Genomic DNA, 55,894 nt, shown 5'->3' on the forward strand with positions numbered 1-55,894 from the left:
TGATCTGAACGTGTCGGTGCGGCTCTCGCCTTTGAAGAGGTCAACGGTGACGCGTTCGAGTTCAATGCCCATGATCTTCGCAGCCGCATTCACGCGACGCAAGCTGCCCGAGCCGGCATCACCATAGATCTTGATTGTCATGACTATTCCTTTCGCTTCCAGGCCGCGGATCGGCGGCTGGGCGTCAATTCTCATATTCTCGCTGCGAATTGCAGACCGGCTTGACGAATGGCATCTATTCTCTATTGGAATTCATGCTCGTGGCGACGACGCGATGGGAGGGATCGATGGATAAGCTGGGTGCCATGCGGATGTTCGTGCGGGTCGTCGAAAGCGGAAGCTTTTCGCAGGCAGCGCGAGACCTGAACGTCAGCCAACCGACGGTCAGCAAACAGATCGCTGCGCTTGAAGCGCGGCTCGGGACGCAACTCCTCGCGAGAAGTTCGCGTGCCCTTGCCGCAACACCCGCAGGACAGGACTATTACGAGGCCGCCGTCCGTATCCTTCAGGATCTCGATTTCATCGAAGAGAGAGTTCTTGTAGGGCAGTCGGCCCCCTCAGGGCTCGTCCGCGTGACTCTCCCGCCAGCATTCGGGAGGATGTTCGTCATCCCGCGGCTAGCGGATTTCAGGAAGCGTTTCCCTGACGTCGCGATCGAGATGGAAGTCTCCGGGCGGCACGTTGGCCTCATCGAGGAAGGAATAGACGTGGCGATCCGGATCGGTCGGCTTTCGGATTCGGCACTCGTCGCCCGCCATATCGGCGACATGCGGATGATAACCCTGGCCTCCGCCGGCTATCTTGCCCAATACGGCACACCGCAAACATTGGACGAACTGCGCACCCACGAGCGTATCGGCTATGTCCATCAGGGAGATATCATCGGGTGGGATTTCCAGGTAGACGGCCGGCAGGTCACGATCGACGGTGGCGGAGCCTTCCGCACGAACGATGCCGAGCATGTCCGCGGGGCAGTCCTCGCAGGTCTCGGCATCGCCCACCACGCGAGTTGGCTGTTCACGGATGTGCTGGCCTGCGGCGAGGTTGCGCGAATTCTCGGCCAGCATGCGCCGCCGCCCTTTCCGATCAACGCCGTTACCGTTGCCGGACGGCGCATGCCTTCCCGCGTGCGGCAATTCATCGATTTCCTCGCAGCGATCTGCGCCGAAGAGCCGGAATTGAGGATCGGCGACGGCTAACCTGTCATATGCCGGCAACTGCCTCGCTTGCCGGACGGCGGCGGCTCAGCAAAAGCAGGACGAGGATGGCATTGCAGGAGCAAAGCAGGCAGAGGATCAGCACGGTATTTTTTCCATCGCGAGGCGCGCCCCACCCACCGTCCAGCTTTCCCGATCGCCCGCCTTCCCCTACAATCGGATCCGGACACGGAGGATTTCACCATGAGCGAAGACGCCTTCAATATGTCGATCCGCAAGTTCCTGAAGGAAGTCGGCGTGACCTCGCAGCGCAAGATCGAGGAGACGGTGCGCGACGGGCAGATCGGCGGCAAAAGGCTGAAGGTCCGCATGACGCTGACGGCGGAAGGCGCTGCCCTCCACCACGTGGTGGACGGCGAGATCGAACTTCCCTAAAGCATGTCGCGCAAAAGTGTGCAGCGGTTTTGCGACAACGCCATGCGTAAAACAAAGACCTAAAGCGCAGCGAGCGGATCTGAGAGATCGCGACGCGCTTTAGGCAGGCGGACGACGCGGCAGAAGCAATGCGCTACGTTAGCCGATCGTCACCTGCTGCCATCAAGAGTAAGGCGAGACGCACGCCTGGCGCGGGCCGTAATAGGGCTGAAACGTGTTGTCGTAAGCCCTGTAGGACCGGTAGCGCGCATAGCACCACCGCACATGCGCATTGCCGCCATAATAGGCGCGGCGGTAAACGCGCGGCGCATAATAGCGAGGCGCATAATAGCGTGGTGCGTAGTAGCGTGGCGCATAATAGCCTGGCGCGTAATATCGCGTCGAGCCGTAATAGTACGGACCGTAATAGCCGGAACCGTAGTAGCCACGATCATAATGGTCGGAGCCATAATATCTGGGCTGCGACAGCGCTCCGCCGATGATCAAGCCTGTGGCCAGGCCGCCGAGCGCCCAACCCCAGCCGTCGCCGCCATGGTGGCGGTGATGGTAGCCGCCATAATAGCCGCCACGGTAACGCACCGGCTGCGCTTGCAGCGCCTCGACCTGAGGGGCGACAATGGTGGGAAACGCCTCGGCCGGCAGCGCGCTCGTCAGCGCCGACACCAGCGATAGGGCAATGATTGAGAGCCTCTTCATTGGCTTCACCTCCGTCTACATCGCCGCACATCATTATAGCGCGGAAAAGATCGCATGACACTTAATTTCCAAGCCGGCGACGGTATTCCAGTAGGGCTGTCTGAGAGCGCCGTACGTCCGTTCGGACGCACAAAGGACGCTCTGCACTTTGAAATTACGCATCAGGCCTTCAGAAAACCGCCTTCGATTTTCGGGCCGATACAGTCGTCGCCATTTCCCCCGCGGCGCACCGCGCTCCTCACCCGCTCCTCTAACCCGAATGCAGCATTGACGGCCTGCCGCTCCGGCATAGAATCGCGTGAGGGTCGATCGCATCGGGCCGGGGCTGGCGCGTCCTGAGGAGGGTGCCATGAAGAAGACCGATAAGCAGAAAACCGATATGCAGAAATCCGATATGCAACAACCTGACATGCAGAAAGTCGACGCGCTCGTCGGTCGCCTCGTGGGCGATCTCGGCGCCAGCGTGTCGGGCGTTCTCGTCGTGCTCGGCGATCATCTCGGCCTGTTCCGGGCGATGATGGACGGGCGGCCGCGCTCCTCGATGGAGCTGGCCGAAACGACTGGCCTCACCGAGCGCAATGTGCGCGAGTGGCTCGCCGCCATGGCAGCTGCCGATTACATCACCTATCACGAGGCCTCGAACAAGTTCGCCATGACGCCCGAACAGGCGCTGGTTTTCGCCAATGAGGACAGCCCCGCCTTTTTCGGCGGCGCCTTCGAGATCGTGCAATCCATGTGGATGGACGAGCCGAAGGTAGAGGATGCCTTCCGCACCGGCAGGGGCCTTGGCTGGCATGAGCACAGCACCTGCCTGTTCCGCGGCACCGAGCGCTTCTTCCGGCCGGGCTACAACAGCCATCTCGTGACCGAGTGGATCCCGGCGCTCAAGGGTGTGAAGGAAAAGCTCGAACGCGGCGCGGAAGTCGCCGATGTCGGCTGCGGCCACGGCGCCTCGACGATCCTGATGGCCCAGGCCTTCCCGAAGTCGCATTTCCACGGCTTCGACTATCACGGCCCGTCGATCGAGCGGGCAAAGCGCGCCGCAAAGGAGGCGGGTGTCGACGACCGGGTGAGCTTCAGCAAGGCTTCGGCGAAGGAATTCCCCGCCGGCAATTACGATCTCGTCGCCATGTTCGACTGCCTGCACGACATGGGCGACCCTGTCGGCGCAGGTCGCCATATCCGCGAGACCATGGCCAAGGACGGCACCTGGATGATCGTCGAGCCCTTCGCCCATGACGGCCTGAAGGACAATCTGAACCCCGTCGGCCGCGTCTATTACGGCGCCTCGGCGATGATCTGCACGCCCGCCTCCATGGCCCAGGAAGTGGGCCTTGGGCTCGGCGCGCAGGCGGGCGAGATGAAACTGCGCAAGGTGGCGCTGGATGCCGGATATCACCACTTCCGCCGCGCGAGCGAAACGCCGTTCAATATGATCTTCGAGGTGCGGAATTGAACGGATTTGGGTGCCGGACCTGCCGATGGTTTTCCGGTCGGCAGGCGTGACGCGGTCCGCCCCCACCAGGAGGGCGTTGCATCCTGTGGCCCCCTCTGCCCTGCCTTACAGAGGGGGTGCCCCGACGACACGACACACGATCAGGCCCCGAAAGCCCTACCCTTCCTGCACGTCCTTACCGACCCGAGCCTCCGCATAGCGGCAGGCGGCATCGAACCTGGCCTCCGGGCCGAAACTGCGCCGTGGCAGAATGAATGCCTCGCGCTTCGAAATCGCCAGGAACAGATAGTCCCGCTCGCGCAGAACCCGCTTTACCGTCGACCACGGCGCTTTCGTATCGGCCACTGTCGAACTGGCTTCCACGACTGCCTCGCTCATCGTCATGGTGACGGTGGCATCCGCGGAGGCGATCTGCCGGTAATAGAGAAATGCGATCGCCCACGCGAACCAATGGCTGAAAATCGAAAACACCGTGATCGCAACGAAAACTGCCGCCGAAATCAGAACGGATGAAGTGCTGGCGAAGATCGCGCGCGCCATGACGACGGGATCGTAAGTGTCGGTGAAAAAGACGATCAGGCACCAGACGGAAAACAGCCAGAGTGCCAATGTCAGGATGCTGCGCGGCAATGGACGCCTTGTAAGCGCCCGCGTCATCGCAGCATAGTCCTGAGACGTCATGGTGTAAGTGATTTGGAACATCGGGTCAGCCTGCATCGCCAAGCGTTACCAAAACGCGATCAGTCATGCCAGCAGCACGACAAACCCTGAGATGCGACGGCGGACAACCACCGCCAGACAGAAAAGGCGGTCGAGCAACGGATCTCGACCGGTCCTTCGTCCCGGGGAAACAATTCGCAAGCTGTTAAGTATTCATCCAAGAACATGCTGCAGAGTGGGAACTATAACCGGTAACGCCAGTTATATTCGCAGTAAAGGATAAGGCCATGACCAAGGTCCTGAATTCACGCGCAATCATTATCTCGGCTGATCGTCTTGACGAGTGCAAGGATTACCTCGGAACCGACTTTCACCAACTGATCGACCATGCTCTGAGCGCCGGCTGGTCCATTGACGAGGTGGTCGTCGCACTCAGCGGCCTCGCAGAGGAAGAGATCTCCGTGCCGGAGCGAGCAATTACGTTCCATTGAAATCCGCAACCGACCGCCATCGTTTAGAAGGCCGGGGCTTGAACCCCGGCCTTTTTCCAGACCGCTTTGAAAATGTGGCCCGCACGAAGATCGCTGCCCCATGAGGTACAGGGCCATCGCCAAACATAAAAAGCGGCGCCCGGAGAGCACCGCTTCAAAATCATCAACTCACCAACGCCACAGCGAGGCGAGGCCCGAAAGCCCCTACCCCTTCTTCGGCGCCCTGGTCTTCTTTGCCGGTGCTTCCGGCGCAGGCTGGGCGAGCCTCAGCGCGCGCAGCTTTTCCGTCTTCTTTTGCCGGGCGGCGGCTTCGCTTTCGAGGATGCCCCTCGCGACGGACGTCGTCTGCTCGGCCCTCGCCTGTGGCGAAAGCTTTTCAGGCTTGAAGAATGTGTCTTTCGACTCGGCCATGTCTCCTCCTTTTCGTTGGATCCTGAGACCGGGAAAAGATCAGCGGGCGCCGCGGCCCGGCATTACCTTCTTCTTCGGTGCCGGCAGCAGGCCTTCGCGCTGCGCCTGCTTGCGGGCGAGCTTACGGGCGCGGCGAATCGCTTCGCCCTTTTCGCGGGCGCGCTTTTCCGACGGCTTCTCGTAGGCGCTGCGTTCCTTCATTTCACGGAACACGCCTTCGCGCTGCAGCTTCTTCTTGAGCACACGGAGGGCCTGATCGACGTTGTTGTCTCGGACGAGTACCTGCAAGTTTTCTCCTTAATCAGCGTTGCTGCTGCTATTTCCTGATGCGGATCGAATTCGAATTGATCCAGCTCGATGTCGAACTCTCGGAAGCCGCCTGCACTTTGGAGGGCAAGGGAGCCGAAGGCGATGCGAGCACGTCTATATCATCCTGGCGGATGCTGCGCTCGAAATTCTCGTTCTGAAACCGGACGCGATAATGGGTAAAACCCTGCGCGGCCGGCAGAATGGATAGTACGTTGCCCGAACCCGAAGGCTGGGCGTTACCGAGAACGCCATGCTTGAGCATGATGGTGTCACCCGGTCGGTAACGACGGTTTACCATATCGTTCTCCGCAAGAAATCAAAAAACAAAAGGCCGGGACTACTCCCGACCTTCCCCGGCCAGCGAACTGGCCTCAGTCATCGCCTTTGCGCGCCAGTACATCCGTGGTCGCGCGAAGTCGTGACAATTAGGCAGCGCGGAGGTTGTCGGCAGAGCTCTTGCCCGAACGACGGTCCTGCACGATGTCGTAGGTGATCTTCTGTCCGTCCGAGAGCGAGCGCATGCCTGCGCGTTCAACTGCGGAAATGTGGACGAAAACATCCGCGGCGCCGTTATCCGGCTGGATAAAACCGAAACCCTTGGTGGCGTTGAACCACTTGACTGTACCTGTATTCATAACGATCTCCTTTCAAAGCAACCGTTGGATTTCCCGCGATACCCTGCGGGCTTGGGTCGATTATTTGTAAGGAAATCTGACGAGAGCACAGATGGCTGCTCAACGACGTCACAAGCAATGGTCGATATCCGTAATATACGGTCAATTTTAAATTTGGCAACAGACGCAGACGGAAATTCTTCGAACCGTCTGCAGGTTTTTGATGTAAGCAGCTGATTTTTAGGCGATATTATTGAGGCGGACGGCGAAGGCCCAGCGCACCCGGCATATAGCCTTGCGGCCAGCCGCGATGTAGGAAGGATCTCCGCGCACCCTGCGGGTTTAAGCGAAAGCCACTGGAATCACCCATGCCGACGACGCCGGTTGAACATGCAGTCAAAATCCGCCCTGCCACATCGGCCGACATGGAAATCCTCGGCGGCTTCGGCGCCCTGCTCGTGGCGCTGCATCATGAACTGGACGGCAAACGCTTCATCGAAGCGGCCAAGAGCACGCCGCTCAGATACGGGCAGTTCCTCCAAAGCCAGCTCGCGCGGCCCGAGGTCATCGTAATCGTCGCCGAAGACGACGGCGGCCTACTCGGATATGCCTATGCGGCATCCGAAGGTTTCGACTATATGTCGCTGCGCGGGCCGGCCGGCGTCATCCACGATCTCTTCGTCGATCCCGGCCGCCGGCGCGAAGGCGTCGGCAAGATGCTGCTGGAAGCGGCGATGGCCGGATTGAAATCTCTCGGCGCCGAACGTTTCGTGCTGTCGACCGCCCATCGCAACGAGGCCGCCCGCAGCCTCTTTGCCGCCATGGGCTTCCGCCCGACGATGATCGAGATGACGCGCGAGGCGGATGACTGAAGCCGGCTCGAAGCGCGCCGGTATCTTATTACCGAATACCGGCATCCGGGCCGCTTCTCCCTATATGCGCCATCGCGAATAAAACTGTGCAGTGACGTTCTCCTGTCTTGCCCTTGGCCTCTGTTGACGGTTTTTGGGAACTTCCGGCTGCAGGGAGAATTCATAGTATGAGGCACCCCTCGCCCTTGTTCGTACGGCAGGAGTGGACCATGGCAAAGGCAACTGAGTTGAAGACCTTCCGGGCGCTCGCCATCGCGCTCAGCGCCGCCCTGCTTTTCAGCGGCGCCGCCAGATGGCCGGCGCTCCCCAGCTCGGGCTTCCTGACCGGCCGGGGTGCTGCACCCGAGGATGTCGATAACGGAACCGCGATCTTCGCCACCGGGCAGGACGGAAAGCCGCTCGACATCAAGATCCCGCAATACGGCTATTTCCGGCAGGAAGACAAATACGTCATCATCCTGCAGGCCGAGAAATACGACGGCCAAAGCATCATCGGCGCCGAGACGTTCGACGGCGAAAAGGTGGTCGGCCTGCTCGACGAGTTCGATCTCTTGGGCGATCACGGCCGATAGTTTCCGGGCACAGACGCAACGGTCGGGATAGCGCACAAAAAAAGAGGCTCGTCTCGGGAGACGGCCTCAAAGTTGCGTCAAGTTGGCCCAGCTCCACAAGGCCGTCCTCACTCTATCCGTCAGCCGGACAATCGCTACCCCCAATCGGGTGATATCTGGCGGGATTGCGAAGATTTTTTAAGAAAAGTGGAAAGATTTAAGTGGTTTACGTAGCGTGAACTTCCTCGCTCTCGCCTTCTTTCCCGGTCATCAGCGTCGAGCCGTGGGTTACGAGTCAGGAGATGCCATGCTTCGCACCCTATTCACCTTCGCCCTGCTGCTTGCCGGCGCGCTCGCCGCAAGGGCCGAGGCGTCCGACACAGATAGCACGCAACCGCCTGCAGATCCCTGTACGCGCCAGAGCTTCGAAGGCACTTCCTATATTGTCTGCCCCGTCGACCCCGCAAAGGCGGATCTGCGCCTGTTCTGGAAGGACGCCGGGGGCAAGCCCTATCGCAATTTTTCTGATGTCGCCGATGCCGTCACCGGCCAAGGACATCGCCTTCTGTTTGCGATGAATGCCGGCATGTATCGCGAGGATTTCACGCCGATGGGGCTTTATGTCGAGGATGGCGAGAAGCTGATAGAGGTAAACAGGGAGGCGCCGCCCAAGGTCTCGGGGCCGGTGCCGAACTTCTTCAAGCAGCCGAACGGCATCTTCTATCTCGACGAGGCCGGCGCTCACATCATCCCGACCGGGGAATTCCTGAAGCAGAGCCCGAAACCGCGCCTCGCCACCCAATCCGGCCCGATGCTGGTCATCGCGAGCACGATCAACCCGATCTTCATAGAGGGCTCGACCGACCGCACGCGCCGCAACGGCATCGGCATCTCCTCGGACGGCACGCTGCGCTTCGTCATCAGCGAGGATGGCGTGAACTTCCACGATTTCGCAAGGTTCTTCCGCGACGAGCTGAAATGCGCCGACGCGCTCTTCCTCGACGGCGGAAACGGCACCGGACTCTACAATCCCGCACGCCGCCGCAACGACACATCCTGGCACGGCGGCTACGGCCCTATCTTCGGGCTGGTGGAGGAGCGGGATTAAAGCAATTTCAGCAAAAGTGCGAAGCGGTTTTGCGTCCGGAATTGCGTGGAAACAAAGGCGATTTCAGGAAAATGTGCAGCGGCTTTACGTCAGGAACTGCTTCAGGCCGCCCTGGGGGCGACCAGCTGCCGTGTCTCGACGATCTCGGCGAAATCGGATTCCAGATGCGCCATCGTCACGTCGAAGATTTCTCGGGCCGAAAGGTTGGCATCCGGCAGGTCGAAGCCGAGCACGGCGTCGCTGACGACGCTCATCTTGAAGCCGAGGTCCGAGCCGGCCCGCACGGTGGTATTGACGCAGAAGCCGGCGACTGCGCCGGTCACGAAAAGATGCGTGATCCCGACCTCGTTCAGATAGCCTTCGAGCTCGGTTGAGGCAAAGGCCGAGGAAGTGGACTTGATGAAGACCGGTTCGTTCTCCCGCGCCACGGCGCAGGGCATCGGCTGGTATCCGGGCGCACTTTCATTGAACGCCGAGCTTTCGTCAGCCTCGCGATGGCGGATATGGATGACCGGCCTGCGGTCGGCGCGAAAGGCAGCGGCAAGGGCCGCGATCTTCTCTCCCGCCTCGCCGTTCACACGCTCGCGCCCGGCATCGAGCCGCGCCTGCATGACCATCTGCATGTCGATGATGAGGAGCGCACTCGTCATGGTTGAGTTCCCTTCGGGTTTCTGTCGATATTCTCACAATGTGCCCTGAACTTTACCATCTGCAGCAGGGCAAGTCGCTCCCGAAATCTCATGAGGGCCTGCGATAATGCAGTCGTGATCGGAGCGGAGGCGCCGCAGGAACCATAGGTTGAGTAACCGAGAGATTGCATACCGCAAAACAAGGCCATATCCCCGCCATTGAGCCGAGCGGAGAAACGATCTCGTCGGGCCGAAGCCCGCGCAAGGGGGACATCGACATCGCTCTTCTTTTGTACGGCAGCGTAGATTTTGCGCCAGACCGCAAAAAAAGCGGAACATCGGCAACGCCTTCAAGTTGAAGCCTCTGTTACCAACATCTGACAGAAAGGCGAAACCAATGCTTTTGAAAATTCTCGCGACTTCGGCGCTTGCGCTGACACTGGCGACCTCGGCCATGGCACAGTCCTCCGGCACATCCGGCAGCGGTACATCCGGCAGCGGGACTTCCGGTACGGGCACCACCAATGGCAACAGCAACGGCACCGGCAGCAACATGAACGGCAGCGGCACCAATGGCTCCGGGACGGACACCAATACGACCGGCTCCACCAACAACGCCGGCAATCCGTCCAGCGGCACCAAAACCCCGGGCGCCTCCGGCGGCGACCCGAACGACTGCCAGCGCACGACCAACAGCGGCACAGGCAACCCGGCGCCGACACCTTCGATAAACGCAATCCAGCCGGATGCGGCAAACGCCTGCTGACCCCTGAGACAGCAACCGCCCGGCCCGCAGCGGATGAGCGTCTGCTGGGGGCCGGATCGTGGCGCGGCATCTGAGGGTGTCGCGAGCGGAGTATTTTATCCGTGGCCGCAGTTTTGGTAAGTTGGTTACGCGGCAACCATTGTTGGAACGAGGGGCGGATGAGGTGATGGGGGACGGGCTCAACGATCTCGACCGATCGGTACCAAACCGAGAAGAATCCCATCCTTCGCGCGGAAGCTACACGGTCGCCGTTTTATGCCTGACCCTGATACTGTCGTTCATTGATCGCTTCGTGATCAACCTGGTCGTAGACCCCATACGCGCCGAGCTGGGGCTGAGCGATCTGGAAATCAGTTTGCTTCAGGGCGCTGGTTTTGCGCTTATATTTGCGCTGGCGGCCCTCCCGGCCGGCAGGCTGGCGGACAGGGTGAACCGACCGAGATTGATCGCCGCAGGCGTGGTTGTGTGGTCCCTCGCCACGATAGCATGCGGACTTGCGACCGGCTTCTGGAGCTTTTTCGCCGCACGGGTCGTCCTGGGATTTGGGGAAGCGGCCCTCATACCAGCAGCGTCCTCGCTGCTCATCGACAGCTTTTCGGCAGCGCGCCGCCGTACCGCTCTTGGAATATTCTCGCTTGGCTCGACAAGCGGGAGCGGCATCGCATTGATCGTCGGTGGCGCGGTGCTGACTTATCTTGGGACGGACACTGCCGCCGACTTGCCGTTCATCGCTTCGCTGGCGCCCTGGCGACAGCTGATGATCATCATGGGTATCCCCGGCTTCTTCTTCGTCGCGCTGCTGTTGTTCATTCCAGAACCGGCCCACGGCAACAGGCTTCCCCCGCCTCCACTGCAACTTTTGTTGCGCAATCTGTCGGCAGAGCGGGGCCTGGTCCTGCGGCTCTGCTTGGCGAAGGGAGTGATGAGCCTGGCCGACTTCGGGATGGCGGCATGGCTCCCCACCCTCCTCCTTCGGCATTACGCTGCGACGCCGATCGCGGCCGGCGCCACTATCGGGATTGCGACCGCGCTGGCCGGCATCATCGGTTCGATCGGCGGCGGGATGCTGTCCGACTGGAGCGCTCCGCGCCGCAGTATCTCGACACGTGCAAAGCTCATCGCGGGAAGCTATCTGGTTGCTCTGTGCGGCGCCATCTCGATTGGCCTCTGTTCTTCAAGTCTTCAGATCGGCATCGCATTTTCCTTTTGGGTTGCGGGATCGGTGAGCGGTTCCGTTGTCGGCCGCATCACCATGCAGGAGCGGGTCCCCGGCAATATGCGGGCAACCACGGTCGCGCTTTCGATCACGATTTCGGCGATCGTCGGAATAGCGGCGGGGCCGACTCTCGTGCCGGTCATCGCCGGACGAATGCAGGGAGCCGATAACGCACTGCAATTCGCAATCGTCGTCGTCGGGTTTATTTCCGTGGTGCCGGCTCTGGCCTTGATCGCCCGATCGGCGTCGACGGTATCGGTCGCGTCCGCGGCAGAAGGCTGAACATCTGCATTGTCTGGATTGTCACCCTATCCGGGCATGACCTGATCTCAACGCTTCATGAGCGGCGACAATATCCAGACTGCCGCAGCTGTCGCAACGATCGCTGATTGCCTTCAGCTCGGCCAGCGGCAGCGCAACAGGAGAGCCGATCTGCCTTGCGAGCCTGACGCGGCTCGTTGCAGCGTGCAGTGCAAAACCGAGGGCGCCACTCTTCCGACCAAGGTCTATCGCTTCCTGAAAATGCCGCGCCGCTTCCTCCACATCGCCGTCCCGCCCAAATATCAACCCGCGAAGATGCAGGAATTCGGCGTCGCACCATCGGTCTCCACGCTGCCTGCAATAGTCCACGCCCTCCTCGACGCTCTCTCGAGCAACCGCGACCTGATCATGCGAAAGTGCCGCGTGAGCGAGCATCACATAGCGAAGCGGCAAATGAACAAGGAAATTGCACTCACGAATGACGCCGATTGCGTTTTTCATCCGCTGGACCGCCCCCGCGTCTCCGCGCGCTGCATCGATCGCTGCCTGGTGAAAGCGGGCGAACGGCGGCCAGGTATCGATCTGGCGCGACTTCAGGCGCTCCACCAGCATCGTCGCCCGCTCCTGCGCCAAATCGACCCGTCCGCATAACAGGGCGACCGGCGTGGCAGCGAGTGCCAGCGAGTGCGCGCAAGACAGATCGTGATCCAGCGTCAGCGCGGCGTTCAGTGCTTCCTCCGCAATATCGAGCGCATGCTGATGGCGGCCGACCACCCAGGCCGCCAGCGAAAGATGGTTCCGGAAATTGACGAACCTGTCGATCTGAAACCTCGATGTCTGGCCGCGATTGCCGAAAACTGCATGTTCGCGGGCAAGACGCTCGAGACCCGCATGCCCGGATTCAATCCTCCCCTGATAGACCTCGCAGGTATAGAACTGCCGATCGGCATTAGGGGCGGCAGAATAATCGTCCACGGACGCCATGAAGCGGCGAAGGTCTGCAATCGTCTCAAGCGCTCTTTGGTGAAAGCCCATGGCGGATTGAACATTTGCGAGGCCGATCTTCGTTCGAAGACAGTGTTCCACGCTCCCGGCCTCCAAAGCGAGCTCGAACCCCTTCTTCCAGGTCGCTTCGAGTTCGTCGCCGAAAGGATAACGATAACAGAGATTCCAGCCGTGGGCCGCCACCAGCTTCATGCGGAGCACGAGATGATCGCCAGATAGGGTGTCCAGCGCCGACAGCGCCTTTTCGACGCGTGATCCGCTTTCTGCCATCGTCGAGAATTCGACCCAGAACGGCAAAGCGGCAACCGTCAACCGTACCCCGAGCTCGGCCTGCCCATCCGAACCATAGGCCCAATCGATCATGCGGCGGAGATCCGCGCTCCAGCCGCCGTAGAGCGCCACCCAGTCTTCACGCGGCCGCCACGTCCATTCCTCTTCTGCCCTTTCGAACAGCGCAAGAATGAAGCGGCCATACGCGATCATGGCCGCCTGCTGCTCGCCCTGCCCTATGAGCCGTTTGTTGGCGAAGGTTCGGGTACTGTCGAGCAGCCGGTACCTGCGACGCCTCCCCGTGTAGTTGACCGACATCATGGACTTGGTCGCGAGGGCTTCCAGCCACGCGGCAAGGTCTTCCTCATGCGCCAGGTGCCCGAAGGCGTCGATGACGTCGTCAAGCGCAAAGGTGCCGCCGAAAACGGAAAGGTGACGCAGAAGCCAGGCCTCGTTTTCTGAAAGCAGCCGATAACTCCAGTTCAGCGTCGCCGTCAGCGTCTTGTGACGGTCCATGCCGTCTCCGCGCGACGACAATGCGTCGAAGTCACGTTCGAGCATTTGCAGCAGCCCCGCAGGACCGTTGGCCGGAAGTTGCGGGGCCGCCAGTTCGATCGCCAGCGCAATGCCGTCGAGACGCCGGCTCAAACTCGTGATCGAAGGGACATCCGCATCCTCCAATCGATAGCCGTGCGTCTCCGCGCGCCGAACCAGCAACTCGATCGCCGAAAAGGCCATTGCCGACCCGGTATCGAGAATCGCATCTGCGGGCGGATACTGAAGCGGCGCAAGCCGATGGACAGTCTCGAACCTGCATCTCAACGGCTCGCGGCTTGTCGCGATGATATTCAATCCGTGCAAGGCATGGTTCAGTTGATCTGCCATGCCGGCGACGGCCGCCAGGACGTGCTCGCAATTGTCGAGAACGAGAAGCTGGTTGCGGCCGCGCAGCGCGTCAACGAGACCTTTCACGTCATCGACCGGGTTGCTTACGATGCCGAGCGCACGACTGACGGCCAGGGCGACGAATTGTCCTTTCTCGATCGCCGCCAGATCAACGAAGCACACGGCCTGGCCCTCGTCGTTGGCGATCGCTCTTGCGGCTGCGACGGCTATGCTTGTCTTGCCGACGCCGGCAGGTCCGACCACCGTGAGCAATCGGGTCTGCTGCAACGCCTCGACAATCGCCGCCAACGCATCGGCGCGCCCGACCAGCGGCTTTGACGGCGGCAGCGCCCCGTCAATCTCCCTGATCGACGCGGGAAAGGCGGCCTCCCTCGGCCTCACGACCGTCAGTGATGCAACGAAGCGATATCCGCGACCCGGGACTGTCGCTATGCAGGGAATGTCGATGCCGTTTGTCTGCAGCGCACGGCGCAGGGCGGCGATGTTGACCTTGAGATTGCTTTCGTCGACGAACAGGTTGGGCCACGCCGCTTTAAGAAGTTCGCTCTTGTTGACGACCTGCCCAGGCTGGCGCACGAGCGCATGAAGCAAATCCATCGCGCGCGATCCGAGGCGTATCGGGATATCGCCGCAGAGCAGCGACTGGCGAGCGGGCGTGAAACGGCAGTTGCCGAAGCAATATGTCGTGGCATCGATCATATCGGCCTGTTCCATTTCCCCTCCTTTCGCGGCTGCACTTTGAGAGCGCTGTGCCTTGCGGATGCGCGCCCGGACGATGGCGGCCATCGCATGGATTTCAGGGTTAGGCCCGTCCCGATAGCCTTATACCAGCAGATTTACCTCTTTTAACCAGCTATGCCGGTGCCGCGGTGATATCAAGGTAGCGGGCTGACCGGGTGATAGAGATCCCAAGCGCTCGCGCAGGTTTGCCTTATTCAAGAGGTTCGAGCTTCGGGTGGTCGTTATTGGCCATGGCTGCTCGCGCCCCGAACCCGGAGTGATCCCCGGAGTGATCGAGGAGGCCGCTATGCCCCGCGCACTAAGCACACTGACATTGTCGGACGCCAGGCGGATGATTGACGCGGCAGAAGCAAAGGCGGCCGATCTCGGCATTCCCTACAACATCGCTGTGGTCGACGTCGGCGGCGCATTGATCGCGTTCGCACGTCAGGATGGCGCGCTCGAAGGAAGCATCGATCTCGCCATCGGCAAGGCGAAGACCGCGCGGATGTTCAACAAGACGACCGAATATCTCGCTGAACTGGCACAGCCGGGAGCCCCTCTGTTCGGGATTGAGCAGAGCAATGCCGGCCATGTGGTGATTTTTGGCGGCGGTCTGCCCGTCACCATTGACGACCAGATCGTCGGTGCCGTCGGCACCAGCGCCGGTTCGGTCGAACAGGACATTGCGGTCGCCGAGGCGGCGGCCGCGGTGATGGCAACACATCCAAAAACCTGAAGGAGACCAGTGATGAGAGCTGCGCGCATTCTTGAATATAAGAAGCCCCTCGTCCTCGAGGACATCAAGGTTCCCGACATCCAGCCCGACGAGGTTCTCGTGAAAGTCGCCGCCTGCGGCATGTGCCGCTCGGACGTGCTGCTGATCGACGGCTTCTTCCAGGGCTATGGCGATATTCCGCCGCCCGTCATTCCCGGTCATGAGATAACGGGCACGGTCGAGAAGATCGGCGGTGTCGTGGCCAAGGCTGCAGGATTGCAGGAAGGCGACCATGTTGTCGTGTCGCCCGGCTGGGGTGATGGCGTCTGCAAGCATTGCCAGGTCGGCAACACCCATATCTGCCCCAATGTCCGCTGGCCGGGCTTTGGCACCTATGGCGGTTTTGCCGAATATATCCCGGTGCCGGCCCGCTATGCGATCAAGGTCGCCAAACATCTCAAGTTCGAGCAGCTTGCACCGCTCACCGACGCCGGTCTGACCCCCTATCGCGGGCTCAAGAAGATCCGCGATGCCGGCGGGCTCGGCCCGGACCGGGTGATCGGCGTCTTCGGCATCGGCGGCCTTGGCGCCTACGCCGTCCAATATGCCAAGCTGCTCGGCGCGGGCGGTCCCGTCGTCGCTGTCGCCAGAAACGAGGAGAAACTCCAGGTCGCGAAGAAATATGGCGCCGACCACATCATCGCGATCGAAGGCAAGTCCTCCGAGGAGGTCGGAAAGGAGCTTAAAAAGGCGACCGGCCAGGACAAGTTCGACGCGATCATCGACTGCGCCGGTGCGACCGAGATGATGCAGCTTGCCTTCTCGCGTCTCGCGATCGGCGGGCATTACGCCGATGTCGGCTTCATCGGCGACCGGATCAACGTTCCGCTGTTCCCACGCGTCCACGGCGAGCAGACTTTTCACGGCTCTTTCTGGGGAAACAACGCCGATCTCATCGAGGTCATGGCGCTCGCGGCGGAAGGCAAGATCCAGCACACGATCAAGACGATCTCGTTCAACGATATCAACGAGTACATCGACCTCTTGCGGGACAATAAAGTCATCGGGCGCGCGGTCGTCACCTTCTGACGCATCGAACACGTCGCGCTTGGAGAATAGGACTGTACGGAGGATTACCCATGCTTGAGGTGGTGCAAGCCTATGATCGCGAACATATCGCTGACTTGCCGACCGACGATGCGGCTGCGCTCGGACGCAAGCTCACCGTCGCCCGCAAACGCTTTGAAGACAGGGGCGGCTGGCTGAAGCCGCACCAGCGAATAGCCGTGCTGCATCGGCTTGCGGATCTCGTTGCCCAGCAGCGCGAGGTCTTCGCGATGCGCATCGCACGTGAAGGGGGAAAGCCCTATACCGATGCGCTGGTTGAAACCGACCGCGCCACCGACGGGATACGCAACGCCGCCGACCTGCTTCGCATCCGCGGCGGTGCCGAAATCCCGATGGGGCTGACCCCGGCCAGCGAGGGGCGGCGCGCCTGGACGATCCTGGAGCCCATCGGCGTGGTCGCCGCGATCTCGGCGTTCAACCATCCCCTGAACCTCATCGTGCATCAGGTCGCGCCGGCGATCGCCACGGGCTGCCCTGTTATCGTCAAGCCTGCGGCGGCGACACCGCTTTCCTGCCTGGAACTCGTAAAGCTCGTCCAGGAGGCCGGAATGCCGGAGGGCTGGGTTCAGAGCCTGCTGCCCGAGAACCGCGATCTCTCGGGCGCCTTTGCGAGCGATCCGCGCGTGGCCTTCCTGAGCTTCATCGGCTCGGCCGCGGTCGGTTGGCGTCTGCGCGCCAATCTGGCGCCGGGAACACGCTGCGCGCTCGAGCATGGCGGCGTGGCGCCGGTGATGATCGACCGCACCGCCGATATCGACGCGATCGTCGAGCCGCTCGCCAAGGGCGGCTACTATCATGCGGGTCAGGTCTGCGTCTCGGTCCAGCGGATCTACGTGCATGAAGCGCTTAAGGATGCCTTCGTCGAACGGTTCGCCGAGCGCGTCGGGCGCCTGCGCGTCGGTGACCCCCGCCTTGCCGAGACCGAGGTCGGTCCCCTCATTCAACCGGCTGAAGCCGAACGGGTCGCCACCTGGGTCGAGGAAGCCGCGTCTGGGGGCGCCCGCCTGATCGGAGGCGGACGGCTGAGCGACACGACGCTGGCGCCTGCTATCCTCGTCGATCCGCCCGGCACATCGACGGTCGCGCGCGAGGAGGTCTTCGGTCCGGTCACCTGCATTTTCGGTTTTGCCGATCTTAACGATGCCATCCGCCAGGCAAATTCGCTGCCGGTCGCATTTCAGAGCAGTATCTTCACCCGCGATCTCGCCGTCGCACTCGACGCAGCCGAACGTCTCGACGCCTCGGCCGTCATGATCAACGACCACAGCGCCTTCCGTACCGATTGGATGCCTTTCGCCGGGAGAAAGACATCCGGCTACGGGGTCGGCGGCATCCCTTATACTGCCCGCGAGATGACGGCGGAGAAAATGATCGTCTTCAAACGGTGATCGGGACGTCTTGGCGCGTTCATTGCTCGTCGCTTCCGGCCGGCCGCTCAATACCTGCAGGAGAGTGCGTTGGTCGGCCTGAAGCCCTGGCTGCATGCCGGATTTCTCGAATTCCAAGGCTGATACTGGAAATCGGCGCTATTGGTTCTTCGATGCGTTGTGCAGGATAAAGTCAATGTGGCGAAGCCGACAATCAATCCAGCTATCGCAAACGTCCGAAGTCTGGTCATCACGGTCACTTTCTGGCGGCAACTCGAAACAAGGAATCCATGGCATGATGGCAGTGTCAACGCAGAGCGCAGCCTGATCCGTCAAGAAGCGTGAGCGTCTGCTGCGAGCCGGCCGGGAAACTTCAGCATCATGTGAAACAAATCCCGGAGTTGCACGTTCACACGTGCTGCTTTTAGCTCAGCAGATAACCGGGTTGATGGAGCACGGGCAACCTTCAGGGGCTGCAACCCGCCGACGGAACCTGCACGCATGAGGCTTGAATGGTCTTTACTCAATCTCTGAAGACAATCCGCGCGGGCGTTCTGGAGATCGCCTATATCGAGATGGGTCCCGCGGATGGCTGGCCGGCCGTCCTTTCGCACGGCTTTCCCTATGACGTGAATGCCTATGCGCAGGTCGCACCGATCCTGGCGGCACGCGGGGCAAGGGTGATCGTGCCCTACCTGCGCGGATATGGCCCCACGCGCTTTCTATCGGCAAAAACCATGCGCAGCGGTCAGCAGGCGGCGCTGGGCAAAGACCTGATTTGCCTGCTCGACGCATTGGGCCTGCAGCGCGCCATCCTTGCAGGGTTCGACTGGGGCGGCCTGGCATCCTGCGTTGCCGCGGCATTGTGGCCGCAGCGGGTCGAGGGGCTGGTCTCCTATGCCGGCTATGATGTCATCGACCTTAGCAGGCAACGCCACGCCTTTGCCCCTTCGCTGGAATGCGCGATGTGGTATCAGCACCTCTTCCAGAGCGAACGCGGCCGCGAATGCCTTGAAGACAATCGCCGCGCGCTTTGCCGGATACTGTGGGAGCAATGGTCGCCGCAATGGACGTTTGACGACATCACCTTCGACCGGTCGGCCGCCTCCTTCGAAAATCCCGACTTCGTCGACGTCGTCCTCCATTCCTACCGCTTTGCCTTCGGCACGGAGAGCGGCGATCCCGAGCTTCAGGATCTGGAAGATATCCTGGCAACGAGGCCGCAGATCACCGTTCCCGCAATCACCCTCGACGGCACGCAGGACCCGCTCAAACCGGGCGGCACGGCCGATCATTCGGTCATGTTCGCAGGACCTCACCAACACCGCGCCTTTACCTGCGGCCACGCCTTTCCCTTCGAAGCTCCCGAGGCTTTCGCCGAGGCGATCCTCGACGTTCACAAGATCGCCTCGAGCGCGTGAGCCGCGTCAGATCGAACGGCTGTCATAAGCCCAATGCAGCAGGGCCTGGCGTTGACGCGGCCGGCACCAGCAGTCCCCGGGCTCGCAGGCTCGGCGAAGCTGAGCGACATGGCGGCGAATTGCCTTCCAGCGGGCGATCTGCCGCTCGTCCTCGCCTTGCATGCGGCGGCCATGGTAGTAGCGGCAGTACCACTGGAACCAGCCACGCGGATCGTCGGGATGGATCCATCCCTTGGCTCGCCAGACGCTGAGCGGCTGGCTGGCATCGACACCGAAGCAGTTGATCGACGGATCTTTTCGCAGCGACAGCCGCGCCTGCGCAAACCAGCTGTCGGGGAATTCTTCACGGCAATCGGTCATGTACTTGCCGCCGAATACGCCGAGCGCAAGCATCTCGGCGGGCGTCAGGTCCGGCTGGAAATCGGGATGAAAGTCACGGCCGATTGGCGCGACGAGAGCATAGCGGTAGCCTTGCTGCATCCGATCGTTGACGACGATCCACCGGGGTTTCATCGGGCGCCCTGCCACAAGGTTCTGGAACGGTTGCGCCGCCAGATGGACAGATTGAGCACCGCCGCAAAACTCACCCATGCAAGGTAGGGAACGAGCAGCATGGCCGCCGCCCCATTCATGGGGTGGAACACTATGATCGTCGCCAGGATCGCAGCCCAAAGCATCATGATTTCCACCACGGCCAGCCCGGGTCGGTGAAGGCCAAAAAAGATAGGCGACCATGCAGCATTGAGCAGAAGCTGGGCTGAATAGACGCCGAGAGGCAGTGCGGCAATGCCGGCCTCCCGCCATACCAGCCAGCCCGACAGCCCGATCGACGCATAGAGAACCGTCCAGACCGGCGCAAACAGCCAATCGGGCGGACGCCATCCCGGCTTGTCCAGCTGCTTATACCAGTCGCCCGGCCTGAAGATCACGCCGGTCGCCGCCGCAGCAAAGCTTGCGGCCTCGAAGGCGGCGAGCACGAGAAGGGAATGGATGTCCATAAGCGCAAGATGGAGGGAACCGCTAGCGAGGCCAGCGGTCCCTCCGACATCCCCTATCGGTTCGGCCCGGCAGCGAGCTCGCCGGAGCCTATTGCGGAAGACAGCGGGATGACCTGCCAGGCGGCCGATAGCCCGACCAGGACGTAAACGATCCGGGCGAGCACCGAGCCGGGGCCGAAGATGGCGGCCACGAGGTCAAAGCCGAACAGCCCGACCAGCCCCCAGTTCAGCCCGCCGACGATGACGAGAATGAGTGTCAGAATTTTGAGGAATTTCATGGTTGTTCTCCAGGTTGAGGGGTGAGCGGATCAGCCTTTCGGAGGCATGATCACCTTGTCGATGACGTGGATGACCCCGTTTGACGCGGCAATGTCGGCAGAGGTGACGGTGGCGTCGTTGACCTTGACGGTGGAGCCCTTGACGTCGATGTCGATCATCTTGCCATTGACCGACTTCGCCTCGTCGATACCGGCCACATCCGCAGCCATCACCTTCCCCGGGACCACATGGTAGGTGAGGATTTCGGTGAGCTTTTGCTTGTTCTCCGGCTTCAGCAGGTTTTCGACCGTGCCGGCCGGCAACTTGGCGAAGGCTTCGTCGGTCGGAGCAAAGACTGTGAAGGGACCCTTCCCTTTGAGAGTGGTAACCAGGTCTGCCGCTTTGAGCGCGGCAGCCAATGTCTTGAATTGACCGGCCTCCACTGCGGTGTCCACGATGTCCTTTTCGGCGGCGAAGGCGCTGATGCTGCTGGCGAGCGTGATCGCTGCGGCAAACAAAAGGCTTTTCACTTTCATGGCATTTTCTCCTCTCGATACGGGTGCGAGATGCACGCGTATATTTTCAGTTAGAGAAAACAGTTTTTCTTTCTATTCAAATTATCGTGAGAAGAAACAGGATTATCTTGTGGAGATAATTTCCGTTATGGTAGTTTCCCGAGGCGAAAAGGAGTTTTGAGAAGTGCTATCCGACACGCTGTCCAACGAGCTCCAGCGCTACGCGATCGGCCCGCGTATCAAGGCGCTGCGCCTGAGAAAAAAGCTGGGGCTGGTGCAATTGGCCGGGCATACGGGCCTCTCGCCTGCCATGCTCTCGAAGATCGAGCGCGGGCAGATGTTTCCGACCTTGCCCACGCTGCTTCGCATAGCCATGGTTTTCGGCGTCGGCCTCGATCATTTCTTCAAAGCCGACAAGGAAGAGCCTCTCATCGCGATCGTGCGAAAGCATGAGCGCCTCAAACTTCCGAGCCCCCCGGGCGAGAAGCACCCGGCCTTTTTCTTCGAAAGTCTCGACTATCCCGCGTCCGACCGCCGCATGGAAGCATTCTACGCCGAATTCCCGACAGATTCCCCGCCTTCGGAGCCGCATCAACACGGCAACGCGGAATTCCTCTACGTGCTGACCGGCCGGCTGATCATCGACGTGGACGGCAGGCAGGCCGCGCTGGACGCGGGAGACGCCGTCTATTTCGACTCCAGCGTTCCGCACAGTTATCGCCGTGAAGGCAGGGAGATCTCAACCGCTCTCGTTGTGACTTCTTGATGGGGAAAGGGGCGCACTTGGCCCTCGTCGGCCGGCTGACCATCGGGCCGCAGCGCGCCCGCCCCTGACGGAAGAGTCGCCGCCGTGGCTTTCTCGGAACTGATTTAAGACGACCTCTGGATAAATCAGCAATCGCTTTTTTTCGGCAGCAAAGCCCCTTGACGTTTCATTAGCACTGCCTCAAATGTTCTCTTTATGTTCCATCAGACGTGCGGCCGTCTCCGATCAACGCGAACAGGGCAGAACAGGAATGAGTGAAAGTGCCGCCGCTAGTGCTATCGATATCGGGAATGCAGAAAGCAGGTTACGACAAGATTGTCATTGATTGCCGGATATGCCCCCGGCATGGGGAATATGTCATCGCCCGCCTTCTGGAGCAATGTAGCCCTGATCTGCTCGTTGCCGTCTTCGTGAACCTCGCTTCTGCCGATTGTCGCTACAAGCGCGAGCAAGGTCATCACGAAATCTGCGGCGCCTATTGTGGCGATGCGGATGCCCTGCGAGCCCAAGCGCCGACTAATGGCTATGCGAAGGTCAAGGGCGGCGAATGAAGTTCGTCGATAAGACGCCGACCTTTGAGGATCGTGTGGGTGTGATCTGCGAAGAATGCGAAATCCTGAAATTCTTTCAGCCCGGCGAATTGGAAGCGAGATACCCGGCTGCTGATGGCATGGACAGCGTCAACGTGATGGCGCTGCAGCTGTTCGGCTGCGAACGGGTGAAAAACCAATGGTACGACCGCTGCAGAATGCACTTTTATTTCGGCCCGAGAGAATGGGCGCGACGGATGGGATACGTCCATCCCGACGAGTTAAAGGCGGCAGCGGCGCGGCGGACGATCGGCGAGCTTGCTGAATGGGAGCAGATGAAAGCCACCTGCTTGAAATGCAAACATAGCCGCTGGCTCGATCGGTGGGCGCTGCAAAAGCGATACGGCAAGGGGCTTGCGCTTTCGGAGCTTGGCGCGCGGTTGAAATGCAGGTGCGGCAGGAGGGGTGCCGAAATCGAAATCGGCTATATGTCTCGATAGGACGGAGGAAATGGCATGTGCGGAAGAGTATTCGTCAGATCCGATCTGGTGACATTGATGCAGGCTTTTGCCTTTGCCGGCCGCGAAGGCGTGCTTGGCATGGCAAACCAGTTTCCGCGCTATAATGGCGCCCCGAGCCTAGAATATCCCATCATCATCATGCAAGCCGATCGCAGCGACAAGATCGGTCCTGTCTTTGAAAGCGCCTATTGGGGGCTCAAACCGGCTTGGTGGAAAGCTGGTATGCCGACGCCGGTCAATGCCCGCTGTGAAGAAGTTGCCAGCAAACCGATGTTCCGGTCGGCCTACCGGTCAACACGCTGTCTCATCCCGATTGATGGTTTTTTCGAGTGGCATAAGCTCGATGAAAAGGGAAAGAAAAAGCAGCCCTATGCAATCGCCATGAAGAGCGGCCAGCCCTTTGCGCTCGCCGGCCTTTGGGAGATTTGGCGCGATCGGGAAGCCGATCTGCAGGTTCGAACTTTCACCATCGTTACATGCCCCGCAAACGAGATGATGGCGACAATCCATGACCGGATGCCCGTCATCCTGCATGAAAAGGACTATCAGCGCTGGCTATCCGAAGAGCCGCCGCCGCATGATCTGATGACGCAGTTTCCGAGTGAGCTTATGACCATGTGGCCGATCGGGCCGGGCGTCGGCAATCCGAGAAATGATCGGCCGGATATCATAGAAGAGATCGACCCCGATCCGGAGCCATCTTTCCTCTGATCGGCAGCGGAACGAATCACGGCATCGCCAGTTGAGTCGCAGTTTAATTGCGCGAGGTGTCGAGATGCCCGAGCTATCCCCTGTCCCAATCAAAGAGATATCCGCCCAAATTCACGGCGTCGGCGGCTACAAGACCGTCCATACAGTCGCCGATCTTGCCGGAATTCTCATGTCGAACAACTGGCCGAAGAAGGCGGGCGATCCGTTCTTTCAACGAGCGATCGCCGCATGTCTGACCGCACTGGAGGTACAGGGCCAGGGCGATAAGGCGCGGAAGGCCTTTGTTGATGCAGCACGCAAGGCGGGGATTACCGTTCTTCCGGACGATGCGGTGAGGCATTAGCGCACTCCGATGCGCATTCGCAAGTTCCGTGCCGCGTGCGGTCAACCTGCTCAAGAACGGGTCGCTGAAGACCTGTCCGGGCTACCCCCACGGCATGCTGACCACCCATGCAGATGTCCTCAACCCCGACCTGCTCTCGTTCATTAGGTCCTGACGACATCGACTGGAGTGGGGCTGTCACTCGACGTCATCAGGACGATCTGTCACTCGGTAGTGGGTGACATCCATCACGATCGTAGATCCGGGCCGCGTAAGGTTTTTTCGCTTATGCTGGATGATTAGCCGCATTGATGGTCGCACCCTCTTCCCTCCCCGGTGAGCCCTTTCTCGTGTTGGCCTTCGGACTTTCAGAGGCAGATTTCGCTCTGGCGAAAGCAGTACCTATCACTGGGTGAGCGAAGATCAACCATGCCGAACGCCTTTAGCCAAGCTCATGCAAACGTCATTCTTTAGGGTACTCTGGAATCTCGGACAAAACTTCGTCTGCGGCGAACCATCCGTTTGCGATAACATGCGCACGAACTGCAGCCGGATCGGGCGAATACGCGACAAGAGCCAAACTGGATCGAGCGCGACTGCAAGTCACATAGAATAAGCGTCGTGTTCGGTCGAGGGACGTTTCCTTGCCGTCTTGGGCGTTCTTGATGTCGGCGGCCGTTGGGGCTTTGGCACCTAGTAGCTTGTCGTAGCCAAACAGAAAGCCACGAGCTTCCCCGTCGTCCATGAGAACCATGACGCGCTCAAATTCTAAACCCTTGACCCCCTGATGCGTGTCGAATGGGGCTTGGTGCGCGACATAGGCAGCATACGGCCCGATCTCAGAGAATGAGCAGTCGAGGAAAGCAACAAGAGCCGCGATCTGATCGCTGACGGGATCAGCCTCTTCGTCGCCGGGTGTTTCGGCAGGCGCGGCCTGCTTAGCGGCTAAGGCGGCTTTAAGGCTATCGGGGATCGCAAAGAGATTAGTTTCGGCGATATTCGCGGCGACCGCGGCGCAGGTGGGCTCGCCGCTAGCCCAAAGGGTCATCAGACTGTCGATGGCAGCCTGGGCGATACGGAGCTGCGCAATCGGCCTGTCGTTGCTCTTCAAGGTTTCCTTACTGAGTAGTGGAGAGTTCTCGCGCACCAGCTTCGTCGCCGCGAACTTGTCCCCGCTCTGCTGTGCCGTGACGAGTGGCAGAACATAGTGCGTAAAGAACCGGGTCGGCGCGAAGCTGCCGTCGAGGAAGCCGGTTCGATAATCGTCCACGGAAGCCAGTGCTTCAAACATCTGCAGGAAGCCCATCCGTCGCGCTGCCATGTGATGCTCAAGGGTCAGAATCTTGCATTTGCTGGCGTCAGACCAGGCCCGATCACCTGTCAGCCTCATCATATAGTCTCGGACCCCCTGTTCCAGGGCGGGCTTGTCCGCTACATCGATGGGAAACACGAATAGCCGCGCCCAGCCGTCTGGCCGGTCGTCGCGCGGCTCCTGTTTGTGATCGTCAGCGTCGCCGCGAATTTGATTGATGAGCCGCACAATGCGCTGCGGGCAGCGGTGATTTAGCTTCTTCTCCGGCGTCGCCCAGCTCTCCGGTATCTCGCTTTCGATCCGCTCTTTGCCATCTGGGTAGATGCGCTGCATCGTATCCCCGATCAGGCCGAGGCAAAAGCGATCAGCATGCGCCTTCTGCACCACGAACAGAGCGTCGATGAGGGCGCGACTTGTATCCTGACTCTCGTCAATCAACAGGAAAGGGAACTTCTCGACAAACATGCGCTGCATAAGTGGCTTTGTGAGCAGGAAGGTCGAGAATATCTTAATCACTTCACTGTGGTTCAGCGCGTTGCGCTCGCGGTTGTCGCCACTAGGATTGTAGGTGAAGGTTTTGATGTCAGCGAGCCGATCCAACCGGCGCTGCTTAGACTCGATCTGGACTTGGCGGGCGACCGATGCCTTGGTACCCGCTCGGCCCTTCGCCTCTTCGGCTTGAAGGTCGGCGATCTCGCGCTGTAGGTTGTCTTTCAGCCAAGCGCGGATATCTGTATTGAACCCTTGAATTCGCGACCAAGCGAAGCTGTGGATGGTGCGCACGACGAACAGCGGATCGTATTCGGTCCGGCGGGTGATCTCATCGCAAGCGGCATTGGTGTAGGTGATGACAGCAACCTGCCTACCACGCAGGCGAAGAACATCCCGATATGTCTTCGCCAAATAGTTCAGCGCATTCACCAGCGACCGCGTTTTGCCCGAGCCGGCACCAGCAAAGAGAAAGAAGCTGGTGGGCTTCTCCAAACTTAGGAACCCAACCAGTTCATCTTCGACATGGTCGTCGAGCGTGACGTTCGATGCTGCTGTTGCAAGGTTGTTCACGCCGCGGCCTCCTCTGGAGCTTTGTCTGCCGGCGGCGCGTCGTCGTTCTTTGCGATCTGGGCAAGGCCCAGCTCGACCTGCTTTTGCTCAAGCTGGCCAGCCAGCCAGAGCAGCCCGTCCTTGATATAGGCCGGCGGCCTCAGCGAAAGCGGGTCTTCGATTTCTAGCAGGTCTAACGCGAACTCGGCTTTACCGCCACCTTCGAGTGCCGTCTTGAGCGCATCGCTCAGGGCATTCAGATTGGCGCTATCAGCGATCGCGGTGCGAAACTTGGCAATTAGTCCGGTTCCCGGCAACGTTTCGAACAGTTCGAGGTTCGCCATCACTATCGCGTCTTCAAGTGTGTAGGAAAGTGCCTCGGCGGCTTCGCCTTTGAATGTCGCCTGAATGGGCGACTGGTAGGCCACTCGCACCGAGAAATTCTCGTCTGCGTAGGCTTTGACCTTTTCATGTTCAGGCTTGTCGAGCAGCGGATCCAGATCGTTAATGATCGGCCACCATGTCCGCAGGGTTGCGTTGCGGGTTGTACAGCCGGCTCCCCGCACCGGCGGCGCGCTGGCACCCGCTGCATCGCAGGAATCGATGTCGGTGATAACCAGTGTGGTGAGCCCGATTTTCTCGATCAAGCTGCGCAGCTTGTGGGCATGGCTGCCGCCGATCTCAAGCCAAGTGATGTAGCTTTCCGAGAGCTTCTCAAACTCCGTATGGTAATTTACAAAATTGGGCACGAGGATGCGTTCCGCCGGCCCCTCAATCAGGACAGCCGCGTCTGCAAAGAATAGATCGCAGTGGGTGACGCGCAGGTAGCGCGTCACGAAGCGCTTGGTGTCCGGATCAGTGCCAAACGCGTTTTCCAAGTTGACAACACAAGAGGTTGGGATCGCCTTGTCGCCGCCCGGCAGGCGGCGAAAATAACGAAGGGAGTCAAACTCGCACTCGTGTGCAATGTGGCTGGAATGGGTGCTGACTACCATCTGCGTCACAAAATCCTGGCCCGTGCCAAGGTCGTGGTGGTTGCGCAAAATCTTGTGCGCCTGGCGGATGAAAACTTGCTGAACCTGGGTGTGAAGATGCACCTCGGGCTCTTCGATCAGCACCAAATGCAAGGGTGGGATGATTGTATCGTCGGAAGCCTTGTGCTTCGCCTTGCCAACTCGCATCCAACTGTCGCGGAAGGCCATGAGACGGAATACCATTGATATGAGGTTCTGGTAGCCCAACCCGTTGGAATCTTCCGGTAGATACAAGTCAGTAGCGGCTTCGCCGTCATGAATCGGTACGACGAACTGCACGGCAGCGTCGTGGTTCAACCCCTCAACTGGGCGCAGCCGTGTCGAAATGTTCAGTTTCGGATCCGTGACACCCGGATAGCCGAGCCTGTGCATCTCCTTTAGCGGGCTCTTGAAACCGTCGCTAAGCCGCAAGTTGAAAGCTTTCTGGGCCTCCTCGATCGCTCTGAGTGCAAGGAGATCTTGCGCGTCCGGGTTCTCGTAGGGATCAAGATGGCGAGTATAGTATTGACGAAGCTGGACTGAGAGCTTCCGCGATGCGCTAATGGTGACGGCGGCTTCCTCGTTGCTGTCTTCGCCTGCTACGCCGAAACCACGCTGGGCACTAATTTCGTCGATGCGAATAAGTCCGCGAAACGGGTCGCCATCTATCGGCTCGCTTTCTTTGAGGGCCTGCGGCTGAGCTTTACCATGCTCTGGATCGACACACGCGGCAGGATCGAGCACATATGCTCTAATAGTGAAGAAAGCCGTCAACCGACGCTGTAAGAACTCGACAAGGTTCTGAGGCCAAATGGCAACTTGAAAATCGGCGGCTTCCTTACCTTGCTCTGCGGCCAAAGCGGCGCCGGCCGCCTGCAGCGCGCGCGCTTGAGCGCGCGCATTCACATATTCCTGCTGCAATTGCGCGGCATCCTTCGGCTCCAGGCGCATTCGCACACCAAGTAATCCACCATCCCAATCCAGGGTGGGAAGGATCTTTTGGACATAATGCAGTTCATCCTCGACGACACGAAGCCAGACGTCGAGGAATGGCAATGTGGAGTCCCATTCGGGAGCCGGCAACGCCTGGTTTTCAATAAGTGCTGCTTCCCAAGCTGCGCCCATCGCGTTGATTGTCGGCCAATGTGCGAGCGTGAAGTCGTTGAAGCAGAAACTGGAGCGCTCACGCTCTACGAGAAAGTAGCGTAATGCAGTAATCGCTGACGTCTTTCCGCTGTTGTTTGCTCCAACGAACACGGTTTTTTCGGGAGATAGGCCTACCCTTGTTGAAAGTAATTTTCGGAAATTTGCTATTTCGACAAATTCAATCCGCACGTTCTACCCCCCGCTCAGCACAACGTGAAGTACTACCACAATCAGCATGTTCTCGACAAATTTGTCGCGCAACGACATGGAGATCACAATTTACGGGGCACTTTTCCGGCTGCCCTATCGACACCGACGCTGCAGGAATCCAGCCTGCCCAAGTCTTTGGGCAGGAAAGACTTTTTCGCTTGAAGCATAGTATGAGTCATTCACCGGGCGGACGCCCGGTGGCTGGATCCCTGTGACAAGCACAGGGATGACGGAGGGTGGGGCGACGCCTTGCTCCTTCCTGCAACGTTGGAGATCTGGAAGGCGGTGCGGCGGATTTTGCCTTTTCCGCCGGGGCCGAAGGAGGGCCGGCACCTACCCCCCCACAAACAGGTCTGGGGGCAGCGCCGCGGACTGGCACCACCCCCATCCCCTTGGCGTGTGCAGGAGGCCCCTCGCCTACACCTCGCCGGCGGCCCTCAGTTCGGTTCGCGGATCGCGTCATCCAGCCCGCGCAAGAGCGGATAGAGGAAATACGAGATCACCGTGCGCTGGCCGACCTTGATTTCGGTCGATACGGTCATGCCCGGCAGCAGCCTTACCGGCACGTCCGAGGCGTTCAGCCTTGTATCCGCAAGCAGGATGCGAGCCTTGAAGAAGGGTGCGGCCGGCTGGCTGGGCGTGGTGGTTTGTTCCGGCTGCTGGCCGGTCATGAACGTGTCCTGGCTGATCGTGCGGACCTCGCCAGATGCAGTGCCGTATTTCTGGAAGGGATAGGCGTCGAGCTTGATGCGGGCTTGCCTGCCGACGGCGATGCGACCGATGTCGCGGGTGTTGATCGAGACTTCGGCTTCGAGCGGCACGTTGATCGGCACCAGCGTCACGATCGGTTCGGCCTCGCGCACGACGGAGCCGACCGAGCGCTGGGCGAGATCGAGCACGACGGCATCGGCGGGGGCCGTCAGCGCCACCATGTTGCGGCGCAGCTCCATCTTCTTCAGTTCTTCGCCGGCCATGTCGCGCTGGCCGCGCAGGTCCACCAGCTGCTCCATGGCGGCACGGCGGAAATCCTCGATGAAGGCCTGGCGGTCGGCGCGCAGTTTCGCATAGGCGTGGGCCGCTTCGTCCGCCTTGCCGCGCACGGCGGTAATATCGGCCTCGACATCGAGGCGGGCGTCGCGCGAGCCGAGCATGGTCAAGAGCGAGCCGCTTTCCTTGTCATAGAGCTTCTTTCGCGTCGCCTCGATCTGCGAAAGGTTGTCGCGCCGGTCGTTCAGCACGGCCTCCTGATTGCGGTTTGCCGCAAGCACCGAGGATTGGCCGGCGATCTGCTGTTCGAAATTCTGCATCTGCGCCATGTAGAAGGCGCGCCGCTGGCCGAAGAGCTGCAGCTGCAGCTGCTCGTCCTGCGTGTTGCCGGCGATCTTCGAATAATCCTCGCCGGTCAGCTCCGCCTCCAGCCGTTTTACCTGGGCGTCGAGAGCGGAAAACTTCGCCTTCAGCTGGCCGACATCGGCCTGGCTGAAGGTCGCGTCGAGGGTGGCCAGCGTCTGGCCGGCATGCACCAGCTCGCCGGCCTTCACGTCGATCGTGCGGATGATCGAGGTTTCGAGCGGCTGGACGACGATGGTCGGCTGGGTGGTGACGAGCTTGCCGGGCGCAATCACCACCTCGTCGATGGAGGAGACGGAGGCCCAGGTGATCGCCGCGCCAAGTAACGCCGTGACGCAATAGAGGGTCATGCGCGCGACACGCGGCGGCGCGCGTTCCTCGAGCTCGACCGCGTCGGACTGGAACTCGGCGATAACAGGCGGCAGCGGCGGGCGGGCGATGAGCGCATTGCCTCTATCCTGGCCTCTATCCTGGCCTCTGTCCTGACCCCTGGCCTGACCCTTATCCTGGTCCTTGTCCGAGGGAACCGGCAAATTGTCGTCTGATTTTCTGACATGCGCGTTCATGCGACCTGCCTCATCTGCTGTGCCCACAGGTGGCGGTAAGTCATGCAGCGCGACACGAGCTGATCGTGCCGGCCGATATCGGCGACCTTGCCGCGATCGATGACGAGAATGGCATCGGCATCGACGAGCGTCGAAAGCCGGTGCGAGACGATGACGACCGTGCGCCCGGCGGCGATGCGGCTGAGATTGTCGCGGATGATCGCCTCGCTGTCAGGGTCGAGCGCGCTCGTCGCCTCATCGAAGATCAAGAGCTTCGGGTCGGTGATCAGCGCTCGCGCGATGGCCAGCCTCTGCTTCTGGCCGCCGGAAAGGTTGGCGGCATTTTCTTCCAGCATCGTGTCGAAGCCGCGCGGCAGGCGCTCGATGAACTCTTCCGCACCGGCGATGCGGGCGACCTGCATGATCTCCTCGATGCTGGCATCGGGCTTGGCGGCGGCGATATTGTCGCGCACCGTGCCTCGAAATAGGAAATTGTCCTGCAGCACGACGCCGATGCTGGTTCGAAGATGCACGAGGTCGATCTCGCGGCTGTCATAGCCGTCCATGCGCACCAGCCCCTCCTGGCTCTGGTAGAGCCCCTGGATGAGCCGGGTAATGGTCGTCTTGCCCGAGCCGCTCTTGCCGACCACGCCGAAGACCGAGCCGGCCGGAATGGCGAAGGAGACGTTGTCGAGCGCCGGTGCGGCATCCGGCGCATAACGGAACGAGACCCTGTCGAATTCGATGCGGCCATGCAGGTGCGGGCGCACCCCTCGTCCGCGGCCCGCCTGTTCCGGCCGCTGGTTCATGATCTCGCCGAGCATGCGCACCGAAAGCGCCACTTCCTGATATTCATGGACCATGGTGACGATCTGCACCAGCGGTCCCGAGACGCGGCCGGCGAGCATGTTGAAGGCGACGAGCGCGCCGATCGTCATGGCGCCCGAGAATACGTCCAGCGCGCCGAGGCCGATGATCGCGACACTCATCAGCTTTTCCAGAAGCCCGGTCATCGACTGGGCGAAGGTCGAGATCTTCTCGACACGGAAGCGCACGGAGATCGACTGGGCCGAATAATCGTCCCACACCTTGCGCTGGCGCGGCTCCAGCGCCAGCGATTTGACGGTGCGCATGCCATGCACCGTTTCCACCAGCAAGGCCTGCCGGTCGCCCTCCGCCTGATAGAGCGCCTTCAGGCGGCGCTGGAACGGGCCGACGAGCAGCATCACCACGAGGCCGACGAGCGCTGCGAAACCGAGCACGACGAGCGTCAGCTTGACGCTGTAGAGAAGCAGGATCGGCACGAAGACGAAGAGCGACACGCCGTCGAGAAGTGTGAGGAACAGCCGGCCGGTCAGGAATTCGCGGATGCGCCCGGTCTGCTGCATATGCTTGACGAGAACGCCGGCCGAGGCCTGTTCGAAGAGCGCGATCGGCAGGTTGAGCAGATGGCCGAAGGTACGGGTCGCAACCCGGATGTCGATCCTGTTCGTGGCATAGAGCAGCAGGTAGCGGCGCAGGAAGCTGAAGGTCGCGTCGAAGATCAGCGCGATCCCGATACCGATGGTCAGCACCGTCAGCGTCGCATAGCTCTGGTGCACCAGCACCTTGTCGATGACGAGCTGGAAGAAGATCGGCGTCATCAGCCCCAGGCCGTAAAGCACGAAGGCGGCGAGCCCCACATCGCGGAAGAAGCTTTTCTGTTTGAGGATCTCGGGGACGAACCAGCGGAAGCCGAAGGGCCGGTCTTCGTCCGACATGCGATAGTTGCGCTTCAGCAGGATCACCGATCCGAGCCAGGCCTTGGCGAACTGCTCTTCGCTCAGCATCATCACTTCGGCGCGCGAGGCGAGCGGGTCGAGCACCCGGATCCTCTCATCCTCGCCCTCGCCCACGGCGCCTGCGATCACCACCCAGTTGCCGTTGGTCAGCTCCGCCAGCACCGGGAAGGCCTCGCCGAGCTGGAACAGGCTTCGCCAGGTGAGATCGACATGCTTCGCCCTCAGGCCCGCATCCTTGGCCATGCGCAGCAGCTGGCGCACGGCGACGGGATCGTTGCCGATGGCATAATCGTGCTGCAGCCGCTCAGGAGAAAGATCGACGCCGTGATGGCGCGCGACGAGCGCAAGACAGTGCAGATTCGTATGCAGAAAACCACTCATGGCCCACCCGAAACAAAAGAGACCGAGGATCGACGATGATCAGTTGAAGTTCGGCGAAGCGTTCGAAGCGCTGGCCTGCGCCGCCTGGATATCGGCAGCCGCCGCGGCCGACATGTCGCCGATCCGGCGAACAGCACCCGCCTCGACAAGGCCGCCCAGCGCCTTCTGCATGAGATCGACTGCATTGGCGAAGGCGTCGACCGGCAGGATGATGCGCTGGCGGAAGACCGGCTTCGGATTGTTGTTGGCATCGCGGTCGGTGGCCGACAGCGACATCAGGTCGATGCGCACGATCGTGCCGGTGATGGTGATTTCACTGATACCGTCTGCATAAAGTTCGCTGCTCATTGTTCTCTCCTCTGGTTGACGTCAAACTTTTCGGTGCGATGCGTGCGTATCGTGCCGCCATGCCGGAAACGGATCGCGAAGACCGACGGCGATCTCCGGATCGAAACCCGTCTCCTCCCCGGTCAGGCACTCGTCCAGTGCGGCGCAGATGGCTTGCCTGTCGAAACCGGACCCGATGAAGACCAGCTCCTGGCGGCGGTCGCCCCAGACCTCGTCCCAATGCCTGTCGATCAGCTGGCGGAACTGCGGATGGCGCGGCCATTGCGCCTGCGGCACCGACGCCCACCAGAAGCCTCTGGTGCCGATGCGGCATTGCGTGCCGGCAATCGACAGAAGGCCGATCTCGTCGGGCCGCGTCGCCAGCCAGAAATGCCCTTTCGCCCTGATGATGCCGGGCAGCGGCTGTTCCAGCACGCGGGCGAGCCGCGCCGGGTCGAAGGGCCGGCGGCTGCGGTAGACGAAGCTTGCAATGCCGTATTCCTCGGTCTCAGGCACATGGTCGCCCCAGCCGAAAAGCTCCTTGTGCCAGAGCGGGTGGCGGGCGGCCTTCGCCTCGGAAAAGAGGCCGGTATCCATGATCGCGGCAAGCGGCACCTGGCCGAAGACCGCCTCGATGACGCGGGCATCGGGATTGAGTGCGGCGATCACCTTGCGAACCTCTGACAGCATGGCGCACGGCACGTCGCCGGCCTTGTTGATGATCACGACATCGGCAAATTCGATCTGCTCGACGAGGAGCTCCACGAGCTTGCGCTCGTCGTCCCCGTCGCGCCGCTCGCCGCGATCGGCCAGCAACTCGGCGCTCCGGTAATCGGCGAGAAGATTGACCGCGTCGACGACGCAGACCATCGTGTCGAGCTTTGCCACGTCGCAAAGGGCCGCCCCGCTCTCGTCGCGGAAGGAGAAGGTGGCGGCCACCGGCAGCGGCTCGGCAATGCCGGTGCCCTCGATCAGCAGATAATCGAAACGGCCGGCGGCGGCGAGCCGGCGAACTTCGCTCAGGAGATCGTCGCGCAGCGTGCAACAGATGCATCCATTGGTGAGCTCCACAAGCGTCTCGTCGGTGCGCGAGAGGTCTGCACCCCCCTCGCGCACGAGATCCGCATCGATGTTGACCTCGCTCATATCGTTGACGATGACAGCAACGCGACGACCTTCCCGATTACTCAATACATGATTGAGAACAGTCGTCTTGCCGGCGCCGAGAAACCCGGCGAGGATGGTAACCGGCAATCTGTTGTCTGTACGCATCATCGATATTACTCGTTACACACGCTTGGTCTGACATCCTCGCGGCTTTTGTATTCACGCAATTCCGGACGCAAAACCGCTGCGCACTTTTGCTGGAATTGCTTCAGGCCGCGAGCTGCGGTTTGAATCCCACATCCACATAGTAATTCGTGCTGTTGTAGCTGCTCGTCGGGAAGAGCCCCGCCGAGCCATAGGCATAGACGCCGTTATTGCCTGATGGCGCCTTCAGGTCCCCGTTGGTCACGTCGCTGCCGAAGTAATTGCCGGTCGCCGAATAGTTGCCGTTGGTCGAGTAGGAGACGACGTAGGTCGTATCCGCCTCTATGGCGATCTGCTGGCTGAGTTGGGCGGTCTGCCAGCCGCTCGCCGTCTCGTTGTCGAACGTGACGCTGCCGAGCAGAGTGCCGGACGCCGTCCACAGATAGCCGCTGTGCGGGCCCGTATTGTCGGCACCCTTGTAGAAGCGGATCGAGGTGATCCAGCCGGCGGCATCGGCCTGGAATTGCATGCCGAGATTGACCGGCTGGTTGTCGTTGACGGAGATGACGGCGGGCGTCGCGTTTGCCGCAAAGAGGTTCTGCTCCGGCCCTGCCGACGGGTTGTTGGCGGTGAGCGCGACCTGGGCCGAGGCCGTGCCGCCCTTGCCGTCCGATATCGCGTAGCTGAAGCTCGCCGGACCCGCATAGCCAGCCGTCGGCGTGAAGGTCACCGTCTGGGCCTGGGCATTCCAGGCGACCGAGCCGTTGACCGCGCCGCTGACGCCGGTGATCGTCAGCGCATCGCCATCGGCATCGCTGTCGTTCGCAAGCAGCGCCGAAGCCTGGATGGTGACGGGCGTGCCCGTGTTGGTCGTAAAGCCGCTGTCATTGGCGGCGACCGGGACCGCATTCTGCGCCCCCTGCTGATAGAGCACGTCCACCCAGTAATTGCTGGCATTGTAGGAAGAGGTCGGGAACAGGCTGCCGCTGCCATAGGCATAGACGCCGTTGCCGCCGTTGACCGAACTTGCCGGCGCCGTCAGCGCGCCGCTGGTAAAGTCCGTGGTGAAGTAGTTGGCCGTCGCCGAATAGAAGCCGTTGGAATGGTAGCTCGCCACATAGGTGGTGCCGGCGGTGATGCTGACCGGCTGCGAGAAGGAAACCGTCTGCCAGCCGCTCGCCGTCTCGTTGATGAAGCTTGCCTGGGCGAGAAGCTGGCCGCTCGCCGTCCAGAGCGAGCCGACATGCGCGCCGGTATCCTGGGCGCTCTTGTAATAGGTGAGCCCGGTGATCTGGCCGTTGGCCGAGGCGATGAACTTGACGCCGAGTTCGACCGCGTTGGGGTCGTTTGCAGCTGTAACGCCCGACGTATCGGCGCCGGTAAACAGGCTCGTCGTCGCCCCGCCGCCCGGCTGCGAATTGACCGTGAGGCTGACGGTGGCCGAAGACGTGCCGCCATGCCCGTCCGCGATCGAATAGGTGAAGCTTGCGACACCGGTGTAGCCGGCGTTTGGCGTGAAGGTGACGCTGTTCGTCTGGCTGTTGAAGGTGACCGTGCCGTTCACCCCGCCGGTAGCACCGGTGATCGAGAGCGGATCGCCGTCCACGTCGGTATCGTTGGCAAGCAGGCTTGCCGCGGCAATCGAAAGCGCCGTGTTGGAATAGGTCGTATAGCCATTGTCGTTGGCGGCGACCGGCGCCGTATTTGATGTCGACTGGTTGAAGACGACATCCACCCAGTAGTTCGACGACTGATAGCTCGACGTCGGAAATGTCGTGCCCGATCCGTAGGAATAGACACCGTTGGCGCCGGCAAGGCCCGTCAGCGCGCCGTTCGTATGAGCAGTGGTGAAATAGCCCGATGTCGCCACATAGCTGCCGGTCGTGTGGTAGGAGGCGATATAGGTCGTGCCTGCCGAAATCTGCAGCGGATTGGAGAACGTCGCGGTCTGCCAGCCGGAGACGGATTCACTCCCAAAGCTGACCGTCGCAAGCAGCGTGCCGTTCGCCGACCAGATCGAGCCGGTATGCGGCCCCGTATCGCCTGATGCCTTGTAGAAGCGGATGCCCGTGATCGTGCCGCTTGCCGAAGCGGAGAATTTCATGCCGAGTTCCAGCGGCGAGTTTTCCTGGACGGCGCCGCCGGTCGGTCCCTCATTGGCGGTAAACAGGCTCTGGCCGACAGGTCCGGGATCGACGGTGAGGCTGACATTGGCCTGGTCGGTGCCCCCGCGCCCGTCCGACAGCGTGTAGGAGAAGCTTGCCGGACCGGCATAATTGGCATTGGGCGTGAAGGTGACGGTGCCGGCCTGCTTGTTGAGGGTGACCGTGCCGTTGAGAGCATTGCCGACGGCGCTGATCGTCATCGCATCGCCATTGGCATCGGTATCGTTGGCCAGAAGCGAAGCTATCGAAATCGTCAGCGTGCCGTTGCGGGAAATCGTCAGGCCGCTGTCGTCGCCGGCAACAGGCGCGCTGTTGGGTCCCGCATCGAAGACCACGTCCACCCAATAGTTGGACCCGCCGGGGTTCTGGCCGGGGAATGTGCCGGCATTGTCGCCATAGGCATAGACGCCACCGCCATCGACGGCCTTCAGCGCGCCGCTGGCATAGGTGCCGGTGAAATAATTGTCGGTGACGGAGTAGTATCCACTCGTGTGATAGGAGGCCACATAGGTCGTGCCGGCCGCGATCTGGACCGGCTGGGAGAACATCACCGTCTGCCAGCCGGAGAGCGATTCACCTGTCGACACGCCCGTTGCCAGCAGCGTCCCGTCGGCCGACCAGAGGCTGACGACATGCTCGCCGGTATTGTAGAAACCCTTGTAGAAGCGGATGCCCTGCACGGAACCTGCCGTCGTTGCCTGGAAGCGCAGGCCGAGCTCGACCGAATCGCGATCGATCGCCACTTCGGTCTCCGGCTTTTCCGCAAGCGTCCACAGGCCCTGCGTGCTGCCCGGCAGCGTGACGGTGACCTGCTTGCCGGCCGAGGGCGTTTCGAGGTTGACGCTGTCGTCGACGGCGCGCGACATGACCGTATAGGTGCCGCTTGCCTGGACCACCCAGTTATAGCTCCAGCTCTCGCGGCCGGTGGCCTTGAACCAGTGCTGGCCGCCATCGGTGGAGACTTCCACGCCGGCAATGATGCCGCCGCCGAAATCCTGCGCCGTGCCCGTGATCGTCACGTGCTGGCCTTCGACGAAGCTGGCGCCGACGATCGGCGAACTGATCGACGAGGTGGGCTTCAAGAGGTCGGTCGATTGGACCGCGAGGAATAGGCTCGCATCGAGCGTGGTCGGCTGTATCCCCATGTCCGCGAACATGTTGACCATCGCCTGCTGCACGTTGCGGTCGGTGGATGTCGTCGGGCCCTGATGGTTGTCGCTGAGGCCCCAGGACCAGAAGACGGTGCCGGCGCCGAAGACGAGCGCGCCGCTTGCCGCCCGGTACATGGTGAGGCTGTGGGTGGCGACGGCCGAACCGACCGTCGTGCCGTAATCGCGCAGATAGGTTTCCACCGAGATCGACGAAAGCGACAGGTTGACCAGTCCAGCCGGCCGGAAGCCGTTCTCGACATCGGAATCCCACTCATAGCCGAGCAGGTTCTGCACGAGATTGTAGGTATCCCCTTCATTCAGCTGGGAGACTTCGGTATTGCGCCAGAAGCGCAGGTTCGAATAGTCGTAGGGGATGGAGATCGTATCCTGGCGGTAGCCGTCGACGGTAAACATCGTGCCCGTCAGCGAATTTTCCGGCTGCTGCCCCGGATCGGCATAGCGCGGATCGCGCCAGGTGCCGGTGCCGGTATTGCTCGGATCGGTGCTCGTGCCCCAGGTCTCCTTGTAGCAGACCATGGTGCGATAGGCCTGGCCGCTGCCGTCGATGCTGCTTTCCCAGCGCACCTTCCAGTAGCACTCGTTGCCGCTCCAGAAGGCGAGGTTGACGCCGGCATCGCGTGCGGCCTCGACATTGGCGCGCTGTTCGGCAGACCAGTATTCGTCATGGCCGACGGAGAGATAGGCATCGTGGTTGAGCAGCAGGGTGCCGCTGCGCGTCGCATCGACGCCTGAAATATAGGAGACGTCGTAACCGTTCTGCTCCAGCCACGAGATGGCGGAGGATTCGACGCCGAAGATGTAATCGTGGGTGCCGCCGATCGGGCTCGTATTGGTGATGATCGGGCGGTTGTAGCTGACCGCCGAGGCGCGGCCGATGGCCTGCAGGCCGCAGCTGCAGTTCGGCGGCAGGTAGCCGATCATGTCGGCGGGATCAACAGGCACGTCGCCATAATAGAGGCTGGCGCCGCCCCAGGCATTATAGGCCTGCCAGGTCGTATCCGAGGTCTGGAAGACGATATCGCTGGTCGAGGCGTCGTCGCGCACGACGAAGGGAATGATGCTGGCATCCTCGACCCCGTCCTCGCGCACCAGCTTGGCGAAATAGACGCCCGAGACGAAATCGGAAGGGATCTGCCAGCTGGCCGACACCGACCAGTTGCCGCAATCGATGAGGCCGAGCGACATGTCGACGATCGGATGCGGCTGGATCTGCGCCGTGGTCAGCTGCTGCTCGATCGAATCCACCTTGCGCGCGCCCATGCCGCCGTAATAGCCCATACGGTAGATATCGATGCGGTAATGGGTGGAATCCGTGGCGATCTTGAAATCGACCGTTCCGCCGATATTGGTGCTGATCTCGGTGGCAAAGCCCTGGATGGTGCCGTTGCCGTCGCCCTCCAGCCCCCATTCGCTGATGGGGTTGCCCTGCTTCAGGTTCTCGAGCGCGATCTTGTTGAGCGTCACCGCTGGAACCGCAGCCGCAGGCGCAGGTGCAGCGAGCTCCACCGAACCCACGGGAGTGTCGGCGGAAACCTCCTGGCTCGGCTGCAGCGAGATGGAGGCGATCGAGGTCTGAAGGAGCAACGACGTCGTGCCGGAACCGGCGGCAGGGTCGGTCGGCGACGTGGTGGTGGTTGCCGTGCCGGTATCGCTGGTAATCCCTGTCAGCGTCGGCGCCGGAGGCAGCGTCGCGGCTTCCTGGTACGGGTCCGGGCCGAGCACTGTCTGCTCTGTTGTTGTTGTGGTTGTCGTGGTGGTCGTCTGCAGCGCCGGAAGAAGAGCCGCCGTCTTTGTGGACGTGTCCTGCGCGCCGCCGTCGCCCGAAGGCGCCGACATCGCCGTCGGCGGCAGCGAGGCGGTCTGCATGGCCCCCGAAGAGACCGACGCAGAAAGCTGCGTGATACTGCCTGTGAAGGAGGACGAGACGACGGCGCCGCCCGGATCGGCAAAGCTGCCCTGACTCGCAAAGCTAAGGGAGCCCTCGGCACTCGTGGACGATACGACCGTCGCGCTTCCCAGCACTGCGCTCCAGGCAGACGGTGCTCGACCGATACTCAACGCTCCACCAAATATACTCAGATACTCACGGTTACTAACGCGAATTCTCCGCATAAGCGGCGTCCCCTTCCCGTCCACCAGCTCCCCGGACCGGCCCCCTCAACCGGCCCGGTGAAGCAGCACTTCAAGTGATGCATTCTGGCAGTTTTCGCGCGGGACCGTACGACAGCAATCCGGGGTATGCGGGTGGTGTCTCCCTACGTCCATATGATGATGCTGCCGTATGCGCGCGGGGCTTGTCGGCGTGTTTGCCTGTGGGAGACGGGATGCCCGTGAGCCTGGGGTGGCGACTTCGTCTTCCGGCTTGCAGCGCGGCCTCTCATCTGACCCTTCGGCCCGTTCGCCCTGCACTATCGAAGACTTGACGTGATATCACATTCGATATCACAGTAACGCCATGATTGTTGTTGATGCTAACGTCATGGTTCGGCTCTGCGCTCGTCAAGACGTTCAAGCGAGATTACGTCTCCGTCAATGCCGTGCCCGATGCGCAGAGGGTTATCGACCAACTGCCGATTTGGTTCGAGCATTACAATTGCTTTCACCCGCATAAAGCTCTTGGTTACCGCTCGCCAAAAGAGTTCATAGCCGACAAGAAAAACCAACCCCCATTGTCTGGATTAATCTGATGGCAAGAACTGTGACATTGGGTCCTGAATACGATCAGCAGCTACGGGCAACGGTCATGGATGTTATGCGACAGCTCGGTGCTTCCGTCGAAAGTCGGAATCGGTCCGTCGCTGGTTCGCAGGAAATTGAGACGGTTCAGGCGCGATTAGCCGGACAAGAAATCACCGTAGAGTCAGAAACCTATATTGGCCTTTCCATCACTGGCAATGAGCACACGATCAATGAAATCTCCGAGCGAGTGAGGCAGGCCACTCAAACTATCCCAACCTGATCCCGTCCGGTATTTTGGGGGCAACTGCACTCGCCGGCGGTGGCTGTGGAATACGAGGACGTTCTCAAGCGACCAGGTACCCTTGGTGATGAACCATGGATAAGCGAAGACGAGATCGACACTATTTGGATGACCCGAAGGACGACATCTACATTGAGTGTGCGTTGACGGCGGGTGCCACATTCATCGTCAGTAGCGATCGGCACTTTTAACATCCCGCAGTGGGAGCACTCGGCATTTCGGTCATGGAGGCTGGAGATTTTGTGGCGAAACCAGCGAAAAGGAGACGATCGACATGAGTACCTATCCGCTCAGAATTGCAGATCACGTCATGGAAGAAGCTAGGCGAGCAGCGGCGGAAGACAACGTATCGCTGAATCAGTTGCTATCGGCATTCATCGCCGACGGCATCGGTCATCGACGCGCCATCATGAGCCTGAAAAATCCGGCGGCACGAGGGAATGCCGATGCAGCGCTTGCGATCCTCGATCGTACACCTGACGTCGATCCTGATCCCGCTGACGAATTGATCGAGACGCAAGGAGCGTCGCGCCGCCGCTAATCCATCCACGGCACACGGCACAACATCACCGCCTGCGTCGCTATGGCCGCGGCCGCCGGGCTCACGGCTCAATCACGCCGGAACATAGCTCAATCTGATCACGTCCTCGTCGATACGATCGCTGCCCACAAGGCGCAGCCGCGGCCGGGGCGCGGTGAAGAATGGCGTGCCGTGGCCGAGCACGACGGGATGGAAGTAGAGCTGGTACTCGTCGATGAGGCCAAGGTCGGTCAGGCTTCGCGCCAGGTCCGATCCGCCAATGCCGATTTCCCCGGTGAGCCGGTCCTTCAGCCCGCGTATGGCAGTTTCCAGGTCCCCCTCGACAAGCGTGGCATTGGGGCCGACCGATTTCAGCGTGCGCGAGACGACCCACTTCTGCCGGCTTCGCCACGCCGCCGCGAACTCGCCTCCCGCCGGCTCCCAGTCCGCATGATCTTCATCCCAATAGCGCATGATCTCGTACATGCGGCGACCGTAGACGATGGCTGCCGCGCCACGCACGCTCTCGATGAAGTGACGGAAGAGCACGGGACCGGGCGCGAATCCGTCGTGATCTATGTAACCGTCCAGCGACACGTTCAATCCGAACACAAGCTTGGCCATGCGCTCCTCCTCGCGAGACTGCGACCGGTTGCGATATACAATCGGTCACACAATAGCCAAACCAATTTCAATCCGCAATCGGTTTTTCGAATGCGAATGACATGCGGCGGTCCTCGCCGAGCGTCTCGAAATGCCTAGATATCGCCAAGCCGGAGCTCGATCAGTTCGCGCGCCAGCTCGTAAGTTCCGTTCTCGTCGTCGCCGGAGGCTTCGTCGATGATCTCGGCGGCGGTGCGGTAGACTTCCCGCTCTTCTTCGGGTGAAAGCAGGCCCTTGTTGCCAAGAATCGAGATGAGTGAATTCAAAACGGCGGCAGCCGATAGTGTAATGGCTTCGGATGTGAGACGCGCGGACTCTGGAGACATTTTAGTTCCTCGATCGGTAGAACAACGCTTTAACAATACGTCTCGGCCTGCAACAAGTTCCAAGTCGAAGGCGGGCCGGTAAGCCGGATTGATCTTATCGCGACAACAATATCTGCACCACCCCTGAAGATTGCAAGAATTGAACCGGCTTCTCCGGAAGATTTTCCCGACGGAAGCCGTCGCTTCTACCACTCTAACGGGGAGTTTCATTGCCGTGCAATCTTGATCTGTGCGAAAATGGCACAGTCATCGTTGCGACTTGTCCAGCTGCGCACTTCCTCGCGGAGGAACCCAAGCGGCTCGGGCTCCCGGGTGGAGGCCCTGATCGGGAATGCCGCACTATTGGCGGCCTGCCGCAGGCCTCGTACAATCTGGTTATGCGACATCCGAACGATATCGAAAGGCGTCCGCCGAAGGCCCGATTGCGCTATCCTATTGCTACTCCGTCATAATACTAATCTTTGACGTGCAATCGGTGTATAATGACGTCCGGAGCCTGCTAGCGGTACATGCCGGGGTTCCCATGAAATCGAGGATGCGGTCATGCCTCTGGCAGGCGCGCGACTCCGAACTCTACCTGGTTCGGAATTCGCGTGACAACCTTATGCTTATGAGGCAACGCCATGAAACTCCTCCACCACCCAATGCCAACGCTCCTGGATGAACGGGCCGGCCTGATCGCCGGCTTCACAGCCACGGTCGTACTTTCCATCCTGATGATAGCCAAGAGTTCTGCGGGGCTCATGCCGCAGCTCGATCCAATCGCTGACATCGCGCATCTGGCCCGCCTGCCGGAAGGCACGGTCCAGGCGCTGTGGTTCGGGTGGATCGGCCATTTTGCCCTCGGGACAATCATCTGGGGCACCATCTATGCGGCGATGCACGCAGACCTTCCGGGCCTCCCTGTCGTCAGGGGCCTCATTTTCGGGGTCCTGGCCTGGCTCGCGATGATGATCGTCTTCATGCCCATGGCCGGCCACGGCCTGTTTGCGCTCTCTCTCGGGCCTATGGCGATGGTGGCCACACTTGTTCTTCACCTCGTCTACGGTGCGGTTCTGGGCATGACTTACGCCAGAGCTGCGCATGAGTAGAATCCGAGGTTGAAAAGGCTGTGAAGGTCGGCCCGCGTCCCCCAGTGATGAGGGACGCGGGTCTCGCGCGCAAGCTGCCTGACGGACAGGCACCTTATCGGATGCTGGATTGAGTTGCTGCCGCGCTCGGCGCTTTCCTTCTCTCCGTGATCAAGGCCGTCAATGTCGAAAAAGACCCCGGGGTCTTTCATCCCATCCAGCCCTCGCGCAACGACCATCGGACGAGGCCTTCCGGCAGAGCGACAAATATGCTACTGAGTAGCAAACCCCGCTCGATAGAGATAAACCGATGAGTGTCAAATCGTCGATTTCGCTGACCGACCAGCAGGACGCGTTTGCCCGTTCACTGGTGGAGAGCGGCCGGTATTCCAGCATGAGTGCCGTTCTTCAGCAGGGCCTGGAACTCCTCCGCCAAAAGACGGAAACCGAGACCGTCGAAACCGCAGCGCTTCGCGAGTTGGTCGAGCGGCGTTTGAAAGCTCCTACGATTTCTGCGACCGAAATGGAAAGCCGCGTCGAGACGATGATCGACCGGAAGCGGCGGGCCGTTCGTGTGGACCCTTGAATATTCCGAGGATGTCGAACGTGATTTCGAGTTGATTTTCGATCATCTCTTCGACGCCTATGTCGAACTCGGAGACTCGCCCGACGAAGCTTTGGAGCGTACCGCTGAACGGATACGTAAATTGCGTGCCGAGATCGACCGTCTCGTCGATACGCCTTATATCGGCACATTGCGGCCCGATATTTACCCCGGAATCCGATTTCTTCGACGGGACAAGGCGGCGGTCTGGTTTCTGCCGGTAGAAGATAGTCGCAGGATCATGATTGCCGCAATCTTCTACGGCGCGCAGGACCATATCAGACATATGCTTGCCCGCATGCTGGCGGGATAAGGCCTCGGCAGATCAGGTGCCGGAACGCTCCCGCCTCGATCAAACACGATCCAGGAACGCGAGCACCCTGATGGTCAGCAGCGCGGTCGCATCCGCATCATAGGACGCCAGCGAGCTGTCGGCAAAATAGTGCTGGTCGCCGTGATAGAGGAAAAGCTCGGCGTCCTCGGCCGTCTCCACGATCTCGCGGGCGGCGTCGATATCGCCCTCGCCGACGAAGACCGGGTCCTTGTCCATGCCGTGGATCTGCACCGGAACGCCTTCCGGCCAGGGTCCGAAGGCCCATTCGCCGCTGATCGGCAGGCAGGAGTAGAAAAGCAGGGCTCCGCGGGCGCCTGGCCGTGTCTGCGCGAGCTTCTGCGCCGGCAGCACACCGAACGAGAAGCCGGCATAGACGATCCCGGCAGGCAGGTCGTCAGCAAAGCGGACGCCGCGCTCCCGCATGGCCTCGAATCCGGTCTCGCCGATATAGGCGAGACCCGCATCGATGCTCGGGAATGTGCGTCCGTCGAAGAGGTCAGGCGTGTGCACGATATGGCCGGCGGCCCTGATATTGTCGGCGAAGGCGCGAATGCCGGGGGTGAGCCCCTGCGCGTGGTGAAACAACAAGACCTCGGTCATAGGGAGCCTCCGGATGAGATGGTCTGGCGCGCGTCGGGCCAGTCTACAGAGGGATCGTCTCGCCGGGAAGAGCGCGCGCGCAGGTTCGAAAAGCTCCCGAGCCGCTCATATTCTGCTTCTATTTTTCCTTAACCCATTGTTCCTGAATAAGTATTTTCAACAATGCGGCAAAAATGGCCAAATTTCCGGCTAAGCCATTGATCCTGAATAAGTGTTCCACTTTCTCCCGAAAATACGCGTAAAGAGATTCAAATCAGGAGGGAACGCCGGATGACCGGGAAAAATATAAAAGTTTTTCCGCTTCTTCTGCATCACTTATTCAGGATCAATTGGTTAGGGAGCAATGCGCCAGTTATAGTTCAGAAACCATAGATAAATATCTGTAATTAAATACTTATTTCAGAAACGTCGATTCGCCGCCGGCCGGTAGCTTGGCCATGCCGGCAGCAATCGGACTCGTCGGGCGATCAGCCGCGGCGAGCTGATCCTCTCAGTGATGATGGCTGCGGGAGCGAGACCAGGGAAGGGGAAAGTGCGGATGTGGTTCGCCGTCGGCGCGCGGGAAGGCGTCACGGATATGCTGGGTATAATACCAGCCGGGCGATGGCGCGGTGATCAGGTTTACGACGACGGCGGGAGGCACGTCGAAATATCGGCGGTGGCCTTTTTGCCGCAACTCGATCTCAAGAACATGCGTCGCCGCATCATAGACGACCTCCTTGATCAACCGTGATGAGAGTTCCATGCTCGCCACCCTGAAACAGGCCCGGACATGCCCGAAGGGACATTAGCGGTATCTCGGGACGAATCCCCGGAAAGATCAGGACCGGGCCTCGCGCTGTTCGGGAGCACCTGCCCCCCTGCTGTTCCCCGCCCCGGTGTCGCCGGCTTCCAGCGCCGGGTTCATCGGCTCGATCTGGGATTCGTAGAAGCTGAGCTTGTCCTCGGCGATGCGCAGGCCGACGATGTGCCCTTCGAGAACATTGACATGCGTGCGCAGGCTGCCGTCGGAAAATTCGACGACCAGTCTGGAGGGTTTTTCGCTGTAGCCGATCCTGCTGATTTCTCTGTCCCGGCGCGCCTTTTCCGCGGCACCGATGGCGTTCTTCAGCTTCTCAAGCATCGGCAAGCTCCTTCTGCCATTGTCTTCCTCGATGAAATCAATCCCCAGGCGGTGCGCTTTCCCATCCGGGACGGATTGGGGCGAACCTCGCCGAGGCAGGAAACGCAAGGCTTCCGAAAAGGTTCCCGCCGGCCGCTCAAATTTTATCCATTCGCCGGGCCAACCATTGCCGCGTTATCTCCTCGGCAAACCGGGGTGAAGACATGAGCGAACTGACGGCGCGCCAGCAGCGCTTTGTGGAAGAATATCTTGTCGATACTGTGGGCGCGCATGCGGCGATCAGGGCTGGCTTTTCGCCGCGAAGGGCCAAGCAGACAGCCTACCGGCTCCTGAAGAAACCTGAAATCGCCGCAGCGATAGCAGAGGCGAAGGCGGGGCGCTCCGAGCGCACGAAGATCGATGCCGACTGGCTGCTGACGCGGCTCGCCGCCGAAGCGGAAGCCGATCTCGGCGATCTCTATGACGAGAACGGCGATTTCAAGCCGATCAAGGAATGGCCCGCCATCTGGCGGCAGGGCCTGGTGACGGATGTCGAGATCTCCGCGCTCTATGAAGGCACCGGCAAGGAGCGCAGAGAGATCGGCCATGTGAAGAAGGTGAAATTCGCCGAGCGGCTGCGCCGGCTGGAGCTGATCGGCAAGCATATCCGCATCAACGCCTTCAAGGAGATCGTCGAGCACAAGGGCCTCGGCGCGCTGGCCGAGCGGCTGGAGCGAGCGCAAAGACGAAACGAGACGCCTGATGACGGCGAGGCGGAGCAGACCCCGTGATGCCCCGCAAGCCCCTGCCCGCGCCCCATGACAGCCGCGATCCCAACGACGAGATCATCGAGCTTGCCGCCGCCTGCCGCTTCAGCCCGAAGCGCTGGAGCAGGCTTGCCTGGGACTGGGGCATCGGCGAACTCAAAGGCTATGACGGCCCCCGCCCCTGGCAGGACGAGATCAACGAGGTGATCGGCGCCCATCTTGCCGACCCCGCCGCCCGCTATCAGCCGCTGCAGATCGCGGTCGCCTCCGGCCACGGCATCGGCAAATCGGCCGAAATGGGCATGCTGTCGAACTGGGCGATGTCCTGCTTTGCCGATTGCAAGATCGTCACGACCGCCAATACCGAGGGCCAGCTGCGCACCAAAACGGCGCCTGAGATCGGCAAATGGTTCCGCCTTTCGATCACCGCCCACTGGTTCGATCAGCAGGCCATGTCGATCAAGTCGCGCGACCCTGATCGCAGCGAAAGCTGGCGGCAGGATTTCATCTCCTGGAGCGAGCACAATACCGAAGCCTTTGCCGGCCTGCACAACAAGGGCCGCATCATCCTCCTGCTCTTCGACGAGGCCTCGAAGATCCATGACAAGGTCTGGGAAGTGGCCGAGGGCGCGCTGACGGACGAGGACACCGTCATCATCTGGATCGTCTTCGGCAACCCGACGAGAAACAGCGGCCGCTTCCGCGAATGTTTCCGCCGCTTCCGCCACCGCTGGGTGGGAAGGCAGATCGACAGCCGCTCGGTGCCCGGCACCAACAAAGAGTTCCTGCAACGTCTCGTGGACGATCACGGCGAAGATAGCGATATCGTCAAGGTGCGCGTGCGCGGCCAGTTTCCGAGCCAGTCCGCCATGCAGTTCATCTCCGCCGACGATGCCGACCGGGCGCGATCCGTGCATCTGCGCCCCGAGCAATATGCCTTCGCGCCCGTCATCATCGGCGTCGACCCGGCCTGGACCGGCGACGACCCGACGGTCATCATGCTGCGCCAGGGCCTCTATTCCAAACGGCTCGCCACCATCCCCCGCAACGACAACGATATCGAGATCGCCAATCTCATCGCCCGGCTGGAGGACGAATATGAGGCCGACGCCGTCTTCGTGGACGCCGGCTACGGCACCGGCATCGTCAGCGCCGGCACGGTGATGGGCCGCTCCTGGCAGCTCGTCTGGTTCGGTTCAACCAAAGTCCTTGATGCCGGCTACTACAATATGCGCGCCTATATCTGGGGCCAGATGAAACGCTGGCTGAAGGCCGGCGGCGCGATCGATCCCGCCAATGAAGTGCTTTACCAGGATCTCGTCGGGCCCGAGACCGTGGCGCGGCTCGACGGCAAGATCCAGCTCGAAAGCAAGGACGACATGAAGGACCGCGGCCTGCCCTCGCCCAACGAGGGCGATGCGCTGGCGCTGACATTCGCGCAGCCGGTGGTGAAGAAGGTTCGTCACCGGGCGGGGACAGGGGCGAAGGCGGCGGTGGATTATGATGTTTATGGGTAGCGCGGGATGGCGGAATTCGGCGGCAGGTGCGGCCAACTACAACCTGCCCCCAGACCAGCCTCCCGCCAACGCTCTCTCGGGGCACCGGCGCCGCCCCAATCTCTCTAATTCCTGTGCTTGTCACAGTGTGAGCCGACGGATGCTATCCGACGATGTGTCGGAAAAAAGCGAGCCTAAAGCATCCACCGTGATCGAGATTGCTCATGCCACTGGCGTTTCTGTCGCCTGGTTGATGGGCGAAGATAGCCGAGGCGACGCATCTAGCAGAAATCTGCCAACGGAATTGAACGAGAACATTGTTCGGCTGCCCAGGTTCGACGCGCGCGCGTCCGCCGTGCGGGGCTTGGTCCCAGTGAACGAGATGCCCGTCGGATTGACATCTTCCTGGTAGAGGCCCCACTTAGGGCGCTAGAGCCCGAGCAAAGTTTTGACGGCCGCAATCGCAGGCGAAAGCCAACCAAGCCCTGTGATCTTATCCAGTACGAACAACGCCGTGGGCGTCAGTGCTGTCACGATGGCCATGCCAAGCTGCCTCTTGAAGCCGTCCGCTACCCCTTTTCCTATCCACAGAACCACTGCGGACGCTAAGTTACTAATCGACCGTGCAATTCCCAGTATTCTCGCACCTCGGGACTGGCCATGGGCAGAAGGCCACCCGCCAACCTCCTCCAAGGATTTAAGCACTTCAGGTTCGACGATAGGAATGTCCGACAACCTATCTGCTAGTTCGATCGGAATTGATGAGAGTTCGCGTTCATCGACCGTGGTAGCGAGAACATCGACCCCGCTGTGGATAAACTCGCGCCAGTCCGCGAAGCGGTTCATATATCGTTCGAGGCCACGAAGATGCATGCGCAACTCTGCGACCAAGGGATCCATGAGCGATTCGGTCTCTGCGTAAAATATCTCCTGTGCCGTCAAATACTCCTGACCGAGAAGCAGGATCTTATTGACGTCGGCGAGCTTAACAGCAATCGATGTAAAAGCTCCACGAAGCTGAGGACTAGCGCTATTTCCACTAAGCGCTTCTGCGATCCGCGTAGCTTGCTCAAGCAGATATTCACGCTCTGCGGAGGCGAACCGGGACTGATCACCTTCTATTGCCGACGCATGCGGCTCAACTGAAAGCGTGTTGTCGGCCATCCAATAGTTGAACGGCGCCAGTTCCTGGGGAGGCGTAATCTCAACGATCAGTTCTCTGAGTTCCGTGTCGGAGCGCGTATTGGCGCGGCCTTCTTCAGGGGAAGCGAAACCAGCAAGATCATTCCGAAATTCTTCAAGGACACCTCCCAAACTCGGATTGCGCCCATCATTTAAGAAAAGGAGAGTGCCGTCGACCTTTTCCCGCTGCGCGACCTCCAACGCGGCACTATAAACTTCGTGAGCTCTCGCGAGATCATCCGCTTGATTCTGCTCGCGTTCGGTTATGGCACTTCGCAATCGAGAGGCGCCCTCGTTCAGAAGTTTAGTAAGCGGCCCCGGCAACTCTTCTAGTGTGTTAAGAGCGTCGGCGACTGGAAGATAGCCGTAAAGAGTGTTGCGCAGGTAATCGTTGTCGAGCTCCAGTTGGACGTCTCTGTCTGCCGCTTTGAGAATGCCGTCCTGTCGCTCAAGTTCGGATCTCACTTTCCCACTCAGGTAAGCTGTCGACTCAATCAATTTACCGAAACTTCTTACAACGCCGTCAGCCGGCTGCAGAATGTCTTTGATTGAAGGATAGCCTGGATGCTTTTGAATATCCGCAAGAAGGCCTTCGCCTTCTCGGAACTGCGTGCGTTCGTGCTGCTCCGGGCCTATGTACGTTTCAATCGCCAAAAGACCGGTCATCGCATGACGCAACATGTCGGTTAGCGGCACAGCCACCTCCCGATCAACTGTTGCAAATTTTGGAATGTCTTCTTCGTTCGTGACAAGCTGCCCGCGAAGTTCGAAGATCGCAGTATGCAGCTCTTGAAAACTTTCGGCCTGCTGACTCAACGCATTGCGAATTGCTTGCGTGGTGCGTATCGCAAATAAGACCTTATCTTTCAGCCTCATCCACGGAATCGCTTCCGAAAATTGGACGTTTTGCAAACTTTTAAACGAATTTCCTTCCCAGAAGGCGTAAAGTTGGCGAAGAATGGAAGCAGTTTGCTGTTGGATTTCTGGGAGACGATGGGCGTAGCTAACCACGAACTGCGTGTATTGTTGAGCGATCTCGCTCACGTGGGTACTAAGCTCATGGGCAATGTCCGAATTGCCCGGATCTTCCTTTTCGATCTCGAATAATCGCCGAACAAGCTCTTGTAGCGTAGTTCCAAGCGTCTCAACTGCGTCGGCCATCTGACTCTCCAGCAATCGCTCTCCATAGCACCCGAAATTAAGTCATCCAACGCCTCAACGGGATTAGATCACTCCTGACCCTTTTCCCACGCACGTCGCGAGTCACGCTGTGCAACTTGAAGGGGAGCTCGGCTGATATTGTCCGCAGTTTCGTCATCCACGACGGGAATGTTCAGAGGATTGCTGATTGACCAAATTTTCGGGATTTGAACACTCATATTAATCTCGGGAAGTTTCTCTCCCCCGTAGTATTCGAACTGCGGAGGGACCTCCGAGCGTCTCGCCGTCAGAAAGAACGTGTCGGCTACGACCCATGCCGTCGACTGAATGCCGATGCCGGTCGGCTGTGGTTGGTCAGTGTGCCCTACAAACATGTGTTTGCCGAAATGGTTGTGCCCCGTCCAGAGCTCGCCCTTAAACGCCGCAAGCCATACAACCCAGTTAACAGGTATGTCCCCTGTCTCGGCGAAGCCCTCTCGCTCCTCGAAAGTCGAGAATGCCAGATTCGGATGAAAATATTCAATCACCATGCTGGTCATAATCGCCCACTTCGACAATGAGAGTTGCTCCTCATCGCTGAGAGTGACTTTCCGCTGCTCCCCGATCGCGATGATGATTTCTTTGTTTTGATCTTGAAGTTTGGACATCCAGCCCTCGTTGCAGGTGCTGCAAACAACCTTGATCGGCGATGAACGGGCATCGCCAGTTCGGACTTTAACCGATGTCACTTTCTGCACTTCAGTCCCCCGTACTTCAAAACTATCGAGTGAATGCGAGCGATAGGGATAAAACTCAGTGAGAAGTGCCTTCGCCCACTCAGGATAGAAGTGCTCACGGCTGTTTGCCTCCTGGGAACAGAAAAGGCACTGACGATAGTGACGATATTGCGGGTTCTTTGGCATATTCCCTCCGGTTGCAAGCCGCACCAAACTCGCCTCAACTTATCAAACACGTAAACAAACGGGAGCTCTATTCAGCCGATAGATGCTAGATCCGATGTGGAAATCTTTCGTTCCTCAATTTTCGGCATGGCATTGAAAACAATAAACGATCCTGCGTAGGAAGGTTTTCCACCACGATGTGGGAAACCTTTTTGATTCCCAAGACTGAAACCGACACTTCAGGCGGCGACACCTTGATACCAAAGCATGCCTAAAACTTCCGTTTTCGGGGTTTGAACACTACTTGAAGGCTTAATGAGAGGTTCTCGAAGAACTACCGACGTGAGGCGTCGGATCACATGGAGCTTCGCGACACTGACCGTTTCACGCTGTTCGTGCAGTCAAAAGAGTCGGCCCGCTTTTCTCTCTCCGCACCTGAAAGCCCGTGTTTAAAAGGTATTCTCGCCGTTTCCCGGATAATCCCAGAGATTCCCACATTTTCCGGATCTCGGCGTCAGACAACACACAGGAATGAGGGAGATTGGGGCAGCGCTGGTGCCACAAGAAAACGTTGGCGAGAGGGGTCTGCGGGCGCGCTCACGCAATGAGGACGCGCTGGCGCTGACCTTCACGCAGCCGCCGGTGAAGCGGGTGCGTCGCGGGAGTGGACTATGATGTTTAGGGGTAGTCTGGGATGCCCCGCCTTGCCATCGAAGAGCGGATTTGAAGATGTCCGTGCTCGGAGCCCCCTCACCGTGACCCGACCGGGGGTCGGGCCACAGGTCTCGCCCCGTCCTCCGGATCCCGAGGGCGGCAGCGCAGCCGGCCAGAGCCTCAGGCCATCAATGCGCACAAACATTCAAGACCGTGACGCGGCCCCTGTGTTTCTTCCGGTCTCCAAGCCACCGGTGAGCGGCCCTCCGAGTCTATTTGTCAAAGGCGAGAAAAATGAAAACAGTCAATCTCGAAGAGAAGCTCGGCTGCTTCTCAAGTCACTGGGATCCTCACGTCATCGCGGATTACAACGAAAATGACGTGATGGTCGTGAAGTTCCTGGGGGAATATCCCTTTCACAAGCATGAAACGACCGACGATTTCTTCCTCGTGCTCGAGGGCGAAATCGAGATCGATATCGAGGGAGAACCTTCCCGAACCGTCCGGGCCGGCGAACTGTTCGTCGTCCCCAGGGGCGTCGTTCACCGGCCGCGCGCAGCAAAGGAAGCCAAGGTCCTGCTGATCATTCCGACCGAGAGCCTTCTCCGAAACCGCGAATCTGATAGCGGGGCTGGTATCTGGCAGGCCGTTTAATGGAAATGAAGCGGCGTTCTAATGTCGCGCTCTTTCATGGGGCGACTGCCGGAGGCAAGCAGCGTCAAAACGTGACCATCTTGTCTTGCCCACGGCGGTTTGCAGGCCGCGGCCTGCAAGCCATCCCATGAGGCCTTCACTCGGCCGAGAACTTGACCGTCACGCCGCGCTGGCGGAAATAGGCCTGCATCAGCTTCCTGCCGGACCGGTTGTTCTGCACGAGCCTGGCGGGGTCGAAGACGGCCTCTTTCAGACCCGCACGCGCCAAGGCTGCCTTGAGACTGGCGATATGCAGGTCGATATCCTCATTATCGGCCCGCAGTGACTCGTAAATGCGGTTCGTCGCATCTGCTACGCTCGGTTCGCTCACTATGACACTCCTGTTGTTATCAGGCTGCCGCTTACCACATTTTTCGGCTCGGCCCTATCGCGGCAAGGATTAGACCAGCGGTTGCAACGGGCTAATCACAATGTACCGTTCTGATTTTATCCACAGGTTTATTCCCGGGCTGCAGGCGTAGAAAATCCCACAGAAGCAGTGATTTCGTGCCGCAAACATCAGGGCTAGCCCAACTGGTCGAATTGCTGCGCTTCAGGCGCGGGCGTCTAATCGTGATGTCGCGGTGGAGAACACAGATGAGACGATCACCGAGGCTGGGGCTCGTCTAGGTGCTGGGTGGCGAGCCCCACTGTTTCGCCGGCCATCTGACGAAGCTGCGTCAGAAAAACACTGCTTCGGGGGGACGCTTAGGGATGAACTCCATCTTCGGAAGGTCCGCCAATGCCGCCCTTGCTAGACGCCGACGACCCGAACAGCCTTGATATTGTCTGCGATGTCATCCTGACAGACTGGTATAATGCCGGAGTAGACACCTTCGACATCAGAGACTTCAGGGAAGAAATGGAAGCGCACTATCAGGAGATGGGCAGGCCCGTCCCCGCGGAAATCGCCGATCCCCAAAAGCTCGTTCCAACGCTGCGGCTGTTGCAGGCGCGCATGCACATCGTCAAGCCGACGCGCATTACCGGTATCGAGTGGCAATTCATACGAAATGGCAATGGTAACGGTAACGGCGACTGGGCGCACCGGGCGCCAAAATAGCGAAACTTTTCTCCTTCCATGCATTTTCGGGTAAAAATTCGAGGGCGATGTCGAAAACCGTCTCCCGCAAACGTCTTTTACACGTTGAGAACGAGGCGATGACCATCGCCGTGCCGGCCGCTCTGAAAGCGAGCGGCGCGGTGCCCGAGCCATTGCGACCAAAGGGAGCGAGCATATGACCATGACCGAGTTGAAACCGGCGAAGGAGCTGGCCGCGAAGCGTGTGACGAAGTTCGAAAACGAAAGTCGCGCCTACGCGGAGGCGAGAACCGCACTCCTGGCCGAGGAAATCGAGGTGCGTCGTCACCTTACCCGCCTTGCCGAGCAGCGTCGCCGGCTCCCCCCCGGCCCCGTCGTGGCGAAGGACTATCGCTTCAAGGATGAAAACGGCGCCGAAGTCGGTCTTGCCGACCTGTTCGGCGGGCACGATACGTTGGTCACCTATTTCTGGATGTACGGACCGCAGCGTGAACGGCCATGTCCGATGTGCACGAACTTTCTCGGCGGAGTGAACGGAAACGCCGCCGACGTGAAGCAGCGGGTTGCCTTCAAGATTCTGGGGCGCAGTCCAGTGGCGCGGCAGAGGGCGTTCGCACTTGAGCGGGGATGGCGCGACCTCGATTTCGTGCAGACTGTTTGCGATGATTATGCCCGCGACCTCGGTCTTCTCGACGACAGAGGCGGCGAGTCTCCAGCCTTCACCGTCTACCAGAAGAACGGCGACGGCATACACGTCTTCTATAACGCCGAGATGCCCGACGAAGCGGCCGATCCAGGACAGGATCCGCGAGGAGCCGTCGACATCGCGCCGCTCTGGAACATCCTCGACATGACGCCCGCAGGGCGCGGCACGGATTGGTATCCCAAGCTGGTCTATTGAGATCGGCTAGCGAAATCGAGCGTCAGCGCCGCGGCGATGGATCATTGCTTGTCTGCGGTTGAGGCACCCCTCTATCCTGCCGATCGCATTATCAGGAGATGGGCAGGCCCTTCCCGACAGGATTGCCGATCCCCCAAAAGCTCGTTCCAACGCTGCGGCTGTCGCAGGCGCGCATGTACATCTTTAAGCCGACGCATTCCCGTATCGAATGGCAACTCCTGCGAAATGGGAACGACAACGGTCACCGACGTCCTTCAGTTCCGCCTCCACCCATACGCGATGATCATCATGAACAGCCGTTCGTTTGGACGATCGGTTTCTCGCGCCCAAAGCTTGACAGCGGACATCAGAGCGGTGTTGCCAGACCACCTGCTGAGGTTTTCAGTCACTCAGGTCTGCCTGCTGCGCAGGAATTCTCGCACCTCTTTCATCATCCAGTTCCGAAACGCGCGGACCTTCGGGTGGTCTTGGTTGCCGTCGCGGTAGAGCAGATCGTATCCCCATTCGACCTCAAGGGCTGCTTCGGGGAATAGTGATACCAGCCTTTCGGCCGCCAGGTCCTCGACAACAAGGACGCTCCGTCCGAGAGCGACCCCTGCCCCTCGAATGGCAGCCTCGATGGACATGCTCCCGTGGCTATATCCTGGTCCGCGCATGCCTGGATAGTCCAGGTTCATCATCGCGAACCATCGCTCCCAGGTCGTGATCATCCCGATCTCGTGAATGAGCTGGCACTTGAGCAGGTCGCCCGGAGCATCGATCCCGCCCATCTTCTCGCGATACGCTGGGGAGCACACCGGCGATACCGTTTCGTTCATGATGCGCTCCGCCGTCGCGTGCGGGTAGCGTCCGTCACCGTAACGCAACGCGACATCGACACTGCCGGTAGCGAAGTCGACGGCGGCATCTGTGACCTCCAGATGAACATCGAGATCAGGAATATCGGCCATCAGGCGATGCAGGCGGGGCGTAAGCCATTTGCTGGCAAAGGAGACGCTGCAGTTTACAACCAGACGAGAGACCTCACTTTTGCGGCGCAAGGCCTCGGATTCCCGCTGCAATTCCGACAGAAGACGCGTCACGGTGCTGAAATAGGAATGACCCGAGTCGGTCAGTTCAATTCTTCTAGTCAGGCGGCGGAACAGTGGCACGCCCAGATGATCTTCAAGCGCCTTTATCTGTCGGCTAACCGCTCCGTGGGTGAGATGCAGTTCCTGGGCCGCAAGGGTCATGCTCAACCGTCGACCTGTTGCCTCGAAGGCTCGCAATGTCTGAAGCGGAGGAAGATGATCGGTCATGGGTCTATGAGTGATGCCACGTCACGCATCCTGTGAGAACAAATGGTTTGTCGCGAATGTATCGCGCAGCGTATGTGTGGCACAGTCTCACGCACACGCCAAACAAAAGCTGTCAAAGATGTCCCACACCTCCGATAT

57 protein-coding genes and 2 pseudogenes (1 of these 59 cut by a window edge) are annotated in these 55,894 nt (G+C 60.2%); 30 read left to right on the forward strand and 29 right to left on the reverse strand.

Going from position 1 to position 55,894, the window contains the following annotated elements; translation table 11 throughout:
* Nucleotides 1–141, reverse strand: partial view of a hypothetical protein gene (locus FHT78_RS29185; RefSeq protein ID WP_246715043.1) — the 5' portion only. It extends 24 nt beyond the left edge of the window; the window shows 141 of its 165 coding nt (coding positions 1–141); its start codon is at nt 139–141; its stop codon lies beyond the left edge, outside the window.
* A 146-nt stretch (nt 142–287) separates the two neighbouring features.
* Between FHT78_RS29185 and FHT78_RS01200 the strand changes: the two genes are divergently transcribed.
* Nucleotides 288–1,199, forward strand: coding sequence for a LysR family transcriptional regulator (locus FHT78_RS01200; RefSeq protein WP_183739394.1), 912 nt, complete (start codon nt 288–290; stop codon nt 1,197–1,199).
* Between the two features lie 201 nt (nt 1,200–1,400).
* Entirely contained in the window at nt 1,401–1,592 is a 192-nt protein-coding gene (locus FHT78_RS01205) for a DUF6494 family protein (RefSeq protein WP_183739397.1), read from the forward strand.
* 162 nt (nt 1,593–1,754) lie between these two features.
* Here FHT78_RS01205 and FHT78_RS01210 read toward each other — a convergent pair whose 3' ends face one another.
* A complete protein-coding gene (locus FHT78_RS01210) occupies nt 1,755–2,288 on the reverse strand; it encodes a BA14K family protein (RefSeq protein WP_183739400.1) in 534 nt (177 codons plus the stop codon).
* A gap of 394 nt (nt 2,289–2,682) precedes the next feature.
* Here FHT78_RS01210 and FHT78_RS01215 point away from each other — a divergent pair, with 394 nt between their 5' ends.
* A complete protein-coding gene (locus tag FHT78_RS01215; protein WP_183741786.1) occupies nt 2,683–3,744 on the forward strand; it encodes a class I SAM-dependent methyltransferase in 1,062 nt (353 codons plus the stop codon).
* Between the two features lie 156 nt (nt 3,745–3,900).
* Here FHT78_RS01215 and FHT78_RS01220 read toward each other — a convergent pair whose 3' ends face one another.
* Nucleotides 3,901–4,446, reverse strand: a complete 546-nt coding sequence (locus FHT78_RS01220) for a YcxB family protein (protein WP_183739403.1) — start codon at nt 4,444–4,446, stop codon at nt 3,901–3,903.
* A 245-nt stretch (nt 4,447–4,691) separates the two neighbouring features.
* Between FHT78_RS01220 and FHT78_RS01225 the strand changes: the two genes are divergently transcribed.
* Nucleotides 4,692–4,895 (forward strand): hypothetical protein, encoded by a 204-nt coding sequence (locus FHT78_RS01225; RefSeq protein WP_183739405.1) that lies wholly within the window; start codon nt 4,692–4,694, stop codon nt 4,893–4,895.
* A gap of 204 nt (nt 4,896–5,099) precedes the next feature.
* Here the strand turns inward: FHT78_RS01225 and FHT78_RS01230 are convergent, their stop codons facing one another.
* The 4 genes from FHT78_RS01230 to FHT78_RS01245 form a co-directional block, all read right to left on the reverse strand.
* The gene (locus FHT78_RS01230; protein ID WP_183739407.1) at nt 5,100–5,306 is read right to left on the reverse strand and encodes a hypothetical protein; all 207 of its coding nucleotides are present in this window, start codon (nt 5,304–5,306) and stop codon (nt 5,100–5,102) included.
* A 39-nt stretch (nt 5,307–5,345) separates the two neighbouring features.
* Entirely contained in the window at nt 5,346–5,594 is a 249-nt protein-coding gene (gene rpsU, locus FHT78_RS01235; protein ID WP_183739410.1) for a 30S ribosomal protein S21, read from the reverse strand.
* Between the two features lie 28 nt (nt 5,595–5,622).
* Nucleotides 5,623–5,913, reverse strand: coding sequence for a cold-shock protein (locus FHT78_RS01240; protein ID WP_183739429.1), 291 nt, complete (start codon nt 5,911–5,913; stop codon nt 5,623–5,625).
* Nucleotides 5,914–6,040: 127 nt separating this feature from the next.
* Nucleotides 6,041–6,250 carry a cold-shock protein gene (locus FHT78_RS01245; RefSeq protein WP_183739432.1) on the reverse strand — a complete coding sequence of 70 codons (210 nt, stop codon included), beginning with the start codon at nt 6,248–6,250 and terminating at the stop codon, nt 6,041–6,043.
* Between the two features lie 347 nt (nt 6,251–6,597).
* Here FHT78_RS01245 and FHT78_RS01250 point away from each other — a divergent pair, with 347 nt between their 5' ends.
* The 3 genes from FHT78_RS01250 (at nt 6,598) to FHT78_RS01260 (ending at nt 8,760) form a co-directional block, all read left to right on the forward strand.
* Nucleotides 6,598–7,101, forward strand: coding sequence for a GNAT family N-acetyltransferase (locus FHT78_RS01250; RefSeq protein WP_183739434.1), 504 nt, complete (start codon nt 6,598–6,600; stop codon nt 7,099–7,101).
* 209 nt (nt 7,102–7,310) lie between these two features.
* Nucleotides 7,311–7,673: a hypothetical protein gene (locus FHT78_RS01255; protein ID WP_183739437.1), complete on the forward strand. Its 363-nt coding sequence runs from the start codon at nt 7,311–7,313 to the stop codon at nt 7,671–7,673.
* A gap of 286 nt (nt 7,674–7,959) precedes the next feature.
* Nucleotides 7,960–8,760, forward strand: a complete 801-nt coding sequence (locus FHT78_RS01260; protein WP_183739440.1) for a phosphodiester glycosidase family protein — start codon at nt 7,960–7,962, stop codon at nt 8,758–8,760.
* Nucleotides 8,761–8,861: 101 nt separating this feature from the next.
* On the opposite strand, the gene FHT78_RS01265 is transcribed toward FHT78_RS01260, so the two are convergent.
* Entirely contained in the window at nt 8,862–9,410 is a 549-nt protein-coding gene (locus FHT78_RS01265) for an isochorismatase family protein (protein WP_183739443.1), read from the reverse strand.
* Between the two features lie 376 nt (nt 9,411–9,786).
* Between FHT78_RS01265 and FHT78_RS01270 the strand changes: the two genes are divergently transcribed.
* Nucleotides 9,787–10,155: an oxidoreductase gene (locus tag FHT78_RS01270; RefSeq protein WP_183739446.1), complete on the forward strand. Its 369-nt coding sequence runs from the start codon at nt 9,787–9,789 to the stop codon at nt 10,153–10,155.
* 166 nt (nt 10,156–10,321) lie between these two features.
* Entirely contained in the window at nt 10,322–11,653 is a 1,332-nt protein-coding gene (locus tag FHT78_RS01275) for an MFS transporter (RefSeq protein ID WP_183739449.1), read from the forward strand.
* Nucleotides 11,654–11,674: 21 nt separating this feature from the next.
* Here the strand turns inward: FHT78_RS01275 and FHT78_RS01280 are convergent, their stop codons facing one another.
* Nucleotides 11,675–14,527: a winged helix-turn-helix domain-containing protein gene (locus tag FHT78_RS01280; RefSeq protein ID WP_246715045.1), complete on the reverse strand. Its 2,853-nt coding sequence runs from the start codon at nt 14,525–14,527 to the stop codon at nt 11,675–11,677.
* A gap of 313 nt (nt 14,528–14,840) precedes the next feature.
* Here FHT78_RS01280 and FHT78_RS01285 point away from each other — a divergent pair, with 313 nt between their 5' ends.
* From FHT78_RS01285 to FHT78_RS01300, 4 genes are all read left to right on the forward strand, one after another.
* The gene (locus tag FHT78_RS01285; RefSeq protein WP_183741790.1) at nt 14,841–15,272 is read left to right on the forward strand and encodes a heme-binding protein; all 432 of its coding nucleotides are present in this window, start codon (nt 14,841–14,843) and stop codon (nt 15,270–15,272) included.
* Between the two features lie 12 nt (nt 15,273–15,284).
* Nucleotides 15,285–16,340, forward strand: a complete 1,056-nt coding sequence (locus FHT78_RS01290; RefSeq protein WP_183739452.1) for an NAD(P)-dependent alcohol dehydrogenase — start codon at nt 15,285–15,287, stop codon at nt 16,338–16,340.
* A gap of 50 nt (nt 16,341–16,390) precedes the next feature.
* The gene (locus FHT78_RS01295) at nt 16,391–17,767 is read left to right on the forward strand and encodes an aldehyde dehydrogenase family protein (RefSeq protein ID WP_183739455.1); all 1,377 of its coding nucleotides are present in this window, start codon (nt 16,391–16,393) and stop codon (nt 17,765–17,767) included.
* Between the two features lie 491 nt (nt 17,768–18,258).
* On the forward strand, nt 18,259–19,167 hold the full coding sequence (locus FHT78_RS01300) for an alpha/beta hydrolase (protein WP_183739457.1): 909 nt from the start codon (nt 18,259–18,261) through the stop codon (nt 19,165–19,167).
* Between the two features lie 6 nt (nt 19,168–19,173).
* On the opposite strand, the gene FHT78_RS01305 is transcribed toward FHT78_RS01300, so the two are convergent.
* From FHT78_RS01305 to FHT78_RS01320, 4 genes are read right to left on the reverse strand one after another with little or no spacing between them, the layout of a single operon-like run.
* The gene (locus tag FHT78_RS01305; RefSeq protein ID WP_183739460.1) at nt 19,174–19,680 is read right to left on the reverse strand and encodes a hypothetical protein; all 507 of its coding nucleotides are present in this window, start codon (nt 19,678–19,680) and stop codon (nt 19,174–19,176) included.
* On the reverse strand, nt 19,677–20,165 hold the full coding sequence (locus FHT78_RS01310) for a TspO/MBR family protein (protein WP_183739463.1): 489 nt from the start codon (nt 20,163–20,165) through the stop codon (nt 19,677–19,679). The genes FHT78_RS01305 and FHT78_RS01310 overlap by 4 nt, the downstream gene beginning before the upstream one ends.
* Before the next feature lie 53 nt (nt 20,166–20,218).
* Nucleotides 20,219–20,443, reverse strand: coding sequence for a DUF378 domain-containing protein (locus tag FHT78_RS01315; protein ID WP_183739466.1), 225 nt, complete (start codon nt 20,441–20,443; stop codon nt 20,219–20,221).
* 30 nt (nt 20,444–20,473) lie between these two features.
* Complete coding sequence (locus tag FHT78_RS01320) at nt 20,474–20,959, reverse strand: fasciclin domain-containing protein (RefSeq protein ID WP_183739468.1); 486 nt, start codon at nt 20,957–20,959, stop codon at nt 20,474–20,476.
* Nucleotides 20,960–21,122: 163 nt separating this feature from the next.
* On the opposite strand from FHT78_RS01320, the gene FHT78_RS01325 reads away from it, so the two are divergent.
* The 6 genes and pseudogenes from FHT78_RS01325 to FHT78_RS29190 form a co-directional block, all read left to right on the forward strand.
* Nucleotides 21,123–21,704: a cupin domain-containing protein gene (locus FHT78_RS01325; protein WP_183739470.1), complete on the forward strand. Its 582-nt coding sequence runs from the start codon at nt 21,123–21,125 to the stop codon at nt 21,702–21,704.
* Nucleotides 21,705–21,994: 290 nt separating this feature from the next.
* The gene (locus tag FHT78_RS01330) at nt 21,995–22,255 is read left to right on the forward strand and encodes a hypothetical protein (RefSeq protein WP_183739473.1); all 261 of its coding nucleotides are present in this window, start codon (nt 21,995–21,997) and stop codon (nt 22,253–22,255) included.
* Nucleotides 22,252–22,734 (forward strand): hypothetical protein, encoded by a 483-nt coding sequence (locus FHT78_RS01335; RefSeq protein ID WP_183739476.1) that lies wholly within the window; start codon nt 22,252–22,254, stop codon nt 22,732–22,734. Before FHT78_RS01330 ends, FHT78_RS01335 begins: the two co-directional genes overlap by 4 nt.
* Nucleotides 22,735–22,749: 15 nt before the next feature.
* Nucleotides 22,750–23,466: an SOS response-associated peptidase gene (locus tag FHT78_RS01340; protein ID WP_183739479.1), complete on the forward strand. Its 717-nt coding sequence runs from the start codon at nt 22,750–22,752 to the stop codon at nt 23,464–23,466.
* A gap of 64 nt (nt 23,467–23,530) precedes the next feature.
* A complete protein-coding gene (locus tag FHT78_RS01345) occupies nt 23,531–23,809 on the forward strand; it encodes a DUF982 domain-containing protein (protein ID WP_183739482.1) in 279 nt (92 codons plus the stop codon).
* Between the two features lie 16 nt (nt 23,810–23,825).
* Nucleotides 23,826–23,963, forward strand: a pseudogene (locus FHT78_RS29190) (alpha/beta hydrolase); the annotation flags it as partial.
* A 288-nt stretch (nt 23,964–24,251) separates the two neighbouring features.
* Here the strand turns inward: FHT78_RS29190 and FHT78_RS01350 are convergent.
* The 7 genes from FHT78_RS01350 to FHT78_RS01380 all read right to left on the reverse strand — a co-directional run bounded on the left by FHT78_RS01350 (nt 24,252) and on the right by FHT78_RS01380 (nt 39,594).
* Nucleotides 24,252–26,162: a UvrD-helicase domain-containing protein gene (locus FHT78_RS01350; RefSeq protein ID WP_183739485.1), complete on the reverse strand. Its 1,911-nt coding sequence runs from the start codon at nt 26,160–26,162 to the stop codon at nt 24,252–24,254.
* Nucleotides 26,159–28,489 (reverse strand): AAA family ATPase, encoded by a 2,331-nt coding sequence (locus tag FHT78_RS01355; protein ID WP_183739487.1) that lies wholly within the window; start codon nt 28,487–28,489, stop codon nt 26,159–26,161. The genes FHT78_RS01350 and FHT78_RS01355 overlap by 4 nt, the downstream gene beginning before the upstream one ends.
* Before the next feature lie 458 nt (nt 28,490–28,947).
* On the reverse strand, nt 28,948–30,426 hold the full coding sequence (locus FHT78_RS01360; protein WP_183739490.1) for an HlyD family type I secretion periplasmic adaptor subunit: 1,479 nt from the start codon (nt 30,424–30,426) through the stop codon (nt 28,948–28,950).
* Nucleotides 30,423–32,567 (reverse strand): peptidase domain-containing ABC transporter, encoded by a 2,145-nt coding sequence (locus tag FHT78_RS01365; RefSeq protein ID WP_183739493.1) that lies wholly within the window; start codon nt 32,565–32,567, stop codon nt 30,423–30,425. The genes FHT78_RS01360 and FHT78_RS01365 overlap by 4 nt, the downstream gene beginning before the upstream one ends.
* A gap of 39 nt (nt 32,568–32,606) precedes the next feature.
* Entirely contained in the window at nt 32,607–32,915 is a 309-nt protein-coding gene (locus FHT78_RS01370) for a hypothetical protein (RefSeq protein ID WP_183739495.1), read from the reverse strand.
* Between the two features lie 21 nt (nt 32,916–32,936).
* Entirely contained in the window at nt 32,937–34,169 is a 1,233-nt protein-coding gene (locus tag FHT78_RS01375) for a GTP-binding protein (protein ID WP_183739497.1), read from the reverse strand.
* Between the two features lie 100 nt (nt 34,170–34,269).
* Nucleotides 34,270–39,594, reverse strand: a complete 5,325-nt coding sequence (locus tag FHT78_RS01380) for a DUF4082 domain-containing protein (protein WP_183739499.1) — start codon at nt 39,592–39,594, stop codon at nt 34,270–34,272.
* Between the two features lie 380 nt (nt 39,595–39,974).
* Here FHT78_RS01380 and FHT78_RS01385 point away from each other — a divergent pair.
* The 3 genes and pseudogenes from FHT78_RS01385 to FHT78_RS01395 all read left to right on the forward strand — a co-directional run.
* Nucleotides 39,975–40,169 (forward strand): annotated as a pseudogene (locus FHT78_RS01385) (integrase core domain-containing protein); the annotation flags it as partial.
* Complete coding sequence (locus tag FHT78_RS01390; protein WP_183739501.1) at nt 40,169–40,441, forward strand: hypothetical protein; 273 nt, start codon at nt 40,169–40,171, stop codon at nt 40,439–40,441. The pseudogene FHT78_RS01385 and the gene FHT78_RS01390, both read left to right, overlap by 1 nt.
* Nucleotides 40,442–40,736: 295 nt before the next feature.
* Nucleotides 40,737–41,003 (forward strand): hypothetical protein, encoded by a 267-nt coding sequence (locus FHT78_RS01395; RefSeq protein ID WP_183739503.1) that lies wholly within the window; start codon nt 40,737–40,739, stop codon nt 41,001–41,003.
* Between the two features lie 72 nt (nt 41,004–41,075).
* On the opposite strand, the gene FHT78_RS01400 is transcribed toward FHT78_RS01395, so the two are convergent.
* Together FHT78_RS01400 and FHT78_RS01405 are read right to left on the reverse strand one after the other, a co-directional pair.
* Nucleotides 41,076–41,606, reverse strand: a complete 531-nt coding sequence (locus tag FHT78_RS01400; RefSeq protein ID WP_183739505.1) for a dihydrofolate reductase family protein — start codon at nt 41,604–41,606, stop codon at nt 41,076–41,078.
* Between the two features lie 134 nt (nt 41,607–41,740).
* Nucleotides 41,741–41,971 carry a hypothetical protein gene (locus tag FHT78_RS01405; protein ID WP_183739508.1) on the reverse strand — a complete coding sequence of 77 codons (231 nt, stop codon included), beginning with the start codon at nt 41,969–41,971 and terminating at the stop codon, nt 41,741–41,743.
* A 623-nt stretch (nt 41,972–42,594) separates the two neighbouring features.
* Here FHT78_RS01405 and FHT78_RS01410 point away from each other — a divergent pair.
* From FHT78_RS01410 to FHT78_RS01420, 3 genes are all read left to right on the forward strand, one after another.
* Nucleotides 42,595–43,062 carry a DUF1440 domain-containing protein gene (locus FHT78_RS01410; protein WP_246715046.1) on the forward strand — a complete coding sequence of 156 codons (468 nt, stop codon included), beginning with the start codon at nt 42,595–42,597 and terminating at the stop codon, nt 43,060–43,062.
* A 289-nt stretch (nt 43,063–43,351) separates the two neighbouring features.
* Nucleotides 43,352–43,627 (forward strand): type II toxin-antitoxin system ParD family antitoxin, encoded by a 276-nt coding sequence (locus FHT78_RS01415; protein WP_183739511.1) that lies wholly within the window; start codon nt 43,352–43,354, stop codon nt 43,625–43,627.
* The gene (locus FHT78_RS01420; protein WP_183739514.1) at nt 43,614–43,958 is read left to right on the forward strand and encodes a type II toxin-antitoxin system RelE/ParE family toxin; all 345 of its coding nucleotides are present in this window, start codon (nt 43,614–43,616) and stop codon (nt 43,956–43,958) included. The genes FHT78_RS01415 and FHT78_RS01420 overlap by 14 nt, the downstream gene beginning before the upstream one ends.
* 39 nt (nt 43,959–43,997) lie before the next feature.
* Here the strand turns inward: FHT78_RS01420 and FHT78_RS01425 are convergent, their stop codons facing one another.
* From FHT78_RS01425 to FHT78_RS01435, 3 genes are all read right to left on the reverse strand, one after another.
* On the reverse strand, nt 43,998–44,579 hold the full coding sequence (locus tag FHT78_RS01425; protein WP_183739517.1) for a dienelactone hydrolase family protein: 582 nt from the start codon (nt 44,577–44,579) through the stop codon (nt 43,998–44,000).
* Nucleotides 44,580–45,069: 490 nt separating this feature from the next.
* Complete coding sequence (locus FHT78_RS01430) at nt 45,070–45,324, reverse strand: KTSC domain-containing protein (RefSeq protein ID WP_183739520.1); 255 nt, start codon at nt 45,322–45,324, stop codon at nt 45,070–45,072.
* Between the two features lie 75 nt (nt 45,325–45,399).
* Nucleotides 45,400–45,702, reverse strand: a complete 303-nt coding sequence (locus FHT78_RS01435) for a KTSC domain-containing protein (protein ID WP_183739522.1) — start codon at nt 45,700–45,702, stop codon at nt 45,400–45,402.
* A gap of 203 nt (nt 45,703–45,905) precedes the next feature.
* Here FHT78_RS01435 and FHT78_RS01440 point away from each other — a divergent pair, with 203 nt between their 5' ends.
* Nucleotides 45,906–46,472 (forward strand): terminase small subunit, encoded by a 567-nt coding sequence (locus FHT78_RS01440; RefSeq protein ID WP_183739525.1) that lies wholly within the window; start codon nt 45,906–45,908, stop codon nt 46,470–46,472.
* On the forward strand, nt 46,472–47,965 hold the full coding sequence (locus FHT78_RS01445) for a terminase (RefSeq protein WP_183739527.1): 1,494 nt from the start codon (nt 46,472–46,474) through the stop codon (nt 47,963–47,965). The genes FHT78_RS01440 and FHT78_RS01445 overlap by 1 nt, the downstream gene beginning before the upstream one ends.
* Before the next feature lie 408 nt (nt 47,966–48,373).
* Here the strand turns inward: FHT78_RS01445 and FHT78_RS01450 are convergent, their stop codons facing one another.
* Complete coding sequence (locus tag FHT78_RS01450; RefSeq protein WP_183739531.1) at nt 48,374–50,287, reverse strand: hypothetical protein; 1,914 nt, start codon at nt 50,285–50,287, stop codon at nt 48,374–48,376.
* Nucleotides 50,288–50,355: 68 nt separating this feature from the next.
* On the reverse strand, nt 50,356–51,189 hold the full coding sequence (locus tag FHT78_RS01455) for a hypothetical protein (protein WP_183739534.1): 834 nt from the start codon (nt 51,187–51,189) through the stop codon (nt 50,356–50,358).
* Nucleotides 51,190–52,116: 927 nt separating this feature from the next.
* Here FHT78_RS01455 and FHT78_RS01460 point away from each other — a divergent pair.
* Nucleotides 52,117–52,476 (forward strand): cupin domain-containing protein, encoded by a 360-nt coding sequence (locus FHT78_RS01460; RefSeq protein ID WP_183739537.1) that lies wholly within the window; start codon nt 52,117–52,119, stop codon nt 52,474–52,476.
* A gap of 136 nt (nt 52,477–52,612) precedes the next feature.
* Here FHT78_RS01460 and FHT78_RS01465 read toward each other — a convergent pair whose 3' ends face one another.
* Entirely contained in the window at nt 52,613–52,849 is a 237-nt protein-coding gene (locus FHT78_RS01465; protein WP_183741794.1) for a hypothetical protein, read from the reverse strand.
* A gap of 408 nt (nt 52,850–53,257) precedes the next feature.
* Here FHT78_RS01465 and FHT78_RS01470 point away from each other — a divergent pair, with 408 nt between their 5' ends.
* Both FHT78_RS01470 and FHT78_RS01475 read left to right on the forward strand, forming a co-directional pair.
* On the forward strand, nt 53,258–53,578 hold the full coding sequence (locus FHT78_RS01470; RefSeq protein ID WP_183739540.1) for a hypothetical protein: 321 nt from the start codon (nt 53,258–53,260) through the stop codon (nt 53,576–53,578).
* Between the two features lie 175 nt (nt 53,579–53,753).
* Nucleotides 53,754–54,458 (forward strand): DUF899 family protein, encoded by a 705-nt coding sequence (locus tag FHT78_RS01475; protein WP_246715048.1) that lies wholly within the window; start codon nt 53,754–53,756, stop codon nt 54,456–54,458.
* 389 nt (nt 54,459–54,847) lie between these two features.
* On the opposite strand, the gene gcvA is transcribed toward FHT78_RS01475, so the two are convergent.
* Nucleotides 54,848–55,756 (reverse strand): transcriptional regulator GcvA, encoded by a 909-nt coding sequence (gene gcvA / locus FHT78_RS01480; RefSeq protein ID WP_183739543.1) that lies wholly within the window; start codon nt 55,754–55,756, stop codon nt 54,848–54,850.
* Between the last annotated feature and the right edge of the window lie 138 nt (nt 55,757–55,894).

The organism is Rhizobium sp. BK196, assembly GCF_014193255.1.
GTDB lineage: Bacteria > Pseudomonadota > Alphaproteobacteria > Rhizobiales > Rhizobiaceae > Rhizobium.

Coding starts and splice junctions, on each gene's coding strand:
- FHT78_RS01390 (WP_183739501.1), top strand. CDS start 40,169: ATGGCAAGAACTGTGACATTGGGTCCTGAATACGATCAGCAGCTACGG.
- FHT78_RS01275 (WP_183739449.1), top strand. CDS start 10,322: ATGGGGGACGGGCTCAACGATCTCGACCGATCGGTACCAAACCGAGAA.
- FHT78_RS01225 (WP_183739405.1), top strand. CDS start 4,692: ATGACCAAGGTCCTGAATTCACGCGCAATCATTATCTCGGCTGATCGT.
- FHT78_RS01400 (WP_183739505.1), bottom strand. CDS start 41,606: ATGGCCAAGCTTGTGTTCGGATTGAACGTGTCGCTGGACGGTTACATA.
- FHT78_RS01300 (WP_183739457.1), top strand. CDS start 18,259: ATGGTCTTTACTCAATCTCTGAAGACAATCCGCGCGGGCGTTCTGGAG.
- FHT78_RS01365 (WP_183739493.1), bottom strand. CDS start 32,567: ATGAGTGGTTTTCTGCATACGAATCTGCACTGTCTTGCGCTCGTCGCG.
- FHT78_RS01340 (WP_183739479.1), top strand. CDS start 22,750: ATGTGCGGAAGAGTATTCGTCAGATCCGATCTGGTGACATTGATGCAG.
- FHT78_RS01215 (WP_183741786.1), top strand. CDS start 2,683: ATGCAACAACCTGACATGCAGAAAGTCGACGCGCTCGTCGGTCGCCTC.
- FHT78_RS01475 (WP_246715048.1), top strand. CDS start 53,754: ATGACCATGACCGAGTTGAAACCGGCGAAGGAGCTGGCCGCGAAGCGT.
- FHT78_RS01250 (WP_183739434.1), top strand. CDS start 6,598: ATGCCGACGACGCCGGTTGAACATGCAGTCAAAATCCGCCCTGCCACA.
- FHT78_RS01245 (WP_183739432.1), bottom strand. CDS start 6,250: ATGAATACAGGTACAGTCAAGTGGTTCAACGCCACCAAGGGTTTCGGT.
- FHT78_RS01310 (WP_183739463.1), bottom strand. CDS start 20,165: ATGGACATCCATTCCCTTCTCGTGCTCGCCGCCTTCGAGGCCGCAAGC.
- FHT78_RS01280 (WP_246715045.1), bottom strand. CDS start 14,527: ATGGAACAGGCCGATATGATCGATGCCACGACATATTGCTTCGGCAAC.
- FHT78_RS01210 (WP_183739400.1), bottom strand. CDS start 2,288: ATGAAGAGGCTCTCAATCATTGCCCTATCGCTGGTGTCGGCGCTGACG.
- FHT78_RS01320 (WP_183739468.1), bottom strand. CDS start 20,959: ATGAAAGTGAAAAGCCTTTTGTTTGCCGCAGCGATCACGCTCGCCAGC.
- FHT78_RS01255 (WP_183739437.1), top strand. CDS start 7,311: ATGGCAAAGGCAACTGAGTTGAAGACCTTCCGGGCGCTCGCCATCGCG.
- FHT78_RS01435 (WP_183739522.1), bottom strand. CDS start 45,702: ATGCTTGAGAAGCTGAAGAACGCCATCGGTGCCGCGGAAAAGGCGCGC.
- FHT78_RS01200 (WP_183739394.1), top strand. CDS start 288: ATGGATAAGCTGGGTGCCATGCGGATGTTCGTGCGGGTCGTCGAAAGC.
- FHT78_RS01440 (WP_183739525.1), top strand. CDS start 45,906: ATGAGCGAACTGACGGCGCGCCAGCAGCGCTTTGTGGAAGAATATCTT.
- FHT78_RS01305 (WP_183739460.1), bottom strand. CDS start 19,680: ATGAAACCCCGGTGGATCGTCGTCAACGATCGGATGCAGCAAGGCTAC.
- FHT78_RS01455 (WP_183739534.1), bottom strand. CDS start 51,189: ATGCCAAAGAACCCGCAATATCGTCACTATCGTCAGTGCCTTTTCTGT.
- FHT78_RS01220 (WP_183739403.1), bottom strand. CDS start 4,446: ATGTTCCAAATCACTTACACCATGACGTCTCAGGACTATGCTGCGATG.
- FHT78_RS01345 (WP_183739482.1), top strand. CDS start 23,531: ATGCCCGAGCTATCCCCTGTCCCAATCAAAGAGATATCCGCCCAAATT.
- FHT78_RS01375 (WP_183739497.1), bottom strand. CDS start 34,169: ATGATGCGTACAGACAACAGATTGCCGGTTACCATCCTCGCCGGGTTT.
- FHT78_RS01260 (WP_183739440.1), top strand. CDS start 7,960: ATGCTTCGCACCCTATTCACCTTCGCCCTGCTGCTTGCCGGCGCGCTC.
- FHT78_RS01425 (WP_183739517.1), bottom strand. CDS start 44,579: ATGACCGAGGTCTTGTTGTTTCACCACGCGCAGGGGCTCACCCCCGGC.
- FHT78_RS01430 (WP_183739520.1), bottom strand. CDS start 45,324: ATGGAACTCTCATCACGGTTGATCAAGGAGGTCGTCTATGATGCGGCG.
- FHT78_RS01240 (WP_183739429.1), bottom strand. CDS start 5,913: ATGGTAAACCGTCGTTACCGACCGGGTGACACCATCATGCTCAAGCAT.
- FHT78_RS01460 (WP_183739537.1), top strand. CDS start 52,117: ATGAAAACAGTCAATCTCGAAGAGAAGCTCGGCTGCTTCTCAAGTCAC.
- FHT78_RS01205 (WP_183739397.1), top strand. CDS start 1,401: ATGAGCGAAGACGCCTTCAATATGTCGATCCGCAAGTTCCTGAAGGAA.
- FHT78_RS01415 (WP_183739511.1), top strand. CDS start 43,352: ATGAGTGTCAAATCGTCGATTTCGCTGACCGACCAGCAGGACGCGTTT.
- FHT78_RS01295 (WP_183739455.1), top strand. CDS start 16,391: ATGCTTGAGGTGGTGCAAGCCTATGATCGCGAACATATCGCTGACTTG.
- FHT78_RS01360 (WP_183739490.1), bottom strand. CDS start 30,426: ATGAACGCGCATGTCAGAAAATCAGACGACAATTTGCCGGTTCCCTCG.
- FHT78_RS01395 (WP_183739503.1), top strand. CDS start 40,737: ATGAGTACCTATCCGCTCAGAATTGCAGATCACGTCATGGAAGAAGCT.
- FHT78_RS01335 (WP_183739476.1), top strand. CDS start 22,252: ATGAAGTTCGTCGATAAGACGCCGACCTTTGAGGATCGTGTGGGTGTG.
- FHT78_RS01405 (WP_183739508.1), bottom strand. CDS start 41,971: ATGTCTCCAGAGTCCGCGCGTCTCACATCCGAAGCCATTACACTATCG.
- FHT78_RS01380 (WP_183739499.1), bottom strand. CDS start 39,594: ATGCGGAGAATTCGCGTTAGTAACCGTGAGTATCTGAGTATATTTGGT.
- FHT78_RS01470 (WP_183739540.1), top strand. CDS start 53,258: ATGCCGCCCTTGCTAGACGCCGACGACCCGAACAGCCTTGATATTGTC.
- FHT78_RS01330 (WP_183739473.1), top strand. CDS start 21,995: ATGCAGAAAGCAGGTTACGACAAGATTGTCATTGATTGCCGGATATGC.
- FHT78_RS01450 (WP_183739531.1), bottom strand. CDS start 50,287: ATGGCCGACGCAGTTGAGACGCTTGGAACTACGCTACAAGAGCTTGTT.
- FHT78_RS01285 (WP_183741790.1), top strand. CDS start 14,841: ATGCCCCGCGCACTAAGCACACTGACATTGTCGGACGCCAGGCGGATG.
- FHT78_RS01265 (WP_183739443.1), bottom strand. CDS start 9,410: ATGACGAGTGCGCTCCTCATCATCGACATGCAGATGGTCATGCAGGCG.
- FHT78_RS01445 (WP_183739527.1), top strand. CDS start 46,472: ATGCCCCGCAAGCCCCTGCCCGCGCCCCATGACAGCCGCGATCCCAAC.
- gcvA (WP_183739543.1), bottom strand. CDS start 55,756: ATGACCGATCATCTTCCTCCGCTTCAGACATTGCGAGCCTTCGAGGCA.
- FHT78_RS01315 (WP_183739466.1), bottom strand. CDS start 20,443: ATGAAATTCCTCAAAATTCTGACACTCATTCTCGTCATCGTCGGCGGG.
- FHT78_RS01370 (WP_183739495.1), bottom strand. CDS start 32,915: ATGAGCAGCGAACTTTATGCAGACGGTATCAGTGAAATCACCATCACC.
- FHT78_RS01290 (WP_183739452.1), top strand. CDS start 15,285: ATGAGAGCTGCGCGCATTCTTGAATATAAGAAGCCCCTCGTCCTCGAG.
- FHT78_RS01410 (WP_246715046.1), top strand. CDS start 42,595: ATGAAACTCCTCCACCACCCAATGCCAACGCTCCTGGATGAACGGGCC.
- FHT78_RS01230 (WP_183739407.1), bottom strand. CDS start 5,306: ATGGCCGAGTCGAAAGACACATTCTTCAAGCCTGAAAAGCTTTCGCCA.
- FHT78_RS01270 (WP_183739446.1), top strand. CDS start 9,787: ATGCTTTTGAAAATTCTCGCGACTTCGGCGCTTGCGCTGACACTGGCG.